Origin of the sequence: Paenibacillus sp. 7516, assembly GCF_002272715.1 — a bacterium.
Lineage (GTDB): Bacteria > Bacillota > Bacilli > Paenibacillales > Paenibacillaceae > Paenibacillus > Paenibacillus illinoisensis_A.
In genome coordinates this window covers 749,729-807,399 of sequence record NZ_NPBI01000006.1, presented here as the reverse complement: position 1 = coordinate 807,399, position 57,671 = coordinate 749,729, and the positions used below count along the sequence as shown (strand labels likewise).

Annotated in this window: 66 protein-coding genes; 60 read left to right on the top strand and 6 right to left on the bottom strand. The window is 45.7% G+C overall.

Going from position 1 to position 57,671, the window contains the following annotated elements; genetic code table 11:
- The first annotated feature begins 54 nt into the window (after positions 1–54).
- Positions 55–657 (top strand): general stress protein, encoded by a 603-nt coding sequence (locus CHI14_RS06955; protein ID WP_095287654.1) that lies wholly within the window; start codon positions 55–57, stop codon positions 655–657.
- Positions 658–847: 190 nt separating this feature from the next.
- On the opposite strand, the gene CHI14_RS06950 is transcribed toward CHI14_RS06955, so the two are convergent.
- On the bottom strand, positions 848–1,252 hold the full coding sequence (locus CHI14_RS06950; RefSeq protein WP_095287653.1) for a YidH family protein: 405 nt from the start codon (positions 1,250–1,252) through the stop codon (positions 848–850).
- 63 nt (positions 1,253–1,315) lie between these two features.
- On the opposite strand from CHI14_RS06950, the gene CHI14_RS06945 reads away from it, so the two are divergent.
- From CHI14_RS06945 to CHI14_RS06925, 5 genes are all read left to right on the top strand, one after another.
- Positions 1,316–2,464, top strand: a complete 1,149-nt coding sequence (locus CHI14_RS06945; protein WP_095287652.1) for an acyltransferase — start codon at positions 1,316–1,318, stop codon at positions 2,462–2,464.
- A 306-nt stretch (positions 2,465–2,770) separates the two neighbouring features.
- A complete protein-coding gene (locus tag CHI14_RS06940; protein ID WP_095287651.1) occupies positions 2,771–3,145 on the top strand; it encodes a replication termination protein in 375 nt (124 codons plus the stop codon).
- A gap of 2 nt (positions 3,146–3,147) precedes the next feature.
- Positions 3,148–4,152, top strand: a complete 1,005-nt coding sequence (locus CHI14_RS06935) for a Gfo/Idh/MocA family protein (RefSeq protein WP_095287650.1) — start codon at positions 3,148–3,150, stop codon at positions 4,150–4,152.
- 173 nt (positions 4,153–4,325) lie between these two features.
- Complete coding sequence (locus tag CHI14_RS06930; RefSeq protein WP_095287649.1) at positions 4,326–5,603, top strand: MFS transporter; 1,278 nt, start codon at positions 4,326–4,328, stop codon at positions 5,601–5,603.
- A 108-nt stretch (positions 5,604–5,711) separates the two neighbouring features.
- Entirely contained in the window at positions 5,712–6,347 is a 636-nt protein-coding gene (locus CHI14_RS06925) for a winged helix-turn-helix domain-containing protein (RefSeq protein ID WP_095287648.1), read from the top strand.
- A 146-nt stretch (positions 6,348–6,493) separates the two neighbouring features.
- On the opposite strand, the gene CHI14_RS06920 is transcribed toward CHI14_RS06925, so the two are convergent.
- On the bottom strand, positions 6,494–7,060 hold the full coding sequence (locus tag CHI14_RS06920) for a TraR/DksA C4-type zinc finger protein (RefSeq protein WP_095287647.1): 567 nt from the start codon (positions 7,058–7,060) through the stop codon (positions 6,494–6,496).
- 254 nt (positions 7,061–7,314) lie between these two features.
- On the opposite strand from CHI14_RS06920, the gene CHI14_RS06915 reads away from it, so the two are divergent.
- From CHI14_RS06915 to CHI14_RS06760, 32 genes are all read left to right on the top strand, one after another.
- A complete protein-coding gene (locus tag CHI14_RS06915; protein WP_095287646.1) occupies positions 7,315–7,692 on the top strand; it encodes a DivIVA domain-containing protein in 378 nt (125 codons plus the stop codon).
- Positions 7,693–7,733: 41 nt separating this feature from the next.
- Positions 7,734–8,168, top strand: a complete 435-nt coding sequence (locus CHI14_RS06910; RefSeq protein WP_095287645.1) for an Rrf2 family transcriptional regulator — start codon at positions 7,734–7,736, stop codon at positions 8,166–8,168.
- 33 nt (positions 8,169–8,201) lie between these two features.
- Complete coding sequence (locus tag CHI14_RS06905; RefSeq protein ID WP_095287644.1) at positions 8,202–8,699, top strand: metallophosphoesterase family protein; 498 nt, start codon at positions 8,202–8,204, stop codon at positions 8,697–8,699.
- Positions 8,700–8,966: 267 nt separating this feature from the next.
- Positions 8,967–9,857: a sugar phosphate isomerase/epimerase family protein gene (locus tag CHI14_RS06900; protein ID WP_095287643.1), complete on the top strand. Its 891-nt coding sequence runs from the start codon at positions 8,967–8,969 to the stop codon at positions 9,855–9,857.
- Positions 9,854–11,026 (top strand): Gfo/Idh/MocA family protein, encoded by a 1,173-nt coding sequence (locus CHI14_RS06895; protein WP_095287642.1) that lies wholly within the window; start codon positions 9,854–9,856, stop codon positions 11,024–11,026. The genes CHI14_RS06900 and CHI14_RS06895 overlap by 4 nt, the downstream gene beginning before the upstream one ends.
- 66 nt (positions 11,027–11,092) lie before the next feature.
- Positions 11,093–12,175, top strand: coding sequence for a Gfo/Idh/MocA family protein (locus tag CHI14_RS06890; protein WP_095287789.1), 1,083 nt, complete (start codon positions 11,093–11,095; stop codon positions 12,173–12,175).
- Between the two features lie 226 nt (positions 12,176–12,401).
- Complete coding sequence (locus CHI14_RS06885; RefSeq protein WP_095287641.1) at positions 12,402–12,803, top strand: NUDIX hydrolase; 402 nt, start codon at positions 12,402–12,404, stop codon at positions 12,801–12,803.
- A 12-nt stretch (positions 12,804–12,815) separates the two neighbouring features.
- The gene (locus tag CHI14_RS06880; protein WP_095287640.1) at positions 12,816–13,067 is read left to right on the top strand and encodes a hypothetical protein; all 252 of its coding nucleotides are present in this window, start codon (positions 12,816–12,818) and stop codon (positions 13,065–13,067) included.
- Positions 13,068–13,102: 35 nt separating this feature from the next.
- Positions 13,103–13,600, top strand: coding sequence for a GNAT family N-acetyltransferase (locus CHI14_RS06875; protein ID WP_095287639.1), 498 nt, complete (start codon positions 13,103–13,105; stop codon positions 13,598–13,600).
- Between the two features lie 130 nt (positions 13,601–13,730).
- Positions 13,731–14,069 carry a hypothetical protein gene (locus CHI14_RS06870; RefSeq protein WP_212676982.1) on the top strand — a complete coding sequence of 113 codons (339 nt, stop codon included), beginning with the start codon at positions 13,731–13,733 and terminating at the stop codon, positions 14,067–14,069.
- A gap of 132 nt (positions 14,070–14,201) precedes the next feature.
- Complete coding sequence (locus CHI14_RS06865) at positions 14,202–14,597, top strand: VOC family protein (RefSeq protein ID WP_095287637.1); 396 nt, start codon at positions 14,202–14,204, stop codon at positions 14,595–14,597.
- A gap of 50 nt (positions 14,598–14,647) precedes the next feature.
- Positions 14,648–15,208, top strand: a complete 561-nt coding sequence (locus tag CHI14_RS06860) for a GNAT family N-acetyltransferase (RefSeq protein WP_481856393.1) — start codon at positions 14,648–14,650, stop codon at positions 15,206–15,208.
- A gap of 69 nt (positions 15,209–15,277) precedes the next feature.
- The gene (locus tag CHI14_RS06855) at positions 15,278–15,589 is read left to right on the top strand and encodes an rRNA adenine N-6-methyltransferase family protein (RefSeq protein WP_095287636.1); all 312 of its coding nucleotides are present in this window, start codon (positions 15,278–15,280) and stop codon (positions 15,587–15,589) included.
- Positions 15,555–16,055, top strand: a complete 501-nt coding sequence (locus tag CHI14_RS06850) for a hypothetical protein (RefSeq protein WP_170948035.1) — start codon at positions 15,555–15,557, stop codon at positions 16,053–16,055. Before CHI14_RS06855 ends, CHI14_RS06850 begins: the two co-directional genes overlap by 35 nt.
- A gap of 32 nt (positions 16,056–16,087) precedes the next feature.
- Positions 16,088–16,513, top strand: coding sequence for a GNAT family N-acetyltransferase (locus CHI14_RS06845; protein WP_095287634.1), 426 nt, complete (start codon positions 16,088–16,090; stop codon positions 16,511–16,513).
- 56 nt (positions 16,514–16,569) lie between these two features.
- Positions 16,570–17,451: a methyltransferase domain-containing protein gene (locus CHI14_RS06840; protein ID WP_095287633.1), complete on the top strand. Its 882-nt coding sequence runs from the start codon at positions 16,570–16,572 to the stop codon at positions 17,449–17,451.
- An 18-nt stretch (positions 17,452–17,469) separates the two neighbouring features.
- Positions 17,470–17,964, top strand: coding sequence for a P-loop NTPase family protein (locus tag CHI14_RS06835; RefSeq protein ID WP_095287632.1), 495 nt, complete (start codon positions 17,470–17,472; stop codon positions 17,962–17,964).
- Positions 17,965–18,015: 51 nt separating this feature from the next.
- Entirely contained in the window at positions 18,016–18,561 is a 546-nt protein-coding gene (locus CHI14_RS06830; protein ID WP_095287631.1) for a GNAT family N-acetyltransferase, read from the top strand.
- Positions 18,562–18,963: 402 nt separating this feature from the next.
- Positions 18,964–19,884: a phosphate/phosphite/phosphonate ABC transporter substrate-binding protein gene (locus CHI14_RS06825; RefSeq protein WP_249281028.1), complete on the top strand. Its 921-nt coding sequence runs from the start codon at positions 18,964–18,966 to the stop codon at positions 19,882–19,884.
- Positions 19,885–19,916: 32 nt separating this feature from the next.
- Positions 19,917–20,684, top strand: coding sequence for a phosphonate ABC transporter ATP-binding protein (gene phnC, locus CHI14_RS06820; protein WP_095287630.1), 768 nt, complete (start codon positions 19,917–19,919; stop codon positions 20,682–20,684).
- 1 nt (position 20,685) lies between these two features.
- Positions 20,686–21,477: a phosphonate ABC transporter, permease protein PhnE gene (gene phnE / locus CHI14_RS06815; protein WP_095287629.1), complete on the top strand. Its 792-nt coding sequence runs from the start codon at positions 20,686–20,688 to the stop codon at positions 21,475–21,477.
- On the top strand, positions 21,474–22,313 hold the full coding sequence (gene phnE / locus CHI14_RS06810; RefSeq protein ID WP_095287628.1) for a phosphonate ABC transporter, permease protein PhnE: 840 nt from the start codon (positions 21,474–21,476) through the stop codon (positions 22,311–22,313). Before phnE (CHI14_RS06815) ends, phnE (CHI14_RS06810) begins: the two co-directional genes overlap by 4 nt.
- A gap of 47 nt (positions 22,314–22,360) precedes the next feature.
- Positions 22,361–23,365 (top strand): tyrosine-protein phosphatase, encoded by a 1,005-nt coding sequence (locus CHI14_RS06805; RefSeq protein ID WP_095287627.1) that lies wholly within the window; start codon positions 22,361–22,363, stop codon positions 23,363–23,365.
- A gap of 157 nt (positions 23,366–23,522) precedes the next feature.
- The gene (locus CHI14_RS06800) at positions 23,523–24,176 is read left to right on the top strand and encodes a GntR family transcriptional regulator (protein ID WP_170948034.1); all 654 of its coding nucleotides are present in this window, start codon (positions 23,523–23,525) and stop codon (positions 24,174–24,176) included.
- A 108-nt stretch (positions 24,177–24,284) separates the two neighbouring features.
- Positions 24,285–24,920: a hypothetical protein gene (locus CHI14_RS06795; RefSeq protein ID WP_095287625.1), complete on the top strand. Its 636-nt coding sequence runs from the start codon at positions 24,285–24,287 to the stop codon at positions 24,918–24,920.
- Positions 24,921–25,039: 119 nt separating this feature from the next.
- Complete coding sequence (locus CHI14_RS06790; RefSeq protein WP_095287624.1) at positions 25,040–25,588, top strand: glutathione peroxidase; 549 nt, start codon at positions 25,040–25,042, stop codon at positions 25,586–25,588.
- Positions 25,589–25,688: 100 nt separating this feature from the next.
- Complete coding sequence (locus CHI14_RS06785) at positions 25,689–26,546, top strand: AraC family transcriptional regulator (RefSeq protein WP_095287623.1); 858 nt, start codon at positions 25,689–25,691, stop codon at positions 26,544–26,546.
- Between the two features lie 67 nt (positions 26,547–26,613).
- On the top strand, positions 26,614–27,369 hold the full coding sequence (locus CHI14_RS06780) for an acyl-[acyl-carrier-protein] thioesterase (RefSeq protein ID WP_095287622.1): 756 nt from the start codon (positions 26,614–26,616) through the stop codon (positions 27,367–27,369).
- 110 nt (positions 27,370–27,479) lie between these two features.
- Complete coding sequence (locus CHI14_RS06775; protein WP_095287621.1) at positions 27,480–27,728, top strand: hypothetical protein; 249 nt, start codon at positions 27,480–27,482, stop codon at positions 27,726–27,728.
- Between the two features lie 115 nt (positions 27,729–27,843).
- Positions 27,844–28,446, top strand: a complete 603-nt coding sequence (locus tag CHI14_RS06770; protein WP_095287620.1) for a nitroreductase family protein — start codon at positions 27,844–27,846, stop codon at positions 28,444–28,446.
- A 105-nt stretch (positions 28,447–28,551) separates the two neighbouring features.
- Positions 28,552–30,183, top strand: a complete 1,632-nt coding sequence (locus CHI14_RS06765) for an S-layer homology domain-containing protein (RefSeq protein ID WP_249281027.1) — start codon at positions 28,552–28,554, stop codon at positions 30,181–30,183.
- Between the two features lie 187 nt (positions 30,184–30,370).
- Positions 30,371–31,300: an NAD(P)/FAD-dependent oxidoreductase gene (locus tag CHI14_RS06760; protein WP_095287619.1), complete on the top strand. Its 930-nt coding sequence runs from the start codon at positions 30,371–30,373 to the stop codon at positions 31,298–31,300.
- A gap of 108 nt (positions 31,301–31,408) precedes the next feature.
- Here CHI14_RS06760 and CHI14_RS06755 read toward each other — a convergent pair whose 3' ends face one another.
- Complete coding sequence (locus tag CHI14_RS06755; protein ID WP_095287618.1) at positions 31,409–31,597, bottom strand: hypothetical protein; 189 nt, start codon at positions 31,595–31,597, stop codon at positions 31,409–31,411.
- Positions 31,598–31,722: 125 nt separating this feature from the next.
- On the opposite strand from CHI14_RS06755, the gene CHI14_RS06750 reads away from it, so the two are divergent.
- From CHI14_RS06750 to CHI14_RS06720, 7 genes are all read left to right on the top strand, one after another.
- Positions 31,723–33,168: an FAD-binding oxidoreductase gene (locus CHI14_RS06750; RefSeq protein ID WP_249281026.1), complete on the top strand. Its 1,446-nt coding sequence runs from the start codon at positions 31,723–31,725 to the stop codon at positions 33,166–33,168.
- Positions 33,165–33,707 carry an MFS transporter gene (locus CHI14_RS06745; RefSeq protein ID WP_095287617.1) on the top strand — a complete coding sequence of 181 codons (543 nt, stop codon included), beginning with the start codon at positions 33,165–33,167 and terminating at the stop codon, positions 33,705–33,707. The genes CHI14_RS06750 and CHI14_RS06745 overlap by 4 nt, the downstream gene beginning before the upstream one ends.
- A gap of 94 nt (positions 33,708–33,801) precedes the next feature.
- A complete protein-coding gene (locus tag CHI14_RS06740; protein WP_095287616.1) occupies positions 33,802–34,146 on the top strand; it encodes a DUF3243 domain-containing protein in 345 nt (114 codons plus the stop codon).
- Between the two features lie 198 nt (positions 34,147–34,344).
- The gene (locus CHI14_RS06735; RefSeq protein WP_095287615.1) at positions 34,345–34,911 is read left to right on the top strand and encodes a hypothetical protein; all 567 of its coding nucleotides are present in this window, start codon (positions 34,345–34,347) and stop codon (positions 34,909–34,911) included.
- 151 nt (positions 34,912–35,062) lie between these two features.
- Positions 35,063–35,920 (top strand): heme o synthase, encoded by an 858-nt coding sequence (gene cyoE, locus CHI14_RS06730; RefSeq protein WP_095287614.1) that lies wholly within the window; start codon positions 35,063–35,065, stop codon positions 35,918–35,920.
- Between the two features lie 139 nt (positions 35,921–36,059).
- Entirely contained in the window at positions 36,060–36,542 is a 483-nt protein-coding gene (locus tag CHI14_RS06725; protein ID WP_095287613.1) for a tetratricopeptide repeat protein, read from the top strand.
- Positions 36,543–36,592: 50 nt separating this feature from the next.
- Positions 36,593–36,796: a hypothetical protein gene (locus CHI14_RS06720; protein WP_095287612.1), complete on the top strand. Its 204-nt coding sequence runs from the start codon at positions 36,593–36,595 to the stop codon at positions 36,794–36,796.
- A gap of 104 nt (positions 36,797–36,900) precedes the next feature.
- On the opposite strand, the gene CHI14_RS06715 is transcribed toward CHI14_RS06720, so the two are convergent.
- On the bottom strand, positions 36,901–37,776 hold the full coding sequence (locus CHI14_RS06715; protein ID WP_095287611.1) for a LysR family transcriptional regulator: 876 nt from the start codon (positions 37,774–37,776) through the stop codon (positions 36,901–36,903).
- A 162-nt stretch (positions 37,777–37,938) separates the two neighbouring features.
- On the opposite strand from CHI14_RS06715, the gene CHI14_RS06710 reads away from it, so the two are divergent.
- The 6 genes from CHI14_RS06710 (at position 37,939) to CHI14_RS06685 (ending at position 46,019) form a co-directional block, all read left to right on the top strand.
- Entirely contained in the window at positions 37,939–38,886 is a 948-nt protein-coding gene (locus CHI14_RS06710; RefSeq protein ID WP_249281025.1) for a DMT family transporter, read from the top strand.
- Between the two features lie 180 nt (positions 38,887–39,066).
- Entirely contained in the window at positions 39,067–40,107 is a 1,041-nt protein-coding gene (locus CHI14_RS06705) for a LacI family DNA-binding transcriptional regulator (protein WP_095287784.1), read from the top strand.
- Between the two features lie 201 nt (positions 40,108–40,308).
- Positions 40,309–42,855 (top strand): beta-mannosidase, encoded by a 2,547-nt coding sequence (locus tag CHI14_RS06700; RefSeq protein WP_095287609.1) that lies wholly within the window; start codon positions 40,309–40,311, stop codon positions 42,853–42,855.
- Between the two features lie 691 nt (positions 42,856–43,546).
- Positions 43,547–44,095, top strand: a complete 549-nt coding sequence (locus CHI14_RS06695) for a hypothetical protein (protein ID WP_095287608.1) — start codon at positions 43,547–43,549, stop codon at positions 44,093–44,095.
- Between the two features lie 377 nt (positions 44,096–44,472).
- Positions 44,473–45,555 carry a colicin E5-related ribonuclease gene (locus CHI14_RS06690; protein ID WP_170948033.1) on the top strand — a complete coding sequence of 361 codons (1,083 nt, stop codon included), beginning with the start codon at positions 44,473–44,475 and terminating at the stop codon, positions 45,553–45,555.
- A 38-nt stretch (positions 45,556–45,593) separates the two neighbouring features.
- Positions 45,594–46,019, top strand: coding sequence for an SMI1/KNR4 family protein (locus tag CHI14_RS06685; protein WP_095287606.1), 426 nt, complete (start codon positions 45,594–45,596; stop codon positions 46,017–46,019).
- A gap of 666 nt (positions 46,020–46,685) precedes the next feature.
- On the opposite strand, the gene CHI14_RS06680 is transcribed toward CHI14_RS06685, so the two are convergent.
- The gene (locus tag CHI14_RS06680; protein ID WP_095287605.1) at positions 46,686–48,683 is read right to left on the bottom strand and encodes a beta-galactosidase; all 1,998 of its coding nucleotides are present in this window, start codon (positions 48,681–48,683) and stop codon (positions 46,686–46,688) included.
- Between the two features lie 306 nt (positions 48,684–48,989).
- On the opposite strand from CHI14_RS06680, the gene CHI14_RS06675 reads away from it, so the two are divergent.
- The 5 genes from CHI14_RS06675 (at position 48,990) to CHI14_RS06655 (ending at position 53,259) form a co-directional block, all read left to right on the top strand.
- Complete coding sequence (locus tag CHI14_RS06675; RefSeq protein ID WP_095287604.1) at positions 48,990–49,667, top strand: SOS response-associated peptidase; 678 nt, start codon at positions 48,990–48,992, stop codon at positions 49,665–49,667.
- A gap of 238 nt (positions 49,668–49,905) precedes the next feature.
- Positions 49,906–51,036 carry an NADH-dependent flavin oxidoreductase gene (locus tag CHI14_RS06670; RefSeq protein WP_095287603.1) on the top strand — a complete coding sequence of 377 codons (1,131 nt, stop codon included), beginning with the start codon at positions 49,906–49,908 and terminating at the stop codon, positions 51,034–51,036.
- Positions 51,037–51,182: 146 nt separating this feature from the next.
- Positions 51,183–51,950 carry a DeoR/GlpR family DNA-binding transcription regulator gene (locus CHI14_RS06665; protein ID WP_095287602.1) on the top strand — a complete coding sequence of 256 codons (768 nt, stop codon included), beginning with the start codon at positions 51,183–51,185 and terminating at the stop codon, positions 51,948–51,950.
- Positions 51,951–52,153: 203 nt separating this feature from the next.
- Positions 52,154–52,612, top strand: a complete 459-nt coding sequence (locus tag CHI14_RS06660) for an OsmC family protein (protein WP_095287601.1) — start codon at positions 52,154–52,156, stop codon at positions 52,610–52,612.
- A gap of 56 nt (positions 52,613–52,668) precedes the next feature.
- Positions 52,669–53,259, top strand: coding sequence for a DUF2062 domain-containing protein (locus CHI14_RS06655; protein ID WP_095287600.1), 591 nt, complete (start codon positions 52,669–52,671; stop codon positions 53,257–53,259).
- Here the strand turns inward: CHI14_RS06655 and CHI14_RS06650 are convergent.
- On the bottom strand, positions 53,234–54,166 hold the full coding sequence (locus tag CHI14_RS06650; RefSeq protein WP_095287599.1) for an AEC family transporter: 933 nt from the start codon (positions 54,164–54,166) through the stop codon (positions 53,234–53,236). The genes CHI14_RS06655 and CHI14_RS06650 overlap by 26 nt on opposite strands.
- 215 nt (positions 54,167–54,381) lie before the next feature.
- Between CHI14_RS06650 and CHI14_RS06645 the strand changes: the two genes are divergently transcribed.
- From CHI14_RS06645 to CHI14_RS06630, 4 genes are all read left to right on the top strand, one after another.
- Positions 54,382–55,464: a lactonase family protein gene (locus CHI14_RS06645; protein WP_095287598.1), complete on the top strand. Its 1,083-nt coding sequence runs from the start codon at positions 54,382–54,384 to the stop codon at positions 55,462–55,464.
- Between the two features lie 356 nt (positions 55,465–55,820).
- Positions 55,821–56,453 (top strand): 3-hexulose-6-phosphate synthase, encoded by a 633-nt coding sequence (hxlA, locus tag CHI14_RS06640; protein ID WP_090993813.1) that lies wholly within the window; start codon positions 55,821–55,823, stop codon positions 56,451–56,453.
- A gap of 4 nt (positions 56,454–56,457) precedes the next feature.
- Positions 56,458–57,021: a 6-phospho-3-hexuloisomerase gene (gene hxlB / locus CHI14_RS06635; RefSeq protein WP_095287597.1), complete on the top strand. Its 564-nt coding sequence runs from the start codon at positions 56,458–56,460 to the stop codon at positions 57,019–57,021.
- 205 nt (positions 57,022–57,226) lie between these two features.
- Positions 57,227–57,586: a winged helix-turn-helix transcriptional regulator gene (locus tag CHI14_RS06630; RefSeq protein ID WP_095287596.1), complete on the top strand. Its 360-nt coding sequence runs from the start codon at positions 57,227–57,229 to the stop codon at positions 57,584–57,586.
- Positions 57,587–57,671: the final 85 nt, after the last annotated feature.

Genomic DNA, 57,671 nt, shown 5'->3' with positions numbered 1-57,671 from the left:
GTACGGGTAATAACATAGCGAAGCGAACTCTTAAATGATTAGGAGGAATTCACTATGCAGAAGAAAATTGTAGGTGTTTTTGATACAGAGCGTGAGGCATCTCAAGCCATAGAGGGCTTGAAAGCGCAAGGATTCAGTTCAGACGAAATTTCGGTAGTGACGCAGGATCGGGACGAGTTGAAGGCCATCCGGGAAGAGACGGGAACCAAGGCGCCGGAAGGTGTGGCAGCAGGTGCAGCCACAGGTGGCGTATTAGGTGGCGTAGCCGGGCTGTTGGCTGGTATCGGGGCTCTGGCCATTCCAGGTATAGGTCCGATCTTGGCAGCGGGTCCGATTGCAGCAGCGTTTACGGGAGCGGCAGTAGGTGCTGGTGCCGGCGGTTTGGTCGGTGGACTTGTGGGATTGGGTATTCCCGAAGAGGATGCCAGACAGTATGAGGAATATGTACAAAACGGAAAAATCCTCCTTCTGGTTGACTCCACTGATCGCGATTCGGATGTCTATGATGTATTCAGCAATACCAGCTATCTGAATCGTGACCGATACGCAGCTCGTGGTACGGATGTGCCAGCAGAGCAAACCGATCTCGACATGGAAGAGCGGAGACTGGAAGCTCAGGATAAAGCCGCACGATTTGGAAACAACACGTTCCTGTAAGCTTGGATTATTCAGGCTAGAACACTGAATTTGTATCCAAGGCTAAACAGGAGTAACACATATAAATCATCATTTGGTCCAAATGAGCCGTCAGGCGCTCAAAAGCCGGTTTCCTTCGGGGAAGCCGGCTTTTGTCCCTGTAATTACATCCTGGAATGATGATGAGTGTTGATGGTGTGTAGAGGCAAGTCTAAGAAGCAGGGAATAACAATACATAGAGCAGAACAGCAAGTGCCAGGCCAATGACCAACAGTGTAAGCGTCAGGAAGCGAATCAATCGGGTCGAGGCTTGAAATGTTTGCTGGTTAATTTGCCTGCGTTTGCGGTGATACGAAGCAGCAGAACACAGAATGATGGCAATGCCGCTGACGAGGGAGATCACTCCGGTTATGATGGCGGCAATGTGTGCAATCTGGTCATAAGAGGAAGAATTGAACCCCAATCCTGCAGCCAGGAATCCGATCCCGGCCATGGCTATTCCCGTACGAACCCAGGCCAGAAACGTTCGTTCATTGGCCATATGCTGCTGTACATATTTGGAGTCAATTGTGGGGGTATCTAGTTCGGAATCAGCGATAGGAATCCCTCCGTTCATCTTCTATACGAATATCATTGTACTTATTTTTCACTGTAAAACCAAGAAAGGCGGCTGAACGCTATGCCACAAAAAGAAAGAATTGCTGAAATTGAAAGTTTAAGGGGGATTGCCTTTGCAGCCGTTGTACTCCAGCATTCCATTGCCCATTTCTCTCTGGTCCCGGAAGCTGGCCTGGAAGATGGGGTTCTGCTTGCAATCCTTCTGATGGCTTCCAAATTCGCCGTCCCTTTATTTATTTTCATCACGGGCATGGTTTTGTTTTATAACACAGGAGAGCAGCTGAAATACGGCCGTTTCATGCAGAAACGAATAACGGATGTCATCGCACCATATGTCGTGTGGTCTCTCGTGTATTTCACCTTAACACCACAGGGGTGGGCCGGCATTGGTCGGCAGGATCTCCCTGAACTTGGATTGAAGTTGCTCACTGGCAAGACGACATCTCATTTTTGGTACATTATCATGCTAATTCAATTTTATTTGCTTTTCCCCTTGTTTCTAAAGGCCGTACGATATGTATATAACCGCTACGATTCACGGGGACGCCTGATTGCTGTCCTGGTTACGGGAGCCTTATACCTTGTGTTAGCCGATCAATTGGGGAATATTGCACGAGTCATGGAGCGACTTAATATTCCTGTACTGACCGATGTATTCACAACCTATGCCGACCGCAATTTCCTGTATTTCTTTTTTTATTTTGTGCTCGGTGCGTCTGCCGGATTATCTGTTCAAAGCTGGAATATGTGGATTCATCGGCTGCGCTGGGTATATTGGATCGTGTTTATAATCATGGGTCTTCGGTTTACATATCTATTAATGCTGGAATTTCAAAAGCCGGAAGGCATTCAGATCACATTTTACACCGTTAGCTTGATCAGGCCGGATATGGCTCTCTATCTAATCGCGTCGATCATGGTCATGTATCAGCTCGCAGGCAAACTTCATAATCACCTGGCCGTGGGCTGGCTTGGATGGATCGGCAGCGTTTCTTATGGGGGTTATCTCATGCATATGCTCATGCTGCGGTACAGTTACATTCCGGACGAATACTTTTACGTTGCATGGGGCCTAAATCCGACTGTACGAATGATTCTGACGTGGGTACTTGCTTTAGCTCTATCCTGTGTGATCACTTGGTGCATTTCGCGTGTAGGCTGGGGAAAATGGATCGTAGGTACTGTGCCGAAGGCCAATTTCAGAAAGTGAAAGAGGCAACAGATGAAAAATTCACAATAGAAGTGAATCATTCATGATGGTAGCGATCACGGTTGTGGATGGAAGTCAGCGTTCGCTTTTGTCGAACTGAAGCTTTTTTTGGTTCTTGTATCAAAAACTCATTATATGAAAAATTCACAATAAAAAACCCTAACTCCGTTTTGCCACACTATTCTGCGTATCCCTCCTGCTTTGTTCTCACCTGCTGCTTAACCGGGAAAAACGGAGAATGATGGCAGAAACCGAACACAAGTTTTATAATATGAAGTAGAGCGGTAGAGGATAGGGGGAACAAGCATGGCTTTTATGATCGCCCAGCGGGCATTTATCAAGCTGTATCTCATTACCATGGTTGAACAGCACAGAGGATATGGTTACGAAATGCTGGAGGCCATGAAGCAGGAATTTAAAGATTACGGCTATGTACCGCCTCAGAGTGAGGTATATCGGGCATTGCATGAACTGGTACAGCAGGGTGTATTTTATCGGACGAAGAAGTTGAAGGGCAGTGATCCCAAAGTGGATTTTCAGGAAATCGTTTTATATCACTTTACGGATGATGGAGCGGAAAAAGCCGAATTGTACAAAAAGCAGGTCAAGGCTGACCTAGACCGTTGTCTAGGCATGCTGCACAAGGCAGAAGAGGACAATTACGGGACGAAAGGAAGATGAGCATGAATAAGCAGCTACAGTGGGGAGTACTCGGTACTTCCACCATTGCCAAGAATGCGGTAATTCCGGCAATCCAGCAATCCGAACGGGGAGAAGTGCTTGCTATCGCGAGTCGAAGCAAGGAGAAGGCTGAAGCGCTCGCCGAAGAATTGGACATTGCTAGATGCTATGGAAGTTACGAAGAGCTCATTGCAGATCCTGATATTGAAGCCGTATATATTCCGTTGCCTAACCATATGCACAAGGAATGGACGATAAAAGCCGCTCAGGCGGGAAAGCATGTATTATGCGAGAAGCCAGCTGCACTGAATGCGGACGAGTCTGCCGAAATGATTCAGGTATGCAAGGAGCACGGCGTTCTCTTCGCAGAGGCAATCATGTATCGTTATCATCCCAAGCATCGGCGTGTCCAGGAGATTATCGCGAGTGGAGAGATTGGTGCCGTTCGTGCCATCCATGGCAACTTCACCTGTAATACGGCGGATGATAAGGATAATGTAAGGTTCAAACGGGAAATGGGCGGAGGCTCGCTCTTTGACCTTGGTGTATATCCCATTTCGGCAGCACGGATGTACCTGGGCCAGGAACCCGAAGCGGTTACGGTACATGCTTTATTCTCCGATGAACATGATGGAGTGGATATGATGGCTTCGGGGCTTGTAGAATTTCCGGGATCCGTTGCGTTAACGTTTGATTGCGGCATGTGGGCTTCCGGGAGGGCCGAGATGGAAATCCTTGGGACAGACGGACGAATTGAATTGCCAAAAGTCTTCGGCTGGGAGAATAGTGATATCCCACCGCAAATTATCGTTCACACGGATTCGGTCAGTCGGGAAGAACGGGTATCCGTATCCAATTCTTATGTTCTGCAGGCGGAAACCTTTGCTGCCGCTGTGCTGGATGGAACACCACTGCCGTTTACTCCGGATAATACGATAGCGAATATGAGGGTGATTGATGCCTGTTTGCAATCGGCAAGAACACGGCAGCGCGTTTCATTGATTTAAAAAAATAATAAAATGAGCAAACCAGACTCCATCCTTCAGGATGGAGTTTTTTAGTGTAAACTCAATCGACGAAACGTTAAAAAAATTTTCACGAAGGGGTTGATTTCCAGAAATTCTCCGTTAAAATAATATTAACATTAAAATTATTTTAACGTTGAAGGGCGGAATGGATAATGAGCGAAGGCACAGCGGTAAATAAGCAAGGGATTGGTGAGCTAATACAAGTCAAACCTTATATGCAGTTTATGCTGGGGAAGATGGTAGCGAGGTTTGGTGATTCCATTGACTCCATTGCATATAGCTGGATGGTGTACATGTTGACAGGTTCCAAACTATTGATGGGTACGCTGCTCGCAGTCAACTTTCTGCCGAATATTCTGCTCGGCCTTTTTGCAGGAGCGGTCGTGGATCGCATGTCTCCCAAGAAGGTCATCGTTCTGACGAATTCGGGCCGGGGACTGCTTGTTGGTATAACTGCTCTGTTATTTGGTTTGGGAGAACTCCAAGTATGGCATTTGTTCGTCGTAACGATTCTGAATTCGTTGCTTGAATGCTTCTCATCACCTGCCGAAATGTCCAGTGTACCGCGATTGCTGCCGCAATCGATGCTGCTTTCCGGCAATGCTATGTCGTCGTCGGCTACTCGACTGGCTGAACTTGGCGGGCTTGCCCTAGCAGGTGCGCTTATTGCAACTGTCGGAATAACGTGGACGATTTTGATGGACGCTGGCCTATTTGCATTAAGTGCTGTGCTAATGAGCCGGGTTGTCTATCCATCCGATCCAAGCACGGAAGAAGTATCCGCGGAGAAGTTATCTTCCACAGATACTCCCAGAAGTTTGCTTTCGGAAATGGTCGAAGCCTTTCATTTCATGCGCAAACACGCCCTGCTGCTGATTACCTCCATTTTATTTGCCTTCGTTAACTTCTGCCTGATGCCCTTCAATGTTCTCCGAACTCCATATGTTATCGATATTCTGCATGCTGGAGCAGGGGGGTTAAGTTTGCTTAGCGGGTTAATGGTGGGAGGAATGGTACTGAGTGGATTGTGGATGACTCACAGAGGCAGCAGCTATCGGAAGAGTGTATTGATTATTAGTGGAATCATCATGCTGGGTCTTAGTTATGCCATGACCGCGCTTCCTGCGTATATGTCAACTTATCAACTACCGCTTGCAGCTATGTTTTGCCTGATGATGGGGCTCGGCATACCATTAGCTACAACACCTCTTGCCTCATATCTATTGGAGGTGACGCCAGCCGGTATGCTCGGCAGGGTGTCTGCACTACAAAGTATGCTCTGTGTAAGTGCTGTACCGCTTGGAAGTCTGGTTGCGGGTGCTGCAGCAGAAGTGCTGTCCACGCCTGTGTTATTTATTGCTTTTGGCATTTTGCTTGCCATGTCAGCGATATCGCTCCTGCTCAGCAAAACATTCCGGCGTAGTTTATAGCCTAATTCCTGTATCTTTCTGTAAGACCTGTTTTGACCGGGGACAGGACTGAACGGTATAATATGCATATATAAGGACAACAGGTACCCCGGAAATGAGGATACAGGTATGCAGCAGAAAGTACTGTCAACGATCGAGGAGATCAAGATCTACTCCGACCCGTATCGGATCCAGATCCTGAATATGTTTAATAAACAGGGAAGACCCTCTACCGTAAAAGAAATAGCCGATAAGCTGGGAGAAGTGCCCGCGAAAGTACATTATCACGTGAAAAAGCTGGAGAAGATCGGTTTGCTCACCATCGTATCCACACGAGAGATTAATGGAATCATTGCCAAATACTACGAACCCTTTCAGGGAGAAATTCATCTTCGTCATGAAGATGAGGACCACTCGCCGCTGAAGCAGGTTTTTCGTTCAGAGACGCTTAAACTGTTAAATGAAATGTATGAACAGAGCCGCCAGATGTTTATGAAACAGGCGGAGCATGGTGAGAACATGTTTGGACAAATCTCGGACATGACGTTATATGCGAGCCGTGAGGAAGTAGAGAAGCTGTACAGGGATATCACGAAAATGTGTGAGCCTTATACGAAGCGGAATGAACAGAAGGAAGATCAGGAGGTTTTTCAGCTGTTTACCACGTTGTCCCAACATGTGGATGAACCGACTGAATCTCAGAAACGTAAAGTCCCACCGCATCAGCCGGGAGATCAGGGTTCTGATCCGAATGACGATGCATAGGAAATATAATCTAGGGAGACCGATGCGACAACAAAGAAAAGGCCGCCTGAAGGCGGCTTTTTGATGTGTGATGAGGACCAAGGGTGACTGCTCAACCATACCTTGTATACATGTAGAGAGGTCGGCAATCATTATCATTGTCAGAACTACATGTTCTCATCGTAATCCCGAACTTCTCGTTTGGCTGCGGTAGCTGGCGAATTGGATGTACCGTAATCCTCAACAGCTTCCCAGGCTTCGGCATGATCGAACTTGCCAGCATTCCGCTGTCTGACCTCTCCGGCACCGCTTGGGGGCATGGTCATCACCTGCTCTTCCACAGGGCGGTCATTGCTGAGCTCCCGGTTCGGTGTATCGTCAATACAGTAGGCCGTGTATGGAATGGCCTGAAGCCTCTCAAACGGAATATCCTGTCCACATGTGACACATGTTCCGTAGGTTCCTTTTTCCATACGCTCCAGGGCATCGATCACCTGGTTAAATTCATCCGTTAATGTATCGTCTACGGCCAGATCACGGCTGCGTTCAAACGTCTCCGTCCCCGCATCAGCCGGGTGATTATCGTATGATGACAGCTCGCCTGTAGAATCTTTAAGCGACGCGGCCGGAGCTCCATCTTCCATGTTGGATTCAAAATGACGCTGCAGATTGTCACGCTGCTCCAGAAGGGCACTCTTAAGTTCCTGAAGTTGATCATTGGCTAATGTACTCATAACGACATGCTCCTTTCCCGCTTTAGGGGTGTGTAGTCTGTCCTTACCCGATTTTGGCGGTTTACAATCATTTTTGCATCCTTGAAGAGGCGTTTGATTTTATATCTGGCCGATAATGTGTTATAAAAAATAGAGAGAGAAACTGCCGCGATTTCCCCGCGAAGTCGTAACGCACCGTGCTCCTTAAAGAGACGGTCCCGGCTACTTTTGAACATACGTCGATAGACGTTTTTCTTATAATGGAGGTTGTCAAGATGGATGAACATATGAAACGAAGATTGGATAAACAGAGACAATTGTTTAAACAACTGGGCGTACAGCTCGATGCCTTATCAATTCATGAAAAACAATTCAATTATAAGCTCCGTGGCTATGATCCGGATGAAGTCGATGCATATCTTGACCTGGTCATCAAGGATTACGAACGCTTTTATGCCAATATTGCCGATCTGATGGATAAATGGCAGGAGCAGCAGCTCACCATTCGGGATCTTAAGTCGACGGCCAGACCCGTAGATGATCCGACAAAAATTGATCGCAAACAGCTCGATGATATTGTGAAGCAGCTGGAATACAGCGTGCGGCAGTTGAAAATCAAGGCACGTCCGGAACAGAGTCTGTTCCCTGAATAGATTGAAGCACCAGGATTATATTACGTTAAAGGTGGTTAATCATGAGTACACATTTTTCGGTCAGTGTGCATTGTTTGTTGTTGTTGTCCTTCAGCGCGCCTGAACGAATCACTTCCGCAATGATTGCAGGAAGCGTCAACACCAATCCTGTTGTCGTAAGGCGTATTTTGGGCGGGCTGAAAAAGGCAGGTCTGGTCGATTCCTCTCCCGGAACGAGAGGGTTTTATCTCGCCAAACCGGCTAGTGAAATTACCTTGGCCATGATCTATCATGCTGCCAAGGACGAAGGTCCGCTATTTCCGATTCATGGCAATTGCAACCCTAATTGTGATGTTGGTCTTCGCATAGACAGTCTGCTGACGAATCTGTATCAGGTGGCAGAGGCAAAAGTCGAACAGTTCTTCGCATCCATTACGCTTGAAGATATGGAACGTTCCTGCTCCCAGATGGAGACTGTGCCTCCGTCTGCAGAGTAGGGTATTGTCTGAACCAGGGAGGTGTGCTTGAATATGAAAATAATCGTGATCTCGGATACGCATTTGCCCAAAAGAGCTAAGCAGCTGCCAGAACCACTGCTTCAAGTGCTGCCGGAGGCTGACCTCATATTGCATGCAGGCGACTGGTCGGATTGGAGTGTATACAAGCTGCTAAGCGAGTATGCTCCCGTTGCAGGCGTAGCCGGCAATACGGATCCGCCGGAAATTGGCAAGAAGCTGGGCTTTTCCCGCATTGTGGAGGCGGACGGTTTGCGTCTAGGTCTGGTGCATGGGCACCAGGGATCGAAAACGACCGAGCAGAATGCCATTCATACATTTGCCGGTCAGCAGGTGGATGCCATCATATTTGGCCACTCGCACATTCCCTTGATGCATACCGTCAACGATGTGCTGATATTCAATCCGGGTTCTCCAACGGATCGGCGCCGCCAGCCGAAGTATTCGTTTGGAATCCTGACGACTCGTCTTGGAAAATTGCATGCTGAGCATGTGTTTTTTGATCGAAAATAAGTAACGACTAAATGAATGAAATAACCATGACATCCCCATTCAGAATGAACATCTGAACAGGGATGTTTTTTTGCGTAGGAATATACTCTGGAAAAGTATGGTGACATTCACCACAGCCAAGTTGCAGTTATCCCTGAATGGGGAATGTTGCCTCACGTTTATCTCTTATTCATGTGTTGGAGCAGAACACTATTTGTACATATGCAGGAATGATACAATTCGTTTATCCAATAAATTTGAATACGTTTACATAAGGGGATGACAAAGATGAAACTGTCTGTATTTACTGTAGCGACGCCTGACCTGAACGCAGAAGAACTGGCTGCAGCGGCAGCATCAGCAGGTATCGACGGAATCGAGTGGAGATTCCGCGGAATACCGGAAGACGCATGTACTGAGGAACCATCTTTTTGGAGGCATAATCGGAGTTCAATTGATCCGGCCAAGTGGGAGGAACAGGTCCCTGATTTTCGTGAAGCGACTGCAAAACATGGTCGACGTTCCATTGCACTAGTACCGTATCTGAGCTGTGGGGATCTTCAAGCGACAGAGCAGGCGTTTCAGGCAGCAGCTGATCTGGGTGCGTCCATGATGCGTGTAGGTGTGCCGGGATATGATCGTAAAACCAGTTATCCCGAGCTGTACAGCCAAGCCATTAGGTATTTATCCGAAGTGCAGGAGATGGCTCAGCAGTATCACGTCAAAGCCGTGGTAGAGACGCATCACCAGACGATCGCTCCAACCGCTTCACTGGCCTACCGACTGGTGCAGTCGCTGGATGCTCAGCATGTTGGCGTGTTGTATGATCCAGGCAACATGGTACACGAAGGATATGAAAATTATCGAATGGGACTGGAACTGCTGGGTCCTTACCTTGCACACGTTCATGTGAAGAATGCAGCGTGGTACAAGGAGGAACAAAACGGAGAGAGTGCGGAGAGTTCTGTATCCGCGAAATGGAGATGTCATTGGTCACCGCTGACTGAAGGTATCGTGGATTGGATGCAAGTGTTCCGTGATCTGAAATCAGTGGGATATGACGGATATTACGGTATTGAAGATTTCAGTGGAGAATTTAAATCCCAAGCGATGTTGCAGCATTTTGCTGAGGTATTCGGCGAAATCGAGCGTCGTCTGGAAGAGGAGGTACAGGTATGAGTTTGATTCGAGTAGCCGTAATTGGCATTGGAAACATGGGTGCCGCACATGCCAGAACCCTTATTGCCGGAGATGTGCCTGGTGCAGAGTTGGTAGCCGTATGTGATGTCCGAAAGGAAATGGAGAGCTGGGTAGCCAGTAATTTTCCGGCTTCGGTCAGTTACTGGCAGGATGCCGAGCAGATGATGGCATCCGGCACCATTGATGCGGTCATTATTGCAACACCTCATTATGACCACCCGGAACAGGCAATCCAGGCTTTTCAGCACGGTCTGCATGTCATGATCGAGAAACCGGCCGGTGTTTACACCAAAAAGGTGCGCAAGATGAACGAAGCTGCTGCAGCCAGCGGCAAAGTGTTTTCCATGATGTACAATCAGCGGACGAATCCTCTGTATATCAAACTGAGAGATCTTATTGCTTCAGGAGAACTCGGGGAAGTAAGACGCACGAACTGGATCATCACGAATTGGTACCGATCCCAGAGTTACTATGACTCCGGCGGTTGGCGGGCAACCTGGGCAGGTGAAGGAGGTGGCGTGCTGATCAATCAGGATCCTCATCAGCTCGACTTGTGGCAGTGGACCATCGGCATGATGCCTGTACGAATGCGTGCATTCTGTTCGTTCGGCAAGTATCGGAATATTGAAGTGGAAGACGATGTGACAGCTTATGTGGAGTACGCAAACGGAGCAACAGGCGTATTTGTAACAACTACGGGTGAAGCTCCAGGTACCAACCGATTCGAGGTCAACGGCGACCGCGGTAAAATCGTGATTGAAGATGGCCAGCTTACATTCTGGCGCCTTCGGGAGTCCGAGCCTGAATTCAATAAACGGTTTACCGGAGGTTTCGGCCAGCCCGAATGCTGGAAGTGTGAAGTTCCGATTACGGGTACCGAATCTGGCCACCCAGGACTCATTCGTAACTGGATTGATGCCATCCGAACAGGTGCCACGCTCATTGCTCCAGGAGAAGAAGGCATACACGGATTAACCTTGTCCAATGCGATGCTTCTCTCGACCTGGACGGACAATTGGGTTGAGCTGCCCATTGATGAAGAGTTATTTTATGAACATTTGCAGGAGCGTATTGCCAGTTCGAACACCAAGAAAGACAAAAGTTACAGCAGCAGCCAGCCTGCGGACCTGACGCAAACATTTAAGTAGGCCTGTTATAACAATCGTTGTACTTGAATCTATTGAAAAGGTGGAGATGACGTGGCTAAAGATGGAATGTTTTATGCACCCAAAAGTGTGAAAAAAGAGGTTGTATGCGGTCCAGGTGAGTTTACCATTGCTGCTGTAGCACTCGATCATGGGCACATCTATGGCATGGTTGGAGGTTTGGTTGAGGCAGGGGCAACGCTCAAATGGGTATATGATCCTGATCCAGCCAAAGTGGAGGCATTTCGCAAACACTTCCCACAAGCACAGGCCGCAGCTTCGGAAGAACAAGTGCTGGCAGATGATCAGGTGCAGTTAGTGGCCGGAGCAGCCATCACTTCAGAACGCGCATCCCTGGGCATGAGGGTTTTGGCTTCAGGCAAGGATTATTTTACGGACAAAGCTCCATTCACCACATTGGATCAATTATCAAGGGCTAGGGAAGAAGTGAAACGGACCGGGAAGAAATACATGGTTTATTATAGTGAGCGCCTGCACGTGGAAAGTGCGATCTATGCCGGGCAGCTGATTGAGCAAGGAGCCATCGGTAAGGTTGTGCAGGTGATGGGCACAGGGCCGCATCGATTGAATGCTCCAGGCCGGCCAGATTGGTTTTTCCAGCACGATAAATATGGCGGTATCCTCTGCGACATTGGAAGTCATCAGATTGAACAGTTTCTTACGTTCGCTTCATGCACGGATGCGGAAGTCGCGTTCAGCCGGGTGCATAATTTCCACCATCCACAATTCCCTGAACTGGAGGACTTCGGCGAGGCATCTCTTATTGGCAACAATGGGGCATCTGGTTACTTCCGGGTAGACTGGTTCACACCGGACGGTCTCGGAACATGGGGTGATGGGCGCACTGTAATCTTGGGAACTGACGGGTATATTGAATTGCGGAAATATATCGATGTCGCGAGAGAGCGGGTGGGAGATCAGGTCTATCTGGTTAACCATGAAGGTGAATACCGTTACAGTGTCAAAGGACAGGTGGGCTATCCGTTCTTCGGAGATCTCATTCGTGATTGTCTGGAGCGGACGGAGACAGCCATGACACAGGAACATGCATTCAAGGCGGCAGAGCTCTGCTTAATTGCACAGCATAAAGCTATGAGCGAAAGAGTTGTCTGGAGCAGCGGCGCGAAGTAAACGTTATTCAAGTGAATTAATAGTTCATGAGTCATCTTCAATGTTAAGAGGGCAGCCTGTAGCCAGGTTGCCTTTTTTCATTAGACGACTTCGCAAATGGGATTATATGGGTTATCATGGATGGAGTTGGTGAGTTGCCTAAAATAATAGTAAATATGACTACATAGATTTGAAGGGTGCTTTTTAGTATTGAGAGTCAATAGTAAATCAAACTGGGAGGATTGTTATGAAATTTATCGTTTCTGCAAGTGTAATCGTCCTTAATGAAGATAACGAGATTTTGCTTATGAAAGGGAGAAGGGGATGGGAAATGCCGCAAGGATGTGTGGAACAAGGAGAAACGATAAGGCAAGCCGCAGTTCGGGAAGTGAAAGAGGAGACAGGGATGGATATCGAACTGATCCAATTTTGTGGTGTGTACCAAAATATCACTCGCGGAGTATGTAACCATATTTTCACCGGTAAGCCTGTAGGTGGCACGCTCACGACCAGTCATGAGAGTGAGGCGGTTGGTTTCTTCACATTGGAACAGGCAGATGAAATGATAACTTGGGGGAATTTCCGGGAACGAATCCATTACGCATTGGATGCCAAGATGCATCCCTTCTTAGTCGAATTTGCTGAATAGGAGAGCTAACTTATGAATAATACGAATAAGATACTAGGTGCGGCGCTGATGCTGGGAAGTGTAGGCTTGGCAACCATAGAGCGAATCTCCGTACGGCTATCTGCAGCGATTGTGGAAGCAGGTTATGCGTCCGGTGGCAATCCAAGAGAGATTGTATCACTGAATGACAATGGATCAGGCTGGCTTGTCTACTTCCTGTTTTTTATCGGATTTGTGCTGCTCGTTTCCGGCTTTCCGGGAAGTTATCGGAGGAGAGAAAAATAGGCGTCAAAATGTGAATTGGAAGAAGGGTGACCACCATGATTACATATCGATTTGTTACGAATGGGGATATCCATCATATCCAAACCATTGCTCATGATACGTGGATGTTCACTTACGGAGACATTTACTCCAAAGATTACATTCATAACTTTCTAAGTGTTGCTTATTCGACGGAGAACTTAAATCGTTCTGTAGAGAGAGACCTGCAAAGTTCCAAACGAAAGTTTTTAATAGCGGAATATAATAACGTCATCGTTGGGTTTGCCCAAACAACTCAAGTTCATGAAGAAGAGTATGAATTAACCCGAATCTATATACGGCCAGAATATCACAAGCTGGGAATTGGAACAGGCTTCATTCAGAGATATATTCAAGTGTTAGCACCGATAAAGCATCTATCTGCCTGGGTAGCGAAAGAAAATGATATTGGAAGAGGGTTCTATGAGAAGTGTGGATTTAAAGAAACAGAAGAGAAGGTTGAACTAATCGGAGGAAATACCAAAAAACAGCTTAAATATGAAATGGAATTATAGATGTTAAAACTGGATTCTCAATGAAGTAATGAAATGGATTAAAAAGAAGGGTGATTAATATTGTTAGATTATACGAACACTACTGCACAATTAACTGAACATAACCTGGATACCGTCGTTATACCCGTTGGTGCAACAGAGCAGTTCGGCCCTTATTTACCAGATAGATGAATTACATGGCGGCTTTATGTCCGTGTGTACCGCTTTATGGTTGTGCCCGGAAAAAGTGGTTTTACAACCAATGGGGTCTGAAATAACAGATAGGAATAGAACATTTGCTGATTTCATGGGCTGGGACAAGTTAACTAAAGACGGGTGTTGGGGAAACTATGTGCCGGGTGAATTAACCAAGGAAGAGATGGCCGAGAAGGGAAGAGTATTTTGGGAAACGTTTATATCAAGAAAATGTGAAGGGCTGAAAGAAGTATTGGAAGAAGCGTACCAACGAAAAACGGATCGGAAAAGCTAGGAATCTTAGAGCAAACCACATATGTGTAGGAAACACGTATGGGGGCATAAGGACAGACACTTCAGGAGGTTCAGATGAGAGAGATATCAACGGGAAATATGCAGACATTCAAAAACGAAACGGGAGGTATGTATGGAAGTTGGGAAAATAATAGGGATTGCCTACAACGTGATTCCGGTTAACGACGTGGAACAATCGGCAGCCTGGTTTGTTAAACATTTTGGGTTCAATATCAGAAATCGAAGAGAAGGCTATCTGAGTCTGTTTAGGGAGAATAGACCGATCTTGGATTTGATTCAAAGTGATAATGATACTAGAGCTGTATTTGAAGTAAACAATCAAAAAAGATGGGTAATTACATTCTTCACTAATGATATCTTGACTTTACATAACGTTCTGAAAACAGCTGGTGTTAACGTCAGAAACATAAGTGATGAAGGCAAGTATGGTAAGTTCTTTGTGTTTGAAGATCTGGATGGGAATTTGTTTGACGTTTGGGAACATCATGATTGTGAACTGATTTACTGATAGGCATAGCGCTAACATATAAAAGAATAGGAGTTAAACCCTCTATGATCATTAGTGAAACAATGGTATTCAATCATAAAGTTCTAATCAGGGAGATAGAGCACGAAGATATCCCTGAGCTCTACGAGCTGATATATGAAGATGAACAACCCGAGTGGAAAAAGTGGGACGCACCTTATTTTCCGTTGGAGCATGTCAGTTATACTGTATTTCAAGAATATACGAGTAAGGAAATGCTAGAAGACGGTGAGCCCGCTCATAGAATGATCATTCAAATTAATGATGAGATCGTAGGTGCAGTGAATTATTATTGGGAGCACAAACCGTCCAACTGGATGGAAGTGGGGATCGTCATATATAAACCTAAGTATTGGAATGGTGGATATGGAACGGCTGTTTTGAAGATGTGGATCGACTATTTGTTCAATAAGCTACCTATAGTCCGGGTAGGGTTAACAACCTGGTCAGGAAATGAAAGGATGATGAAGGTCGCAGAGAAACTGGGCATGCAGCTGGAAGGAAGACTTCGGAAGTGCCGCTTCTACAATAATACATACTATGATTCGATCCGTATGGGATTATTAAGAGAGGAATGGATGAGCCAATTTTGATCTTATACTTGCCATTCACTTCAGTTCATTTAGATGAATATTAAATTAGAACACTAGGAGGATATTGAATTGGAGAATAAAGAGACGTTTAATTCAATTGCAAATGAATATGAAAAATATAGACCTACCTACCCAAATGAAATGTATAACGATATATTTGATTATTCAAATCCGGATAGAGAAGATAAAATTCTGGAGATTGGTTGCGGGACAGGACAAGCCACGAGAGGGATGATCGAAAGAGGTTACAAACAAATTACCTGTATTGAATATGGTGACAGATTGGCCCAGTTCACTGCAGAGAAATTTAATTCCTATGAAACGATCAAGGTGATTAATAGCTCGTTTGAAGAATGGAACGGTGAAGTGGGGTCCTTTTAAGTTAGCCATTTCAGGCACAGCATTTCATTTTATCGAACCCAAGTTTGGTTATCGTAAAGTATGGGAACTTCTTGAGAGTTCGGGTTCCATTGCCTTTTTTTGGACCATACATGTGCCCATGTTTGATCAGCTCCATAACGAAATACGATCTCACTATAAAGAACTTGCACCACATTTGGACGATTCAACGTTCCAACCCCCCGAAGAAACCATCGAAGAAAGAAGAGCAATCACGGAGGAGACAGGAATCTTTATGAATGTAATGGTGGAAGAATATAGTGAAATTCTTACATATTCAAGCGGCGACTACGTTGCATTACTTGATACGAATTCGAAACATAGACAGCTCCCTGATAAACAAAAAGATATCTTATTAAATAAGATTAAAAATTCAATTGATAGATCAGGCGGAACAATTTATAAAGAACACAGAGTGGCATTATTTTTAGGGAGAAAATTTTCGTAGAAGAACGAAACATATCCGAAGGAGATGGGTCTATGAATTTCGTATATGGAGAATATCTTATTAGTGATCACAAAGAGAAGATCGATCTTCCTGCGGTAAAAGGCTTTCTTGCAAGAAGCTACTGGGCGAACAAGCGCTCAGAAGAAATCATTGAGCAATCCATCCATTCTTCCATATGTTATGGAATCTACAAAGCGGAGATCCAAGTGGGATTTGCGAGGGTGGTCACCGATGAGGCTACCATGTTTTGGCTTTGTGATGTTTTTATCCATGAGGATCATCGGGGACAGGGCCTAGGGAAGAAACTCATTGAAGTAATCACACAGTCGGACCGCTTCAAAAATGTAATGGGACTACTCGGAACATTAGATGCACATGAACTATACGAACAGTATCAATTCCATAGAAACCAGGATCGATTCATGGTAAGACTTCCAGATGATTTGAGGGAACGGTAAATAACGATGTACCAATAGTTCTATAAATAACGTACCAAATGAGGGAGCATGGAATTATGTCTGAATACTATTGGGACAACAAAATTGAATATCTGAGGAAGACGCGGGGGCTGTATTATAATGACGATTACCTGCAATTTCTTGTACAGAGTGTGTGGAAAATTACCAATCCTGTAAGCATTATTGATTATGGTTGCGGGTTCGGTTACCTAGGTCTTAAACTACTTCCTTTATTGCCTGAAGGCTCAAGCTATACGGGAGTGGACAAGGGGGAGGAATTGATAAAAGAAGCAAGGGAGACGTTCTCAAAAGTTTCGTTTCAGACTGAGTTTATAGCATGTGACATTGAACAGTTAGACGTAGAAGAGAAGTATGACATTGCCGTGAGTCATGCTTTTTTATTACATATGAATAACTCAGAAGTGATCCTACAGAAGATGATTGAAAGTGTGAAGGATCAAGGAAAAGTCATTGGTTTCGAACCTCATTGGATTGGTAATATGGCGAACTGTCATCTGGATGGTGTTGAACAAAGCCATGTAGTTAAGCTAGGTGTCCTGCAAAAGCTATTTGAGAACGACTACAAACGTACAGGTAAGGATGGGAATATTGGAATAAGGCTGCCTATACGAATGAGTCAATTGGGATTACAGAACGTGGAATGCAGGATGAGTGATAAGGTTAATTTTTTGGATCAGAACATGGATATGGAGAGCAAAAGCGCTTTATTTGGTTCATTGAGAGAAGAAGGATTTGGCGAGGAACCTGGTGATTCCGATGAGAGCATAGACAACTTAGTGAATAGAGAATTACAGCCAGAGGAAGCACGCGAGCAGTATGAAGCTGAATTAACGTTTTCCAAGAGATTCAATCAGGAGTCCTGGCTAACGTTTGCACCCAGTATGAAAATTTCGTTCGGCACGGTCCAAAGAGCGTAATTCGTAGGAGAGATTTCAATGAAAAAGATTCTAATCCTGGGTATTGTGGCAAGTGGCAAAACGACATTGGCTAAGGAACTCTCTCAAAAACTAAATATACCTTGGTATGAGCTGGATACGATCGTGCATCATGAGACACCTCATGGAAGAAATAAACGCACTCCGGATGAGCAGATTGCGGTGATTCAGGACATTGACCGTTACGGAGCATGGATATTCGAAGGGACGGATCGGGAATCTTACCGGTGCTTATGGGACATGGCAGATACCATTATCTTTTTGGATACACCCTTGTGGAAAAGAAAAACGAGAATCTTTTTGCGATTTATCAAACAAAATCTAGGAATTGAAAAAAGTCATTACACAGCTGATGTACAGATGTTAAAAATGATGTACAAATGGACAAGGGATTTTGAGCGAAATCGAGTGGAGTTTGAAAAAAGATTGCAACCATACCATCATAAACTGATCATCTTAACGGATAACAAAAAACTGGAGTTAATCCATTCATAATTGTTGTGAAGAGAATCAAAAGGTAAGCATCAATGGAGAGGAGGGGCCCTCATGCAGTATGATGACATTGAGCAAACGTTGACTACGGAGCGGCTGTGCCTGAGATTGTTCGAGGAATCCGATGCTGCCGCCGTTACTGAGCTGTGTAACAACTACAATATTTATAAAAGCACGCTAACGTTACCTTACCCTTACACGTTGGATTGTGCGTTATCCTGGATTCAGCATCACCGACAGAATTTCGAGAAAGAGAAACACTATGAATTTGCGATTTGCGATAGGGCAACAGGAACACTATATGGCGCGATAGCCTTATCTTGTGATCATCGGTATGATCATGGCGAAATTGCTTATTGGATCGCTGAGGCGTATTGGGGAAAGGGTTATGCGACAGAAGCTTCGCAAGCGATGTTGTACTTTGCCTTTCATGTGAAGAGGTTTCATAAAGTATATGGACGACACTTTGCTTCTAATCCGGCATCTGGAATAGTTCTTCAAAAGATAGGTATGACCCAGGAAGGTGTCCTCATGGATCATGTGAAGAAAGAGGGTCAATACGAAAGTCTGATCTATTATGGAATTGTAAAAAGAGAATAGGAATAAACGGAGCTTTTGATCCTCAGGGTTGTAAACAGAATATAGAACCTTCACAGCTTTATTTCCACATCATTAAAATGAACGAGCAGACAATGACGGTACATGGTGCATCCGTTCATTTTCTGCTTCTTTTTTTGGTTTTTGAAAAGCGTAAATCTATCCCCCTATATGAGTAAATCAACACTTCTCCTTCCATTCAGAAACTTACAAATATCCTCCCTGAAGATAGTGGTTTATCCCATAATTTAGCATTTTTTATGCATTTTTATGACTACTAATACCCTTGAATGTTTTACAAATTCGGTGATTTACCAAATCATTCTTCTTACATTCAACTTGTATCCTACTTGTGTACCAGAGAATTCGGTATGGAATCAACCACATTTCAGGAGGGTATACATTGTGAAAAATAGTAAACGCAAAAGTTATCAAAGCCTGATCCTCTCGCTTGTATTTATGCTTGTCATCCTGTCGGGATGCGGGGCTTCAGCCAGCTCAAGCTCCAGTGAAGGTGGAATGCCCGAAGTCATCCGAATCGGTATTATGCCAAGCGAAGAGGGCGAGATGAACCGTTCCCAGGAACAGCTAGCAACAGATATTACGGAAGCAACCGGTATCCCTGCAGAAATTTTTGTAGCTGAAGATTATAACATGGTTATCGAAGCCCTGCGTGCAGGCAAAATTGAAATTGGACTGATTGGGCCGTTTGGTTACATCATCGCTACGGAACGAGCCAATGCCAAACTGCTTGTTCGCTCCGAAAGTGATCAACAATCGAATACGGTCATCCTCGTTCGGAATGACTCTCCATATCAAAGTGTACAAGACCTTAAAGGAAAAGATTTTTTGTTTGCTGATCCGGCATCAACCTCCGGCAATTTGTATCCACGTGCCACATTGATGAAAGAGCTTGGTCTTTCTAACAAGGAACTGGATTCCTTTTTCGGCAGTGTAGCGTTCTCCGGTGGACATGACAAATCACTGCTTGCACTGGCAAACGGCAATGCGGATGCAATTGGTACATCAAGTCTCATGGTGCCGATGATGGCAGAATCAGGACTTATTAAAGAGGAAGATTTCCGCGTGATTGCCGAATCGGATCCGATCGTCGGCGGTGCTCCACTGCTATATCGTCAAGACTTGCCAGAAGAATTGGTTACGCAGCTGCGTGAGCTTATGGTGGAGTATGATACGAAAAACCCTAAATTCCTCGAAAGTGTAGGCGCAGCCCGTTTTGTAGAAGGCAGTGACAGTGATTTTGATCCAATCCGGGAAGTCGCCAAAGCACTGGATATGTCCCCAGAGGAACTGTTGAAGAAATAGAATCCAAACTTGAAAGATAAGGAGGAAATAATATGACACTTTTACAGGTGGAAGGGTTGTCCAAGGTATATTCGGACGGAACCAAAGCGCTTGATAACTTGAACCTGACGATTAATGCCGGAGAGTTCGTTGTCGTCATTGGACCAAGTGGCGCCGGGAAGAGCACCTTGCTGCGAAGCCTGAACCGAATGATCGAGCCGACAAACGGAAAGATTCAGTTTAAAGGCAGTGAAACCATGGGCATCAAGGGGAAAAAGCTCCGTGAACTCCGCCGTCATATGGGCATGATCTTTCAGGGATATAATCTGGTCACTCGCGTATCCGTTCTTAATAACGTGCTGCATGGACGATTAGGCTACATGAATCCGTTCAAAGGGGCACTGGGTCTCTACTCCAAAGCAGATACAGAGGCAGCCAAGGTTATGCTCCACCGTGTTGGTTTACATGAACAGATGTACAAGAGGGCAGATGAACTCAGTGGTGGTCAGCAGCAGAGAGTCGGCATTGCACGTGCGCTTTCGCAGAAGCCGGATTTGATACTGGCAGATGAACCGATAGCGAGTCTTGACCCTGCTTCCTCGGAGACGATCATGCATTACTTGTATACGATCTGCAAAGAGGAAGGCATTGCCTGTTTGTGCAATCTGCATCAGGTAGATATTGCGAAGAAATATGCAACCCGTATCATCGGCATTCATAAAGGGTCCAAGGTCTTTGACGGAACACCTGAAGAACTGACGGAAGATATGATCCGGCTCATTTACAACCAGACCAATCCCAAAGTGAAGGAGACAGCCTGACATGAATGCGGCACAGTTGCAATCTGCCCGAAAAATGAAACGCACACAGACGATATTGTTTGTTATTGTGCTGTTGGCTCTCATCATCTGGTCTTCCATCGGCGCAGAGTTTTCATTAGGTGCTTTATTTGCCGGGATAGGAGAGAGCTTCCGATTTATCTTTTTCGATTTTCTTCCACCTGATCTTTCTTCACTTTCCCAGCTCATTGAACCTGCTCTGCAGACTCTGTATATGAGCGTGGTAGCGATGGTCATCGGGTCGGTTGTAGCAGGAATGTTATCCTTTTTAGCCGCAGCCACAACAAGCCCGCACCCTTACCTTCAGGTATTTGTTCGTGCAGCTACATCGCTGTTTCGTAACATTCCCGTCATTATCTGGACGATACTGCTTGTTGCAGCGTTTGGACTTGGTGCTGTAGTTGGTACGATGTCGCTGATCCTGATCTCGATCGGTATGCTGACGCGTTCCTTTGCCGAGGTGCTTGAAGAGATTGATATGGGGCAGGTAGAAGCGGTTCGTGCTGCTGGTGGAAGTTATTTCCAAGTGTTATCCCAAGCCGTATTTCCACAATTCCTTCCCGGGTTTATCGGCTGGAGCTTGTACAACTTCGAAATCAATGTACGCGCATCCACGATTGTAGGCATGGTTGGAGGCGGTGGCCTCGGCTTTATCCTGCAATCCAAACTGAAGTTGTTTCAGTATCAGGAAGCCAGCATGGCCGTGCTGCTTGTGCTCGTTATCGTTCTTGTTGTGGAAACGATCACCAATCGTGTAAGGGAGCGAATCATATGAGTATGCAAATGAACGAAGCGAAGCCATCTTTTACACTGTATACTTCCATGCCAGAGCCACCCAAGCCGAAAAGGAACAAGCTGTTAGTGATCGGTCTGCCGCTTATTGCTGTGCTTTTTGTGTTCAGTCTCCTTCAGCTGCAGTTCGACTATTCCAAGATTGTCCAAGGCTTTACGAAACTCGGCGGTTACATGGGAACCATGTTTCCACCTGATTTCTCGGCCTGGCGCCACGTCCTGCTCGCGGCTGTGGAGTCATTGCAAGTGGCCATTCTTGGATCGGTGCTGGGGATTGTCGTAGCGTTCTTTCTTTCCTTTTTGGCTGCAAGCAATTTGACGCCTCATCCGTTCGTTGCTTGGATCATTCGAAGTGCTGCTTCCTTGCTTCGTGCGATTCCTACCATCGTGTGGGCTCTCATCTTTATCGTGTCTGTTGGTCTCGGACCACTCCCCGGAGTGCTTGCGATTGCTGTGTCTGCGGCAGGTATGCTTGTCAAAGTATTTGCCCAGTCACTGGAGGAAATCGACAAGGGCGTACTCGAAGCGATGCAGTCTACGGGTGCCAGCTGGCTGCAAATTGTCATGCAGGGTATTTTGCCTACGGTGAAGACAGCCTTTATTGCCTGGTGCGTGCTGCAGCTGGAAGGCGGTATTGCCGAATCTACGATTCTTGGTGCGGTTGGCGCAGGAGGCATTGGATATGAGATGACTCATGCCATGAAATCCTATAACTTTGCGGCGGCTTTGTTTGTCGGACTGGTTGTTTTCGCCATGGTATTCAGCGTGGAGTTTGTGGCAAACCGATACAAAATGAAGCTAAAAACACGTCAGAACTAATTCATTTACATTCATAATAATGAGTATCATTTTGAGGAGGAAGCACAATGTCAACATCTAATTCACTTTTAAAACAAGGCCCTCAGGTTCAGGCTAAGTATAGCGAGAATAACGGAATTGCATTAGCCTGGAATATGGCAGAGACCATGGAGGCGGAGGCTGTTTACCATTCGGTTCTACCGGAATTTATTGAATCCAGCAGCACGCTGCTTGATATAAAGATTGACCCGTCAGGAGCAGTATTCACGAGAACGGTTTCTCCTGGCCGCAACTATTATCATGTGAAGTTCACGAATGGGTCGGTGTCAACCATTAACGATCGCATGATCCACACGGATGGCGTAATTAATTTCCGGGATATGGGCGGCTACCTTACAGAAGATGGTCGTACCACCCGTTGGGGGATGCTGCTGCGATCTGCTGATCTGCATGAGCTTAGTGAGCAGGACCTGCAAACGGCAGCCGCGCTCGGTATTGACTGGATTTGTGATCTGCGCAGCGATTTTGAAGTAGCCAGCCGTCCAAGCCCAGCCATTGGTCATGCGATCAACACGAATATTCCCTTTATGGCGGAAGCAAGTCCTGAGGAAATGCAGAAGATCGGACATGATCTTCATGCAGGTTATAAAGCCATGATTTTAAATACGGAGAAATGTGCACTTATCCTCAATGAACTATTAAAAGAAGAGCGGGATACTTCCTTATTCCACTGTGCCGCGGGTAAAGACCGGACCGGAGTTGTATGCGCCTTGATTCTTCTCACCTTGGGTGTGCCGCGAGAAGTAATTATTGAAGACTACGAGCTGACGAATCTCGCGGTGGACGGACTCATGCAGCGCTTCTTATCCGGAAACAACAAGGACTATCAGAAATATATGGATCAAATGCCTGAACTACAGGGAGCGATTCCGGAGATGATGAAAGCGGCCTTCATACAAGCTGCACTCGAAGCAATCGACGAGAACTACGGGACTTTCGAGCATTATCTTACAGATGGACTAGGCATTTCTGCAGAGCAGAGGACAGCTCTTCAAAACAAATACCTGGTTTAGTAAAAATGGAGTCCAGACACTGGAATACAGTGCTGGACTCCTTCTTGCCTACGTCTGGTTGCGCAACTTCTTCTAAGACTGGTAATATAGGGTGAAATGTGTAGATCACGCTAAAATTCAAATGAAGTCCTCATCAATGGGAGAAAGGGATTATGATATGAACAAAATATCGCTTGTCGATACAGCATACATGATGCTGCGTGAGCGAATGGTCTGCGGAGAATTAATGCCCGAAACCCTGCTATCCGAGAACGAATTGGCTGAGGAGTACCAGATGAGCCGTACACCGATTCGTCATGCCATTGCTCGTCTTGAATCAGAAGGTTATGTAACTGCTCTCAAAAATCGCGGTGTCTTGGTTAAGGATGTAGGAGGAAAGGAATTTCTTGATCTCATCGAACAGATTCAGTCCATGCTTTTTTACAGTTTCGAAATGATGAAGAACCCGAACCGAGAGATCTATTTAAATCTGGAGTCGCTTGCAGCTCATGTGGAGGTACAGCGAACCGCAGAGAAAAAGAATGATTATCCTTTATACACCGAACATCATTTTCTTTTCATGCGGGAGATCGTTGAATCCTTGAACAATGGCGTCATGCTGAACACATTTGATTCCTTTCGGGATAAACTTTACATGTATTCCATCGTCCGCTTCAAGCGAACACCACATATCAAACATTACAGTGCGATCGGGATTAATCGAGACACGCTGCACGCCTTATCCAACAATGATTATAACGCAGCTCAAGAGGTTGTGTTATCTCTCATTCCTATCACCAGAGAGCGTATGCTTGCTACAGGTCAGTTTTAACTTTTTTTCTATGAAAAAGGTATGGGCTATTTTGATATGTCAAATGTTTCAAAACGATATAACGCTGCCTCAACGGGCAGCTTATTTTGATAGAGGAAGGTGAGGAAAATGACTGTTGTAGGTATACTCGGAACCATTCATAATCCGGAATTGAGAGAAAAATATAATTGTTCACTCGCCCTATACGAATCTCTTATAACTGAATTTGAGCCGGATATCATATGCGGAGAAGTACACCTGTTAAGCTGGCAGAAATACATCAAGGACCGCAATAATAAGGGATATTGGGGAGAGCCGGCAACCGAATATTGGGAACTCATATTTCCACTATGTGAGGAAAATCAGATTGAATTTGTACCCATTGACTGGTTTGAATTAGATGTGTGGAATAATTTCGATCCATTTGGCGGTTACTCTGAAGTGGAACGTAAAGAGCTGGAGAAAAAAGACGATGAATGGTTTCTCAAACAAATGAGTACACATGCTGCTGGAAACATACCCTTCAATTCGGTGGATTTTGATGAGATGACCCGCCTGAAATATGAATGGTTAAATCAGACTAATCCGACGGCAAACAACATTCGCTGGGTCGTGCGTAATCAAATCATGATTCAGCGGGTGAAAAATACATGTGATTCGAATCCCGATAAGCGCATTCTGTGTATTGTAGGAGCGGATCATAATTACCTGTTCCAAGAGGCACTACTCAAAGAACCGATTCAACTGATCTATCCATTGAGGTAGTCTGCCCCGATTTGCTGCACTGTAATGATGATGTCCATACATTTTTAATACATCAGAGACCATTTCGTATATAATAGAGGACACGTATCATTCTACATAATAACGAGGTGCACCAAGCTATGGCAACAATTTACGATTTTACAGTTACCAAAACTAGCGGAGAACGATTCCCGCTCTATCAATATGAAGGAAAGCCCGTGCTGATTGTGAATACGGCAAGCAAATGCAAATATATGCATCAGTTTGATGATATCCAGAAGCTGTACGATAAGTATAAGGATCAAGGGCTTCAGGTTATCGGTTTTCCATGCAATCAATTTGCTGAACAGGAGCCCGGAAGCAGTGAAGAAGCGGCTTCGTTCTGCCAGATTAATTATGGTGTGAAATTCCCCATGTTCTCCAAAATGGACGTGAATGGCGATACGGCACATCCCCTGTATGACTTCCTGAAAAAATCGGGACCTTTCGCCGGGTTTGATGAGTCCGATGTGCAAGCCAAACTGCTGAAGTTAATGGTCGCGGATAAGGCACCTGAATGGCTGCACGGAGATGCAATCAAGTGGAACTTCACGAAGTTTCTGATCAATGCCGAAGGGCAAGTAGTCAAACGCTTCGAGCCTGTGGATTCCATGGATGCAGTTCAGGCTAGTATTGAGCAGCTGTTGTAATTATAGAGATTTGAAGAGGCCATGAGTTGAACCGTGAACAGCGGTACGTTCATGGCTTCTATGCTAGATAAGAAAACCTCTCCTATAGGGGGCACTCAAAATGACACGTATGCATCAGTTTAATGCACCGCTGGAATACAGTTATCGTTCAACGCGCACTTTTTACAGCGGAGCGTCAGACGGATTTCATTCTCATCCGCACTATGAGGTCTATTATTTTCATGCCGGAGAGTGCACCTATATTATAGGCGACCGTGTGTACAGCCTGGAACCAGGAGATCTGATTCTAATGCATGGAATGACGCTTCATCGGGCACATCCGGTACCTGGCGGTTTATATGAACGCACTACATTGCACTTTGATCCATCACTAATTCGCAGCAGCCTGCATCCAGATCGAATCAGCGAGGTACTTATGCCTTTTGATGAGCTGCGAAACTGCCGAATTAATCTGACGGGTGACATCCGTGCGGAATTTGAATCCCTGCTGCTGAATCTGGATCAGCTATCGAACAATTCAGGCGAGTTCAGACAGGAACGAATGACAGTACGTTTGTGCGATCTGTTATATTTTGTGGCTGGCATTTGCCATGGCATCGTGGTGGATCATCGTCCTTCATCCGATAAGGAGCGCCATGTCCAGCACATCATGGGTTATGTCGATACGCATTATATGCAGGATATCGGTCTGGATGATCTGGCGAGCGAGCTTCATTTATCCAAGCCTTACCTGGCGGGGTTGTTCAAGGAAATGACAGGCAGCACCATATTTAAATATTTGTATGACCGCCGTATCAATCAAGCCAAACTATTATTTCAGTTTCAACCTGATATTTCGGTTACTGAGGCAAGTAGGTTGTCAGGGTTTAAGCGTTTGTCACATTTCAGCCGCATATTCAAACAAAACGTGGGCTGTGCACCTGACCTATATCGTACTCGCTTACACAAGACCCAGTGATGGATACGGCAAGATATTACTCTTATCAACAGGAACAATTGGCGCGAACCGAAGGAGGTTTTAACGAATGACAACGGAATTACCTTATGCATTTCAGTACCGAATTGGGTCATCCGAATCAGACTATAAGTCATTATATCGGCCTTCCGCATTGCTGGAACATATGCAGCTTGCAGCAGACCGCGATCTGGCACGGATGGGTATTACCGTATCGGAAATGCTGGATCAGGGGCTGGGCTGGATGTTAATCACGACGGATTTGACCATATTCCGCCAAGCTCGATTGGAGGAAGAAGTCAGTCTCCAGACCTGGCATAAAGGCAACAAAGGAGTCATGTGGCTGAGGGATTATGTTCTTACCGATACAGAGGGGAATCACATCGCGGAGGCACGGACTTCCTGGGCGCTTGTCGATCTGGAGAAGCGAAAGCTCCTCAGACCAGCAGCACTGCCTTTTGAAGTGAAGTCACATCCCGAATTATCGCTGGGTGAACCCCCGGAGAAAGTGGTGCTTCCTTCAGGACTGGAGCCACAGGAAGACTATCGCCTGATTGTTCGATACAGCAGCACGGACAGCAACGGTCATATGAATAATGCCAGATATGCCGATGTGTGCTGTGACGCACTTACTGCTGAAGAACTTGCGGCTCGTCTGACACACATGCAGATATCATATCACCGGGAAATTCGAATGCAGGAAGAACTGGTCGTGGAACGGACGGAAGCGATAGATGGCGTTATATGGATTCGCGGACGATCAGGAGCCAATGCGCAGAATATTATTTTTGAAGCAAAGTTAAGTTTTGAAGAGGTTGTTGCTTAAATATTGAGATTAAAGGCTGCCCAAATCCTCGGGGTGGTCTTTTTGCTGTGTTTAGAAGACAGGCAGAAAAGGTAAAGAAAGGGTAATGAAACCAGAGGAGGCGTTTAAGAATGAATAATCAGATTCCGGGTCAGAATAAAGAACCGAATAAGGCACATGCGCACGATAATCCCGAACAATACCCGACGGAGAAGGAAAGTTTGCTTGACCAGTATGAAGAAGAGCAGACAGTGGACCCTATTCCCTTGGAGGATCTGAATATGGAACAGCAAGAAGAGAAAAATAAGGATCAGACCAAGAGCAATTCGTCGACTGAAGAGAAGTACCGTGCGGATTATCGGGAGACCGATAAAGACTAATTTGCATATTTAGTGAAAATAAAATAGTTTGTTGACTAATGTATGTTACTATATTATAGTTACTAATGTTAGTTTAAAAATCTTGATATTAAACCAATTGTGGAGGCGAATCGTTATGTCTAAATCTTTCTTTGACGCGTTGAAAAACAGAAGATCCTATTACGGAATCAGCAAGGAATCCACGATCTCGGATGCCAAAATTCAAGAAATCGTTGAGGAAGCGGTAAAGTATACGCCAACTTCTTTTAACTCACAAACTTCCCGTGCAGTGGTTTTGCTCGGTGAACAACATGATAAACTGTGGAACCACACTGAAGAAATCTTGCGTGAAGTGGTTGGGGATGCAGAAGCCTTCAAATCCACAGCTGAGAAAATGGCCGGATTCCGCAGCGGATACGGTACCGTATTGTTCTTCGAAGACAACAATGTGATTGCACAACTTCAACAGAACTTTGCAGCCTATGCGGATAATTTCCCGATCTGGGCGAATCAATCCAACGGCATGCTGCAGCTTGTGATCTGGACTGCACTGGAGCAGGAAGGTCTTGGGGCTTCCCTGCAGCACTACAACCCACTGATTGATGAGAAAGTGAAACAAGAATGGAATATTCCAGAACACTGGAGACTGATCGCTCAGATGCCATTTGGTAAACCAACAGCTACACCAGGCGAGAAAGAATTCCAACCGATTGAAGAACGTGTAAAAGTACACAAATAAGTATTAAGCTTTAGGCAGATTTCCAACATTTAAACACATACGGCCTCGCTTCAATTTGATACGATGATGTAAGAATCGTACTCCAATGAAGCGAGGCTTTTTGATGTGAACAATAGAATAAAGAAACATGCGGGTCGACAAGTGGTAACAGTCTTGTTGGTTGCTCTATTGATACTTGGACTGGTACCGGGCTTTCCCATTTCTGCGGAAGCAGCAGCGGCAAAACAGCAATTCCAGGATATCAGCACCAGTTATGCGAAAGATGCGATAACTCATTTGGTGAACGAGGGTATTGCTGCCGGAACGTCAGAAACCAGGTTCGAACCCAAGAAGGCCGTGACACGAGCTGAATTTGCGACGTTTGCTGTTCGATTACTCGGCTTGAAACCTGTTAAAAATAATATTAGTCCATACAATGATACTAGTACTACGGCATGGTATTATGGCAATGTTTCTGCAATGACCAATCTTTCCATTCTGGAAGGGAAAGGGCAGGGAAACTTTCAACCAAACGCATCCATAACGAGAGAAGAGGCGGCTGCCCTGCTCGTGAGAATGCTGAAGCAGACGTCCAGTTCTACAGGACTTTTGCCTACAACTTACGTTGATGCATCTAATATTTCGGTATGGGCGAAGCCTTATGTACAGAAGGTATATCAGCTCGGACTGATGCGTGGTAGTGATGGTTTATTCCGACCGCAGGATCAGGTGACTCGCGAGGAAGCTGCCGTGATGCTGGATGCCATTTTACAAAAGAAAGAATGGTCGCAGCAGCTTGGGAATGCTGATTCCTTGGGAATACAGCTGGGATGGCAGTATAACTCCACTACAGCGGAATTCAAGAAACAGGTTGAACAATCCAAGGTGAATACACTGGTTCCCCGGTGGTTCTTTTTGAACAGCAGCATGCAGATTACAGACCATACAGACTCTGCGCTGCTCACATGGGCATCGTCAACCAATCGGGAAGTTTGGCCTCTGCTTGGCAACCGTTCCGATGCTTCGATGACCCACCAGATGTTATCCAGTTCAGCCAACAGGACGTCAGTCATCACTCAGGTTACTGCTTATGTGAAGAAATACCAATTAGATGGTATTAATGTGGATTTTGAGAACGTATTGCCAGCGGATCGGGCAGGCATGACTGCTTTTGTGACGTCGCTTGCTGCTTCGCTGCATACGATTGGTGCTGTCGTTTCAGTGGATGTGTCTCCTGATCTGGGTACGGACTGGACCGACGCATTCGATTATGCCAAGCTTGGTGCCGTGTCCGATTACATGGTTCTTATGGGATATGAGGAACATTGGAATGGAGATCCTATAGCCGGGTCGGTTGCCTCACTTCCTTGGGTAGAAAGAGCCCTGGATACCATGCTTACGGACGTTGTGCGTGCTAAAGTTATTTTGGCCCTTCCACTCTACACCAGAGACTGGTCATCGGCTAGCCCGGCAACAGGTTCATGGGATATAACCCTTGCGGAGCAGGGAACACGGGCACGTGCTGTGGGCTCTGTGAGACAGTGGAATTCAAGTCTGGAGCAATATGTTATTGGTTATTCGAGTAACGGCTTGGCAAGATACATCTGGGCAGAGGAGAGCCGCTCCTTAACTGCCAAAGTTAGAATGAGTACAGCCCGGAAGATAGCGGGGCTGGCGTATTGGTATATGGGCGGGGAAACAGCAGATGTCTGGGATGCCATCTCCAACGCTTCCCGTTTTGAATCATATCTATTCTAATGTTAATCTAATGTAAGGAATAAGAAACCCGAATCGGACCGTAAATCATGCGGACGGTTTGGGTTATTTATTTTTTGTACAAGCTAGAGCTAGGACGTTTGAGTCTGATTGAACGGTTTAATGTATAGAAGGATCGGAAGCGATCTACAGAGACCAAGACAAAAGGATAGACTGGAGGAGATGAAGGTTGCGAGAGTATGATTGCATCATTGTAGGTGGCGGGCTCGCAGGACTTCAGGCTGCCATTCAGCTGGGACGTTACAGTTCGCATCAGCTGCTGGTGGTAGATGCTGGAGAAGGCAGGTCAACCCTGTGCCGAACCTATCATAATATTTTGGGATTTCCAGAGGGTGTATCAGGCGAAGAATTAAGATCCAAAGGCAGAATGCAAGCCGAGAAGACTGGAGTTGCATTTGAAAAGGATCGTATTGTTAAAGCAGAACGGGTTGGAGAACAAATTCAATTAACGGGTTCCTCCGGCACCTTATATTCAGCAAGGACTGTGCTGCTGGCAACCGGGCTTAGTGACCGTTTTCCCGCGATTCCGGGACTCAGGCCAACACTGGGCAGATCAGTCTACGTGTGCCCGGACTGTGATGGTTATGAAATTCAGGATCGTCGCACCATATTGCTGGGATCAGGAGAAGCTGGTGCCAATATGGCCATGATTCTGATCGAGCGTACCAATGATCTTCTGTATATCAACCATGAACAGAAACCAATCTCTGCCGAGCTTCACCGAAGCATGAAGGAGGCAGGCGTACGTTATCTTGAAGCGGCGGTCCAGGAAGTACAACAAACAGAGGACGGATATATTACAGGGGTACTGACCGAAGATGGGCAGATCTATGAATCAGAACGCGGATTTATTGCTTTTGGTGGCAACCGGGTGCATTTCGAGCTTGCAGAGCAGCTTGGAGCGGTTATCTCAGACAATAAGCATGTTGAAGCGGATCATCGCAGTTTGCAGGCTGCTCCGAATGTTTGGATTGCAGGGGATTTGGGACTTCATGCGGAGCAAGCTACGGTAGCGATGGGTGAAGGCTCTATAGCGGCTATCTGGATTCACAAAGAGTTACAGAAGATCAAAAAGGAAAATAAAGTGAAACAGTTGTAGACAAAAGCACGGTGCGACCAGGTTTTCCTTTCATAGATATACGAAAAGTCCTCCAGCCTGTTAGGTTGAAGGACTTTTTGATTGAGCTGCAAATAGGTTGAGACTCTATTATTTTGATTTGTCTTGGTGGGTTGCTGCCGATTTGTCTTTGGGATGTCCAGAAATATTGTCCACGATATCTCCAATCGCATCCTCAATCATGTCTGTCGGGCCAGGATTGTTGGGATCAGGATGAAGGACAGTATTCACACCTGGCTCAAGATCTTTGTTTTTCTTTTCTTTTTTAGGTTCACTCATACGTATATCCTCCTTATCAATCAGGTCTAGGGTGTTCCTTAACATCTCCAAACGTTGTAATGTATATGTAAACGATTAACCGCTGGAATGGGTTTGAAACGTTTTGAGTTGAAGGAGGTAGCTATGTGTTCAAAAAGATGAGTGTACTCCTGCTGCTCCTTGTTTTATGCATTTGGACGTATTGGAGAACGGGTGGAGAAGATCAGAATCCATATCTCATTACAGACTACAGTCGCCTACATCCGGTAAAAGTGGAACGAGTCGTGCAGGGTCATCAGGAACAGCAGCTTGTAGAGCTGCTAAAGGATGCAAGGGAGAATCATCTGACGGTGTCCATAGCAGGACAACGTCATAGTCAGGGCGGACATACCTATTACCGAGACGGCATCATAATTGATATGACTTCTTATAACCGTATACTGGACATTCAACCGGAAGCCAAAATGATTACTGTTCAGGCCGGTGCAACATGGGCGGATGTGCAACGAGCAATCAATCCTTATGGCCTTTCGCTCAAAAATATGCAGTCTCAAAATATCTTTACGGTCGGAGGTTCGATTAGTGTGAATGCCCACGGGAGGGAGCTTCGCAACGGATCTCTGATTCAGAGTGTCGAGTCCTTTCGTCTCCTGACTGCTGATGGGCAGATCCAGGAAGTGAGCCGTTCATCCAATTCGGAATTATTTCCGTTGGTTCTAGGCGGATATGGACTCTTTGGCCTGATTTTGGATGTGACACTGACGTTGACGGACGATGAATTATATCAACTTAACGTAGAACGAATTCAGGCCGCAGCGTACCCAACGTATTTCCGTAACAATGTACTTGGCGATCCGGACATGCGGATGCATCTGGCGCGCATCTCACTTCAGCCGGGTGAAGGGTATTTTAGCGATATGTATGCTCTTAATTATGCCATCGATACGGGGGCCTCGCTTCAGGATTATAATAAAATGTCTTTCCGTGAACCTGGCGTGCTGCCTGCCAAGATTCTATTCAACCTTAATCGCGGAACGGTTTGGGGCAGAGAGTGGTTTTGGGAACTGCAGCAGCGATATTTCGATTCACAGGACGGAACGAGGATCAGCCGGAATAATGCGATGGCCTCTCCATCTGCGTTTATGGAATATCATCAGCCCGGCACTAACGACTTGCTGCAGGAGTATTTTATCCCTATGGATGCTTTTCCTGCTTTCGTTAAGGAGATGGGGGAGATCGTTTCCCAAGAGAAACTCGATCTGCTGAACATAACCGTTCGTTATGTGCCGCAAGACGATGAAGCCGTTCTATCCTATGCGACACAGGACATGTTTGGTCTGGTATGCCTGTTCCATGCCTCGCTGTCAGAAGAAGAACAGAGTAAGTTCAAGGCTAGTTTGCAGAAGATCTTAGATGCAGTGATCCGCTTCAAAGGGACCTATTATTTGCCCTATGAGGCGTATGCTACAGCAGATCAATTCGATCAAGCCTACGCTCACAAGGATGATTTCTTTAAAGCGAAGGAACAGTACGATCCAGAGCATGTATTTATGAACTATTTTATGGAGCAATACGGAGGGAACGGTAAATGAATATGAAGTGGTTGGTCCGTTCACAGAGTGTGGTTACCCTTGCTTCGGGTATGATTTATCCTTATTATTTGTTGTTTCTTAAAAATCTCGGGAACAGCTTCTCCAAATATGGACTTGCCTTTGCTGTTTTTACAATCAGTTCAGCGGCTGCATCACAGTGGCTGGCCCCTCGGCTGGACGTGTATGCCAAGCGATGGCTCATGATGAGTTCGCTGGGCATGGCTGGAGCAATGATTGCTTTTCCGTGGATTACAAGCTACATATGGGTATTGCTGCTGCAGATAATCATGGGGCTCTGCAATGCCATGCAGCGAATGAGTGAACGGGTGCTGCTTGCAAACTATACGGAGCCAGGTAAAAGGGGCAAGCCGGTTGGCAATTATCATTTCTGGACGTCGGCAGCATCAGGATTTGCCGTAATTATCGGTGGACTGCTGATTGATTGGCTTACGATTGATGTTTTGTTTTATCTAAGTGCCCTGTTGTATGTTTGGGGAAGTATATCCATATGGCGCTCAATTGATGCAACAACCCATTAATAGATGAAGTGTTGAAATAGCCTGATTAAACTCCAGCGAGACGTTTATATTATAGATGACAAGCCAAATCATTACGCTCAAGGAGGAATTTAAAATGAATGAGAGTAATCATGTAATTCATAAAGATGGTCAAGTGGCAACGGAGAAGGTTGAGAATGCAATCGACAAAATTGCACCAGAGGAAAGAGAGCAGATTCTGCAAAACTTCGATGCATTCAAAGAGTATTTGGGTAAACGGATTGCTATGGGAGAATCCATTGGCCTAGGTGAAGAGCAGATGGCGAAAATTGCCGAGAAGGTAGCCGATTATCTGGCAGCTAAAGAAGAGCCGCGTAACCGTGAAGAGAAGTTGCTGCAGGAGCTATGGAATGTAGGTAAGGAAGAGGAGCGACATATGCTGGCTCATATGCTGGTCCGCCTTGCACAGCACACTCATTAAAAGCAAGAGAACCTTGGATGCGAGGCATTCAAGGTTCTTTTTATTGTAACTATTTTTCATCTCGCTGATACTTTTAAATGATTGTAAACAAGTATGATGATTTTAGTAAAAGTTTAAACGAATTTTCACATGACCGTTTGAAGGCAAACCCTTCCGGTTAAGGAATGAATAACGTTCATATAAGGAGAGATGCTGCCTATGAAGAACGCGGCGAAACAATGGAAATTAAAAATACTTGGTACTGCTGCACTGTTGCTTGGTATCATTGTGCTTACTACATATTTGCTTACACCGGCAAATGCCGAGGAAAGTGCTGGTTCCTCACAGGCTTCCGCAAAAGAAGCTCAGGCAGCCAATTCCGAGATGTATACAGCCTATGTGGATGAGCTGCAGCAGGAGAATGGCAAACTCTATTTGATCGTGGATAGAATCGGATGGTATCAGGGAGAAGAAGCGGATAAAGTGTTCCAGCAGCGCAACCCTGATTCAGGTATAGATGGTGCACCGGATGGATACTATATTATCAACGACAGCAAGGAGCAGGACAAGATTGAAGTTAGCGGCAATGCCGAAGTGCTGATGCAGCTGTATGATCGCGACGGAACGGTAAAAGGAACAGACATTCAGTGGAATGAACCGATTCCTCTCAGCAAATTTGAATCCTTGTACGACAACAAAAACATTGTGGATCTGTCCGTATTCCCATATCACCTTACAGTGCAGGATGGTAAGGTTACAAAAATCGTTCAGCAATATATCCCATAACATGTTGAGCTTAGTTAGCATTCCTCCTGTTCGTCAGAACGGTGAGGGATGCTTTTTTGATTATGACAAAATGTTAAAGAAGATTGTAATTCATTGTAGGTACATGTATCATTATTGGAATGGTGTTTTTACATAGTTCAGGAGGCTTCTCATGCTTAAAGACATGATTGCATTAACGAAGCCCAGACTTCTACGGCTTAATGTATTTGCGGTTGCTGTAGGATTCTGGGTCGCTTCAAAATGGGATATCTCTTGGTTATCCCTGCTGCTTGTCATTATTGGATCTACTCTGGTTATCGCATCAGCATGTGTCATCAACAATTACTGGGATCGAGAACTTGATCAGAAGATGGAGCGGACCAAAAAACGCATCGAGTATATCAACCATCTTCGTCCGGCCTTTGTGCTATGGTACGGTATTATTCTTGGAGTTGCTGGTTTTGCCGTGTTATACGTTTGGGTGAATCCGCTGTCAGGCTGGCTTTCGCTTCTTGGGTGGTTTGCTTATATTGTGATCTATACGATGTGGCTGAAGCGCAGTTCTACCTGGAGCACTTCTCTAGGCGGCATAGCCGGGGCGATGCCGCCGGTAATTGGTTATTGTGCGGTGACCAATCAGATTGATATGGGAGCATGGTTGCTGTTTGCACTGTTATTTCTATGGCAGCCGCCACACTTCTGGTCGCTCGGGATCCGGCGGGTTGAGGAATATCGTGCAGCGGGGTTTCCGCTTTTGCCTGTTGTGAAAGGGATTAAACGGACCAAGTTTCAAATGGTGCCTTATGTGTTCCTGCTGCTCCCTGCTGTATTTTTGTTGTACTACTACGATTACGTTGGACTTGTTTTTCTGATCGTGTCGCTGCTAAGCAGTGTGGTCTGGTTCATCCATACTCTTAGCGGGTTGAAGACGCAGGATGACGAGAAATGGGCCAAAATCAACTTTTTGATTTCGGTTAACTATTTAATGCTTATTTTTATCTTGATGGTTGTGAATACGACCTGGAGGTAACCATCAAAACGAACGCCTTATGGAACAGCGTGTGGACAAGCTAATTTGTCTTCATTAAGGGCCTGAGGTGTTTTTTTGATATAATGAACAGATGTTGTATGTATGTAAGTGGGTAAGTTTGGGAGAGGGATGTATAGATATGAGTCAACTAGAACAAGCAATTCGGTTAAGACAGGAAGGCAAGACACAGGAAGCAATCGAGTTATTACATACCATGGCGGAGAAGGAACCGGGCAATGCGGACGTATGGTATCAATTGGCCTGGGCACATGATTCACTTGGATTGGAACGTCAAGCCGTTTCATATTATGAAACAGCGCTAAGCCAGGGATTAAAGGGGGAAGACAGAGCAGGAGCCATTCTGGGTCTCGGCAGTACATATCGGACTCTGGGTCAGTATGAGCAGGCTAAGAAGTGGTTGGAAACGGGAATGGAAGAATTTCCGGAACAGCGGGAATTTGAAGTCTTCTATGCCATGGTGCTCTACAATACCGGGGAACATGCGGAAGCCATGAAACGGCTTCTGGTTCAGCTGGCAGATACATCTTCGGATCGAGGCATACATGATTATCGTAAGGCAATCCGCTTTTATTCGGGTCAACTGGATCGCATCTGGGAGTAAAACTATTCCTTTGTTTTTCAAATCAGCATTAATAAAGAGGAGATGATATCATGAGCTCCAATGAAGAACTGGAACAGTTGAACGAAAGAATGGATCGGCTTGAGCAGAAGCTGGATCATTTGGCAGTTCATCTTCAGGGAAACCAGCGTTCACCCGCTACGCGATTTCTGATTGGCTTTGCTGTTGTGTTGGCTATCCTCTTTATACTCATGATATGCATCGGTGTTATACAATTTGTAAGTAACGTGAACTAAGATAACGGGGGAGGCTCACTCCCCAGTAAAGAAGAAACGTGGCTTGTACATACACTCGAAAAATTAATTGAATCCTATAGGTTATCTTGAATCCTCCTTTCAGACTAAGGGGTATGCGCCAGCCATTCTTGTACTGCTTCAATAAAACGGCGGGTGGCTGGAGACAGATTGGCAAGAGATGGGCAGGCCAGCCCAATAGTACGATAAGGGTCGCCGCTGAGTGGTACAAGTGCCAGTTCATTCGTATGACCTTGTAATACCATCTCAGGCAGGAGACTGATCCCGAGTCCGTTTCGAACCATAGCCATGATGGCCTGATCTTCAGCAACTTCATAGACTACATTCAGCTTGGCGGCGTGCTGCCGAATCAAACGTTCGATCTCATTGTCACCACCCCAGCGGGGGAGGATAAAAGGCTGTTCCAGGAGCAATTCAAAAGATACAGAAGTCTCATCTGCAAGTGGATGACCTAGAGGCAGGATGCACATCATCCTGTCTTTTTGCAATGGGATGGTCTCATAAGACATTGATTCGCCAAGGGATAAAAAGCCGAGATCGATAGCCCCGCCCGCCAACCAGGCTTCGATTTCAGCATAGTCACCCTCCCACAGTTTGATCTCTATACCCGGATGCCGTAAGCGGAACTGCTTCAGTATTCCAGGCAGCCACTGTGTCGAGACGCTGGCAAATGTACCAATGCGCACTGTGCCGACCTCAGCTCCGCGAATGAGGGAAATCTCCTGATTCATGAGCTCGTTCCAACGCAAAATTTCACGAGTGTAACCAAGAATCCGTTCCCCTTCAGCGGTAACCTTTACACCTGTTCGGCCTCGGTTCAACAATGTAAATCCGCAATCCGACTCCAGACTGGCAATGGCATGACTGATAGCAGACTGAGTTATATTCAGAGCATCCGCAGCCTTGGTAAGACTTCCGTATTCTACAACGGCATTCAGAATTTCATACTTGACCAATGACATAATTCAATCCGTTCCTTCCGGTGAGTAATACATGAATTTATTTCATAAATACTATTATAAATATTCATTTTTATAATGGAAAGAGATCGTTTATACTTGCCAAGGCGAGTTATTTGTACGGACTCAGCATAGAACAATACATAGAATGAAGGTTGAAGCAGAGTGGGTAGAGTCATTGGAAAACAAGTTAATGTTTCAAGAAGAGCAGATCTGCAGATGCTGCTCGCAACCGTTATTTGGGGTTCCTCCTATTTATTCATGAAGTCAGGTCTGGAGTCCATGCAAGAACTCAATTTGGTTGCTTTTCGCTTCAGTATCGCTTTTATTGCCGCAGCGGTTATTTTCCACCGGCGACTGTTCCGAATGGATCTGAAAACACTTGGGGCAGGTACCATCATGGGTACTGCATTATTTGCAGCTTTTGTGCTGATTACTTATGGGGTACAGCGGACAACGACTTCGCAGGCAGGGTTTCTGATTAGTTTGGCCGTAATCTTTGTACCGATCCTAAGCACCATCTTACATAGACGCATGCCAGATACAAGGCTGATGATTAGCATTATTGTGGCTGTTGCCGGGCTTGGTCTGCTCACACTCCAGCATGAGCTTAGCCTGCATACTGGTGATATCCTATGTATTTTGGCTGCTCTAACGTATGCTATTTATATCATGATTGCTGGAAGGTATATTCCGAAACATGATCCCTTAACGCTTGGCACCATTCAGCTGGGGGTTGCAGCACTCTGGGGAATCGGGGCCACGTTTCTGTTCGAGAGTCCGCGGTTGCCAGATAGCCCGGAATCGTGGGTAGCTATTCTCGGACTTGGGGTACTGTGCAGTGGTATTGGATATATCCTCCAAACACTGGCTCAGCGTCATGCATCGCCTACCCGGACCAGTCTCATTTTCTCTCTTGAACCGCTGTTTGCTGCAGCCTTTGCTTTTAGCTTCCAGGGAGAGACATTAACGCTGCAAGGATATACGGGAGCCGCATTGATGCTGCTGGGTGTATTAATAACAGAAATTAAAACATTGGACGTCAGGTTTTGGCGCAGGAAGCGGGGCACAATACCTGCAGACCTAGGGGAGCAGGGAGCTTCCGGAATATAAAATCGGCTTAAGACAAAAGAGTTCGAACATCTCTTTCTAGAAGAGTGGACGAACTCTTTTTGTTATGAATTGCAATCCATCTTGACTAACAAAACAAACAAAATTATAACTTGTTTTGTTGGATTATGTTTTTTATGCTACACTAAATGTAAATTAAGGGAGAACGGGTGAGTGAGTCATATGGGCAAAAAAGTGACCATGCAGCAAATCGCCGATGCTGCGGGGGTGTCAAAATTCGCAGTCTCGCGTGCTTTGACGGGAAAACCAGGGGTGAGTGAACAAACCAGGGAAATGATTGTGAGAACGGCAGGTCAACTGGGGTATTTCAAAACAGAAACCAAGCGATATCCTGTTGAGCCACAGCCTGTACGCAGCAACAAGCCAGTGCAGTCAGGCACGATTCTCATCTTGTTTCCCAATATTCGTTCCCAAAATCGCTCCTCACTGTACTGGGGGCCTGTATTTGACGGTATTTCTGCCCGCCTTAACGAACAGGGGATGGATATATTAACATTAACCGAACCATCTTCGGACCGGATGTTCTCGGTACTTAATCCTGAAGCAATTAGTGGCATTATAACCGTGGGGTCCATCTCCACCCCTATACTGCTTGAAATTTATAGACTTCAAATCCCACTCGTGATGGTGGATCATGAAGACCCGGCCATTCACGGGGATACCGTATTTACGGATAATATCAAATGTATGAAAGAACTGGTGCTGATGCTCGTAAGCAAGGGGTACAGACGATTCCAATTTGCCGGCCAGCTTCCTGATGCACCAAGCTTCAGAGAGCGATGGTTGGGATACCGAACGGTGCTTGAAGAAATGCAGCTACCAACAATGCAGCATGCTGACTTGCTGGGACCGGATCTCAAGCTCATTCAGAAGGCAATAACCGAAATGCCGTTAGAAGATATTCCAGAAGTCATCGTCTGTACCAATGATCATACGGCAGTAATTGTACTGCGTGCCTTACAGAGTCGAGGCATTGCAGTGCCTGAGCGCTGTGCGGTAACGGGGTTTGATAATACGAGTGTAGATGAGCCTATTCTGGCCACGGTTCATATCAACAAGGAAAACCTCGGCATCAGGGCAGTGGATCAATTATTATGGCGTATGGATCACCCCCATGAGCCGTATGAGCGCAAGTTGATCTATTCCGATTTGGTTGTCCGGGATGAGTACAACGCCATTCGTGAGCAAGATCAAAGTGAATAAATGATTATCGGATAGAGAAGAAGACATGAGCAATGAACGGCTCATGTCTTCTTTGTTTTCCTATTTTGTTATTTAAGAAAAACGGATTGACGTTAAGTGGGTTATCATGTTAATTTTGTTTTGTAAGTTATTCGATAATTTAATAACAAAACCTAACAAATTGTTTCGCTTAAGACACTTCATCAATAAACGGAGGCTGTTATGAGTAAAATACAATCACAGATTTTTCAAAATTGGACGTTCAAGGCTTGTGAGGATCAAGAATGGTTGCCGGCTCAGGTGCCAGGCTGTGTGCATACGGATTTGCTGAAACTGGATAAGATTCCGGACCCGTTTTATGGAACGAACGAGAAAGAAATTCAGTGGATTGACAAGAAGGATTGGGAATACCGGACAGAGTTTGATATTAACAAGGATTTGTTGTCTCAGGAACATCTGGAGATTGTATTTGACGGTCTAGATACATATGCGGATGTATATGTGAATGACCAGCACGTATTGTCCGCTGACAACATGTTCCGGGTGTGGAATGTGGATGTGAAGTCCATTGTGAAGGCCAGTGGTAACGTACTCCGAATTCGTTTTCGGTCACCGATCCAAGAAGATCTGCCCAAGCTTGAGAAGCTGGGTTATGCATTGCCCGCATCCAATGATCAGTCCGATGTCGGTGGACTTGGTGATAAACGAGTGAGTATTTTTGCCCGGAAAGCACCGTATCACTACGGTTGGGATTGGGGTCCCCGCTTCGTAACCAGTGGCATCTGGCGTGAAGCGCGTCTGGAAGGCTGGTCCGAAGTGAAAATCAATGATGTATTCATCCGGCAAAATGAAGTAACCGCTTCCGCAGCCTCGCTGACGGCTATCGTGGAGGTTGAAACCTTCAACCCGATTGAAACGATTATCCGTATTGGTACGGATGGTCAGACATGGGAACAGGCTGCTTCGCTGCAGGCAGGCGTGCAAACGATCGAAATTCCAGTTTCGATTAACGAACCGAAGCTGTGGTGGAGCCGGGGATTGGGTGATCCACATATGTACTCCTTTGTTACAGAAGTGCTCAAGGGAGAACAGGTTTTGGCCGATTCGACGGTTAAGACAGGACTTCGATCGATTCGCCTGGTGCGGGACAAGGATGAAGCCGGAGCTTCTTTCTACTTTGAATTGAACGGTGTTGCCGTCTTTGCGAAAGGCGCCAATCATATTCCAAATGACAGCTTTATTACGGAGATTACGGCAGAGCGTTATCGGCATGAGATTGTCTCAGCAGCCGAGTCCAACATGAACATGCTGCGGGTATGGGGCGGCGGTATTTATGAAGAAGATGTCTTCTATGAATTATGCGATGAGTACGGCTTGCTGGTTTGGCAGGACTTTATGTTTGCATGCAGCATGTATCCGGGTGACGAAGCGTTCCTGAACAGCGTGAGACACGAGGCCATCGATAATGTGAAACGTTTGCGCAATCATCCAAGCATCGTACTGTGGTGCGGAAATAACGAAATCGACTCGGCTTGGGCTCATTACATTGAAGACGGTGGCTGGGGCTGGAAAAAGGATTATAATGCCGAACAGCGCGAGAAGATCTGGGCAGATTATGAAGCCATTTTCCATGAGCTACTTCCGGAAGTGGTTGAAGCCTATGCGCCAGGTGTGGACTATTGGCCTTCTTCGCCACTCGTATCATTGACGAATGATGAGAAGCAGCATGCTAATCCATCGACGTCGGAAGGGGATATTCACTACTGGGGCGTGTGGCACAGCGTTGAACCATTTGAAAACTACAACGTTTACGTTGGCCGTTTTATGAGCGAATACGGATTCCAGTCGTTCCCGGAATACAAATCCGTTCGCAAATATGCGGAGGAAGAAGATCTGGCACTGGAATCCGAAGTGATGCTGGCACACCAGAAGAACGGTGCAGGTAACCGTCTGATCAAGCAGTATATGGACATGTACATGCATGAACCGAAGGACTTCCCATCCTTCCTGTACATGAGTCAGGTACTTCAGGCTGAAGCAATGAAAACAGCCATTGAAGCACATCGCCGCCGTAAACCCTACTGTATGGGAACACTCTACTGGCAGATGAATGATTGCTGGCCGGTCGCTTCCTGGGCAGGCATGGACTACTTCGGTAACTGGAAGGCCTTGCAGTATTATGCCAAACGCAGCTTTAGTGATGTACTGGTCTCGGTGGATGGTACGAAGGAAGATAGAACGGATGTTTACCTGATTTCAGATCAGCTGCAGCCGGTTGAGGGTCAATTGCAAGTGCGACTCATAGGGTTCGATGGTACGGTATACCGGGAGGAAGAGCACGCAGTGAGTCTGGAATCGAATTCCGGTAAACAGGTCCTGACCCTGAACAACGCTGACTGGCTCCAAGGCCACGATCCGGCAGCAACCCTGTTGCGATTGGAACTGAAGCAGAAGGGTCACGCTGATATTGTGCAGGAACACTATTTTGCACCGTCGAAGGATCTTGGCTTGAAGCAAGCTGCGATCCAGGTGACTGAAGTGCAGGAGTCCGATGGTTCATATCTGGTTCTGGAAAGTGACACACTGGCTAAACAGGTATGGATCTCTACAGAAGCTGAAGGCGTGTTCTCCGATAACTTCTTCGATCTCATTCCTGGCATTCCGGCGAAGGTCAAATTCACGTCCAGAGAAGGATTACAGAATGCTGGTGCTGCCTCGGAAACTGGTGCGATTGAAGTTCGTTCGATGGCTGATTTTATTAAGCTGTAATCTTCCGATTCTGGTTAACTAAAAAGCTCTTTAATTCAAAACCGTTGATTCTCCTTCTTACTAGGGAGACAACGGTTTTTTGTTTATTAGGCTTAAAAGACTTTAGCTTCAAAGAATTATACAGATTCGTTTTAAATGATAATTCTGTAGAGTAATACATAAGGTAGGTTGTGTATGATCATATCAATGGGGAGAGAAATCCACATTGAATAGTGTTTTATACAAATACTAAATTTACTGAAGTGACATAAAACCAAAGGAATGCGACCCTACTAGGTCTTCTCTTGGGTTGAATGCAATATTAACTAATTCTAGGCTCAGAATTAAAATGTGATAGCGTATTTACTTGTTTGGGACTAATACTTTGGTAACTGTAATCTTTTTAAGTCGTATGAAAAGACAGGATAGACTGTATATGAATCGCCATCATTGTGCTAAATGTCTTACCCACTTCCGAAATTCTTATCATTTTCTATGTATTCTACTTCATCAAACGAATGTTCCCTTGTTAAGCGGAAAACCAACTATTATTGTACTTTTATTGGTAAAAAGAGGAGTTGTTTTTAGCAAAGAGTCCTATCAAAGCAAAGTGTATTTTGTTAAATCTTCGACCGTACAGCTTATATGGCGATGCGACCAGTTAAATACGGAAATACAGGAGAAATCATTACTTCATAAGGGGGGAGAAGGAATGGATAAAAAATGGATTGTTGTTATCGTTATAGTTTTGATTGTTGGAGCGGGTACTATTGGATATATGACAACATCAAAAAATAGCTCCATGGTCGAAACAGAGGGGCCTCAATCTTCTTCTGAAGAAACAAATAATACTATCGACAATAAATCAATAGGAGATCTTCCCGAGACTCTTTCTTATCAACGTCTGTTAGCAGCTGCAGATGAATGGTATGTTGCTCCACATGGTCCAATTAAACCAGATGATGCTGGTAAGGTTGCAGAAATTGAATTCCCTGAAACCCAGCCACAATCCTTAACCGAGTTATTGGCTGAAATGGCAGCAATGTATCGAGGGGAGACACCGTTTACTCAGGCTCGCATCGTTTCATTTGAATATTTTTCGAGTATTGACCCGATTTCGACAGAGATTAAAGACTATGGACCACTGCCAATTCCAGATATAAGCGACGCAGATAACCAGGATATTCGTGTAGTCGATATTGAAAATGCATATAAAAACTTCAAAGCATATGTTGATAATGTTAAGGTTAACACACCATGAAAACTAAAGCGGAGAAGCATCTTATTCTCAAAAAAGCGTGTGCACCACGCTAAAACCTAACGACTTCATTAGTAACAAAAAAAGTTTAACCTTTCTCCAGTTAAAGTTTAATCCTAGGAAAGCCGATTGGTCTAGACGAAGTAAAACGTATCGGACACGAGGAAGGTTATAATACAGAATTTGATGCAGGAAAGCCTTGTCTTCATTTAGGTCAACGGAGTTAATTACAGTTCAATATAATCTCCGTCTGGAAATTCTAGTAAAATGGTTACACATAAATAGAACTATCGCTCCTTAAAAACAGCGTCTAACATCGATTAAACTGTAGGATAGATGTAGAACTGAGGGTTGAGACAATGACAAAGATACAGATTCCTGTGGATCAAATGACACATACGATTGGACTGTTTAAGTTAGGACACGGGCACTTGCAGCAAATTCTGGATAAAGTAAACAGCCATCTTACTCCGTTGATTGGTGGATTTGAAGGAGAGACAGCTGAGCGTTTTGCCCATCTATACCGCTATGCGGAGAAAAACTTGAATAACACTCTGGAGCTGCTCCACATGGTATCCCTACGGTTGGAACAAATACGTGATCGCTTTGTGGATACCGATTCAACTATGGTTAATATATCCTCGTTACTAGAGTATCAGGCTAACCCAGGTACACCCCGTACCAACAATCTCGTATGTGGCCCCAATGATCCACCTCCTAAACGAAGTGTCGAGGAACATGTGAATGCTTTCTTCAATCAGGCTGGGGAGAATGTAGCTGCAATTGGGGATTCTATCCTCCAACTAGGCAAAGATTTCATTGAACATCCTCTGGATACAACGGGGGAGCTTTTGTATGATAATACCATTGGTACGATCACTGACATAGGGAACGGAATTGCCTTCACTTGGAACTATGGTTGGGACAATGGAGATACCCGCGAACAGGCAGAGAAGAAAATAGCAGCTGAATTCGATAAAATGAAGCAAGAGGGCGGGGCAGAGTATGCTGCAAATATTACAACTTCCATGCTACTTGGTGTCTTTGGAAGAAGGGTTGGATTAAAGTCCATCGATGGTAAGCAGCATCATTCACCTCATACCGATTCGGGTGGAAGTAATGGACATGGGATGAATTCTCAAATGGAAAGTTATTCTGGAGAGCCCTTTCACTATAGCCAAGAACCTACAAAAAGAGGTGGCAAAAGTATTGCAGATCAAATTACTGAACGTGGTTGGAATGATCAACGACTGAGTGAAGCTATAAATGAACCAGCAGGGACTGTAGACTGGGTTGATCAAAGAAAAGGACAGAATAATGCACCGGTTACAGTATATTATCACAAAGATAGTGGTTATGTTGTTAGAAGAAATGATACGGGAGAAATTATCCAAGTTAGTCAAGTGGATGACCCCGATTGGAGCACATACTGGTCAGATGATGATATCAAATGGGTTAAATAGATACAATTCATTTAAATCATAAATAGGGAGTAGAGCATATGGTCGATAATAATACATGGAGCACGGAGTATTCTTCTGTTGATATGCGTGCAGTAAGGTTAGTAGAAAAAAAATGGGGTATACAGTTTCCTTCAGAGTACATTAACTTTATTCAAAAATATCACGGTGCAGAGCCTTTACAACGGACGTTGAATATCAATGGAAAGAAAGTTATGTTTTCTTCCTTCCTAACATTCATTGCATTTGATGATCTTGATATATTAGATGTATACAATGAGCAAAAGAACAGTCTTCCTCTTAATCATTTTCCTTTTGCTATAGATGAGGAGGGTAACCTGTTTTGCTTTAATTTCAGCAACTTGCCTCATCCTAGCATTATTTATGTAGAAACGATACGTTCTGACAACCCTCTGCATACTTATATTGCAGCAGACTTTACGGAGTTTGTCCAACAATTTAATTAGCTGATCTGACCTCAGCATGGCTAGAATCTATACTTGATTCCTATGCTCAATGAACACAGAAACGATTATAAATGAAGTAGGTCAGCTAAACGCTACCTTCACATTGAATAGTTATGTGATTTTCCTGGACTCTAAAAATAGTGAGATACGAGAGACCAAAAGATCAAATTTGCTATATTATGAAACTAGAGAACTCTCCATGGCCAAAATGATTTGTATTTAGGGAAAGCTAAACTGCTGTCTTACCTGCAGATGAAAAAATCATTATCAAAACGGAAAAGATTAATAGAGTAGCAAGCAGGCCTTAACTCCACGATCGTACTTTACTACCAGGGGCCAACTTGCTGTTTGGTGTCCACATTTGTAGTTACGATTCAGCTTCCGGAGAGTGAACGTTAGAGTTAATGAACTCGCCAGAGAATTGCGCAGAGCCATTTTTATTTTTTTTGAGTATTGTCTTCTCATTATTCTAAATTCCTCTAAGAAAAAGATTAGATAAATAAAGACGGGAAGCCCTGAAACTGCAGTAGACTTTACTTGATGAGTGGGCACTTGATTTCTACAAGTATACTGGTGGTTTCCATTTAAATGTTAAGGCCCGGTTGCATTGTACTTGCACACCGGGCCTTTTCTTATAAACACATTATTCGAGGGACGGGATGCTGCTTACTCAGTAATCTGTATAATTTCAATATCGTAAGCACCGAGTTCCAGATGAGGGCCTTTGACTGTGCCGTCCAGAGCACTCGTATAGGTATCATTCAACTGTATGGAGACAGGTTCGGGGCTTAAGTTCAGAATAAAACGAAATGATCCATTCGGACCCGTCCGGGTGGTGATCTGGACCCCGTCAGGTAGAGCTTCAATCCCCACAAGTTGGCGTTTGTCGCCAATCGTTCGCAGTAACTTGCGCAAATAGGCCTCTTCTGGCTGGGTGGCTATGTAATAGACCTCACCCTCACCCCACGGGTTTCGCGTAACGGCTGCACTTTCGGCATAGAATTGATCCGCATATACAGCAACTGGTTGTGCCGTATCAAGTTCAAGTACATCTGCCCACTGAGATGCGGCATATTCATTGCCCTGATCATCCCGAATCGTAAGGGTGTCGCCGCCTACTGGGTCATATTCAGTCACTCTCACGCCCGAACAAGCGGACAACAAGCCCGGCAGCGGGGCCATCACACATACATTATGGTCATCCTTAACGCCGGAACGATGTGTAAGGATCAGGGTTCCTCCTGCAGCTGCAAATGCCTGGAGTCGCTCTGCGGTTGCCTCGTCCAGGAGATACAGATGAGGAGCAATAATGATTTTGTATCCGTCCAGTGATGCGGAAGCGTGGATGACATCTGTACTGATTCCCATTTTGGTCAAGGCACGATGCCATACTTTTATGTTTTCATAGTAGTTCAATCCTTCAGCCTGAGGTTGAATATGCAGGGCGTATGTTTGCTCATGCGAATGCAGGATGGCAACTTCATTGTCCAGAGTTGAACCTTGCAGTCGCTCGCCGAGTCTGTTCACCTCCGTGCACAGCTGCTGGAATTCTTTAAACCGCCGGCCGGGCACATTACTGTGGTCGATCAGGCCATGCCAGAACTGTTCTGCTCCTACCGTAGCACTCCGCCAGCGGAAATGCACAACCGTATCGGCTCCGCGGGCTATGGTCTGCCACGAGTAAGCACGCAGAAAACCCGGACGCGGTGCGCGCCACATCGGAAACCAGCACCCTGGCGGTCCGCTTAGCTGTTCCATAATCCAGAAATTTCGGCGTTTGATGCCACGTGTCAGATCCAGAGACAGTGCCCCACTGTATGGTGCCGTTTCGATTTTGTTTGGTGATGGATTCGGATAATAATCAAAAGAAGCGAAATCGAGCTCTGCTGCAATCTTATATTGATCCGCCTTCTGCGGATAACTATGGAAATTATGCGTAATCGCATGGTCAGAACAATTGCGGCGAATGATGTCTACCTGAATCTGCTGAAAGGCGACGATGGAATCCGACTGAAAACGGGAATAGTCCAGCAAGAAAGAAGGGTTCTGAAACGTGGAACCCCCGTAAGGCGGCGTGATCTGTTCCCAATCACTGTATTCACCGCTCCACACCACCGTACCCCAGCGTTGATTGACTTGTTCCAGCGTCGAATAACGCGCTTGAACCCATTCGCGAAACGCGTCCGCACAGGCGGAACACTGGCAATCCGTGAAGCTGAATTCATTGTCTGTTTGCCAGCCCACTACTCCCGGGTGCTCTGCATAACGTTCAGACAGTTTCTGCACGATGCGTGCACTGTAAGTTCTCATGCTCGGACTGTTATAGCAGCGGTGGCCACGAACCCCTTCGTGGTATCGTTGACCATTTGGAAGTATAGGCAGAATATCCGGACATTTCTCAGTGAGCCAGCGTGGTGGTGTCATGGTGGGGGTTCCAATGATGATCTCTAATCCATGACTGTGCAGGATATCCAGGGCCTGATCAAGCCATTTCCAATCGAACTGCCCATCCGCAGGTTCCATGCGACTCCACGCAAATTCACCCACACGCACAAGGTGTACACCGCTATCGGCCATCAAACGTGCATCCTGTTCCCATAACGCAGAGTCCCAATGCTCTGGATAATAATCGACGCCCATTCGAACGGGACGGTTGAATTCCATATGAATTAGCTCCTTTGTTGTCGAAATAGTAAACGGCATATGAAGTTCATATGCTTGAAACGGTCATAGCAGCAACGCCATCCTATGAACATTAAGGTGTTCTAACTCATTGTATAATGGATATTTTCAGCGGAGTATAACATCATGTTGCGATGATTAGCATGATCTTGTCATTTTTATAATTGTCTTGAATGTAACGTCTTGTACGCAATGGTTGCGCATCAATTCTTTGAATATGGCCATGCATAATTTCCCTTTAATTACAAACAATACATTCAAATTCACACAGGGAAGGAAGCGTTAGGCATGTGCAATCGTTTTTCATTGGCAGCTGATCTGGATGAAGTGAGGGACCATTTCAAGATTGAACGCGTGATGTACTATTACAAGAACCGCTATAACATTAGTCCGACGCAGCATACGCCGATCATTTTGCATCAGGACGGTGAACGGGTATTGGATGAGTTTCGCTGGGGATTTATTCCGTTCTGGGGGCGTGATGCCGTCAATGCCAACCTGATGACTGTACATGAGAACCCATCCTACTACAAACTGGTGGAAACGAAACGGTGTGTTATCCCATGTAATGGACTGTATTACTGGCGCAAGGAAGGCAAAAAAAGCTATGCAGTACGAGTGGTAATGCCGGACCGGGGGTTGTTTGGTATCGCAGGATTATATGAAATTTGGAGAGACACCCGCAAGGAGCCGCTTCGCACCTGTACGATGCTAATGACTGGTGCCAACATGGTGACCCGGGAGTTCGGGAACAAAATGCCGGCGATTCTCTCGGAAGATGAAATCAACACATGGCTTGACCCTGCTAATACACGGGTGACACAGCTGCTGCCACTTCTGAAATCGTACAATACGACAGATATGAACCTGTACCCGGTGACACCTATGGTAGCTAATGATGAACATGATTGTTATGAATGTGTGGAAGAGATGGATCTGAAACTCGCATATGTACGCAATTTCTAAACGCATATGGTGGATGGCGATCCATGGGGCGGAGTGTAGGATGTCACTTCGCCCTTTTTGCTGTGAGCTTGAAACGGCGTGATTGTGATTAATAAATGAAGGAATTGAATCGTCCAAAAAAAATTTTGGGAATGAAAAGTTGAAATATGAAGTAATAGTAACTATAATGGTTACAGTAATCGAAATACGTATTCATATATCTATTTAAAGAGATATTATAATCAGGAGGGAACCACGAATGAATCCAAAGTATAGCCAAATTTTTGAACAAGTTTCACTACCAAATGGCATTAGACTCAAAAACCGGATCGTACTCGCTCCTATGACTCATATGTCCTCGAATCCCGACGGTACCGTCTCGGATGCTGAACTGGCTTATTATGCTCGTCGTACTGGCGGTGCAGGCATGTCCGTGACTGCCGTAACGTATGTTACACCGAACGGTATCGGATTTCCGGCGCAATTTGCAGCCTATGACGATAGCTTCGTTCCGGGCCTGAAACGCCTCGCCGACACGATCAAGCAGCAAGGTTCCAAAGCAGTACTTCAGATCTTCCATGCCGGACGTCTCACTCCGGAACAAGCTGTACCCGCTGGTCAAGTGGTAGCACCAAGCGCAGTTGCCAGTGAACGTCCAGGATCTCCTCTACCAAGAGAACTGTCTGACGAAGAAATTACGTCCATCATCAACGATTTCGGTGAAGCGACACGTCGTGCCATTGAAGCAGGATTTGACGGTGTAGAGATCCACGGTGCGAACGGTTACTTGATCCAGCAGTTCGTCTCTCCGCATTCCAATCGCCGGGAAGACCGCTGGGGTGGCAGCATTGAGAAACGCCTGACATTCCCGCTGGCCGTTGTTGATGAAGTGAATAAGGTTGTAGCGAAACATACCAAGCTGCCGTTTATTGTCGGATACCGTTTCTCTCCTGAAGAACCGGAAACACCGGGTTTGACTATGGAAGAGACTTACGCACTCATTGACGCACTGAAAGAAAAAAATCTGGATTACTTGCATGTATCCCTGAACGAGTTCTGGTCCAAACCACGACGCGGCGAAGCAGATACCCGTTCCAGAATGGAATTTATCCTGGACCGTGTAGGCGGAAAATTGCCGGTTATTGGTGTAGGTGCAATCCATACGGCAGACGAGGCAGCGGAAGCTCTTCAGACTGGCGTGCCACTGCTTGCCATCGGACGTGAGTTGATTATTGAACCGGACTGGGTAGAAAAAATCGAGAGCGGACGAGAAGAGGATATCGAGACCGTTTTGACAAAAGCGGATCAGGAGCGTCTGGTTATCCCTGACGGATTGTGGAATGCCATCATTAACACGCCGGGCTGGTTCCCTTTGGCAGACGATAAATAATACATCTCAGCATGTTATGGAGGGAGCCTATGCTCCCTCTTTTTGCACGTTCTTCATCCCGATAAAATTCTCCTTCAGGTAGCACTGTGGTATGATGGGATGTACAGGATTCATTTTGGATATCAACGGTTTGGAGTGAAGAAATAATGCTCGTGGCTGAACGTTATGAGAAAATTGTGGAATGGGTGGATGCGCAGGGAAGCATGCGTGTAACCGAGCTTAGTGAGCGCTGCGGGGTGACGGAGGAGACGATTCGCCGCGATCTGGACAAGCTGGAGCAGGCTGGCAGGTTAAGGAGATCCCACGGCGGTGCGGTAAGTGTAAAATACAAAGAAGAAGGACAAGCGGAGATCCCTTATCCTGAACGGGCGATTACACATGCTGAAGAAAAGCGAAGAATAGCCGAAGAAGCCATCAAAATGGTACAGCCAGGCGACCGGATTGCACTGGATGCCAGCACAACGGCATGGTATATGGCTGCAGGGCTGCCGAATATTCAGCTGACTGTATTGACCAACTCCATCAAGGTGGCCGCTGAACTGAGCGGCAAGGAACAGATCAGGGTTATTGCCACGGGAGGGCAGCTTGCTTCCAAGTCATTGTCTTTTGTAGGCCCGCTCGCTGAACGTTCACTGGATGCCTACCATGTGGACAAGGTATTTCTGTCCTGCAAAGGAGTGCATTTGACCAAAGGCATCAGCGAATCGAACGAATTGCAGGCTTTGGTGAAACAGAAGATGATCAGTATTGCGGATGAAGTTATTTTGCTCGCAGATTCGAGCAAGTTCGATATACGGGCTTTTACGAGAGTTGCAGTACTCAGCAGTGTGACACAGGTCATTACCGATGTGGGGTTGAACGAAGAGCTTGTTAGCGCACTGAACGAACAATCTATACCTTGTAAACGAGTGTAGTTATAGAAAAGTATAAGTTAATATCTACACTTGAACGGAGAGGGCAGAAGAACTGGAAAAGCGGAGTGGTCGCATTTATCACCGGATTTCCCCTATAACAAGGGATTAAAAAAATCTGGGGATAACAGCGATTGAAAGATTTCTGACTTCGGAGTTCTCTTGTGTAGATTCATTTTTTATTTTTCAAGAAAGGAATGAGTGAAATGAAACATCCTTTTCATCTGAAAGCCGTATGGAACGGCGGACGCAACAGTGAGGGCACAATTGATGCGGGAGGATTAAAATCGGTCATATCCATCCCTCAGGAGATGGGGGGGCCAGGTACAGGAACCAATCCGGATGAAATGCTGCTGGGTGCAGCCTCCACCTGTTATTTGATCACGCTGGCGGCCATGCTGGAACGGTCGGATATTACACCGCATGAGCTGACACTGGAATCGGAAGCAACAGTGGATGTCACCAATAACATATTTACCTATGAACGAATTGTGCATCGACCACGCATTGTGCTCCAGTCTAATGCAACAGAGGCTGAGCTGACCAAAGCGGATCGACTTGCACATAAGGCCGAAGAGTCTTGTATGATATCAAGAGCGGTCGCAGGGAATGTAACCATCGAAACGCAGCCTGTCATTGTCATAGCCGATGTTAGAACAGTCTAATAGATATGAAGAGACGGCGCGAGCCGTCATTTGTGTAAAATAAGGGGAAGTTCGGTATGAATTCACAGAAAAGCAAAGCGAACCGATTCGCACGTTTAACGCGTGCGTTGAAGCTGAATTTTCTTAAATTGTTACGTGCTCCCGGAGGAGCACATAAGGTTTCCACCGGATTTGCGATCGGTTTTGGTCTCGAATTGATCGTTATCTCCACGGCATCACTGATCTATCTCGTGTTTTACCCCATTGTGCGATTGTCTGGCGGTTCACTTCCGGCTGCCATCGTGGGTAATGTGATCGGAAAACTGACGTTTCTGCCGATTTTGCTCATGCCGCTTGCCAAGCAGATCGGGTCATGGATATTGCCAGCACACAGCATGGGACAGGGCCCTGTGCACGAGAGTGCCTTCATGGAGCTATTTCGCGGCAATTGGTCTGCGCTGAGCGAACTATTGCTGGGTGGGCTCGATATCCTCGCAGGCATGTCTGTCTTTGGCATGATCCTGGGGTTCATTTCGTATTTTGTGGTCAAATTCTTCTATATCAGAGCTCTACGGCGTCGCCATGAACGGAGATTGGAGAAGCGCCGCCTAGCGACGATGTCTCCTGGACCAGCACCCGTGCTTATCCGGAAGACATCACAATCATAACCGGCAGAATGACCATGGATGCGGCAGTTGTCCATAGAATGCAGCGGGATACAAATTGCGGAGAGGCATTGAATTGTTCAGCCAAAATCACTGCGTTCACTGCCGTCGGCATGGATGCCAGAATCAGCAGTACACTAAATAAGGTGCCTTCGACCTGGAGTGCGGTCAGAATCAGGTAAGATAGTACCGGCGCAGCAGCGAGACGCACGACAAGTCCAGTCCAGAAAGCACGCCGTACATTAGGCTGCCATGGCTCAGCGGAACCGCGTGGTCGTAACATCTGTGCACCCAATATGGCAAGCACAACCGGGGAATACCCCGCTGCAAGCATCGCGATGCCACTATCCAGAGCTTCAGGAAGACTGATGCTGGTGGACCGCAGAACGATTGCAATGACTGCGGCATAAATGGACGGCATACGGAACACGGACAAAATGGCATGTTTGACCGTGAATTCCGACCTGGCTGCAAAGAAGATCCCGACCGTATTCACAATAATCATCTGTCCGATCACATAGACCGAGGCCTTGTCCAATCCCAGTTGTCCAAAGGCAAGCAAAACGAGCGGGAGCCCGTAATTCACACAGTTTGTAAACGTGGAGACAAGGGTGAGTCCTGCTTTTTCGCTTGCACCCAGGTGGAAGATCCGGCTTAATAGTTCGGCCAGCGCCCACAACGCGATCAGATTAATAATGGAAAACCAGAACGTGCCTGTGACGTCCGTCCAGGTAATTTCGGCATGCAGCAGCGTATCAAAGATAAGCGCAGGGCTCAGAATATAGAGGGAGAAGGTTGATAGTGACCGGGTATCCCAATTTTTGAACCGCTTTAACAGAATGCCTCCGATGACTGGCAGGGATATGGGCAAAAAAACATGATACAACGTAAGCAGAAATGATTGCAGCAACCCGAATTCAGTCCTTTCATGATGAAAAACCTATCTAATCATAGCAGAAGTTGTCCTGGATCGTGAATGGATAGCCGCATGATATTTTTCCAATAACGTACATGAGCCCCTGCATGTTGAGCGTGGAGAGGGCTGACGGATTGCTATTTTGATATGGCAGATTTATTATAGAAGAGGTGCAGCTAGACTACATACACATAGAGGAGGAAACTGTAATGAGTGAATCAAAACGCTTGCTCGTATTGGTCGGCTCTTATGCCGAAGCGGAAAATGAGGGCATTTACGCATATGAATTGAATGAGGATACAGGCAGCTTAAGCAAGCTGGACGGCATCTCGGGTGTGAAAAACCCAACGTTTGTAAACGTTAATGCCGAAAACAACAATGTATATGCGATTGGAGAAGCTGTATCTCCAGAGGGAAACAAAATGTCCGAAGCGGTTGCTCTGAACATTGATCCTTCCACAGGGAAATTATCCTTGCTTAATCGTAATGATTCCATCTCGGCTCCACCATGTCATATCCAGCGCGATCCTTCGGGACGTTACCTGATCCTCTCCAGCTATCACGGTGGACTGGTAGGTCTGCAATCGTTGACGGATAACGGTGAAGTTGGAGCGCTTTTGGACGAGAAAAAACATGAGGGTAAAGGCGCACATCCAGAGCGTCAGGACAAGCCTCATGTTCACTCTGCTTTCTTCAGCCCGGATGGCAAATACATGATGGTTCAGGATTTGGGTGCTGACAAGATTGCCATCTACACGATCGATGCTGACAACAATGAGCTTGTGCTGCATAGCGAAACAAAAACTCATGCAGGAGCAGGTCCACGTCACTTGGCGTTCCATCCGAATGGCCAGTTCGCTTATGTGATTAACGAAGTGGATTCTTCCATTACGTCTTACCGTTATGATGCAGCAGCAGGTAAGTTGACTGAAGTATCCACTGTGTCGACCCTGCCGGATGGCTATGAGGGCGCTGAAAATACAACTGCTGAAATTACCGTATCGAATGATGGCCGTTTTGTATACGGATCGAACCGTGGACATGACAGCATCGTTGTATTTGCAGCAGACGCTGAAACAGGACATCTGAAACTGGTAGAACACGTTTCTGCAGAAGGTGAGCATCCACGTCACTTTGCATTGACGCCGAACGGTAAATTGCTCATTGCAGCCAACCGTGATACCAATAACATCGTTACGTTTACGGTCGATCAAGAAAGCGGACGTTTGAAATACACAGGACATAGTACAGGTGCATCCAAGCCGGTATGTGTAAAACCCGTTTATTTCTAAACCGTATTGATCCAGTTGTACATGCATAGATACATGGAAAAATACCCTGCCATAAAGCAGGGTATTTTTAATGATGTAAGAAAGGTTTTTTTGTTTTCGCTACTTCTCTATAAAGTGTTCCTTGATTGATTTTGATCATTACAATTCCTATAACAACATTATTTAGTCAATAGTATCGTGTAGGTAACTACCTGACTTCAAAGTGCGTACTTCCTGAATGGAAAGTCAGCCTCTACAATGAATGAGTAGCCAAGATAAACGTTGCATGCATCTGAAGAGGCTGATTGGTGCAGGCTAATTATTTAGAAATCCTATACAGCAATACTCATACTTGAACAACAAAGGAGAAATGAATCATGAAATTGCAACTCGCACTCGATCTGGTAAACATCCCTGAAGGTATCGCTCTCGTTAAAGAAGTGGAACAATATATCGATATCGTTGAGATTGGTACACCAATCGTTATTAATGAAGGACTTCACGCGGTAAAAGCGATGAAAGAAGCATTCCCTAATTTGCAAGTTCTTGCGGACCTCAAAATTATGGACGCTGGTGGTTATGAAATCATGAAAGCAGCTGAAGCTGGTGCGGATCTGATCACTGTGCTTGGGGCAACCAATGACAGTACGATCAAAGGTGCAGTAGCAGAAGCGAAGAAACAAAACAAACAAGTTCTTGTGGACATGATCAACGTGCCTAACCTTGAACAACGTGCTCGTGAAGTTGATTCGCTTGGCGTAGATTACATCTGTGTACACACAGGTTATGATCTGCAAGCTGAAGGACAAAGCCCGTTCGAAGATTTGCAAACGATCAAAGCTGCTGTGAAAAACGCAAAAACGGCTGTAGCTGGTGGCATCAAGCTGGAAACATTGCCTGAAGTAATCAAAGCACAACCGGATCTGGTCATTGTGGGCGGCGGAATCACTGGACAAGCAGACAAAGCCAAAGTTGCGGCTGAAATGCAACGTCTCGTTCAACAAGGGTAACGGAATGAGCAGCAGACAATACGCAGCTGACATTCTGAAGGAGCTGGAACGTACACTAAAACAGATCGACGATTCGGAAATGCAGGCGATGGCTGAGCATATTCTGGATGCAGAACAGATTTTTGTGGCAGGTGCCGGACGCTCCGGACTAATGGGAAAAGCTTTTGCCATGAGATTGATGCAGATGGGACTCCGGGTATTCGTCGTCGGGGAGACTGTCACACCAAGCATCAGTCCGAAGGATTTCCTTTTGTTATGCTCGGGTTCGGGAGAAACAGGCAGTCTGGCGGCGATGGCTCAAAAGGCCAGTAAAGCTGATGCTTCTGTCGGCCTGATCACGATCAAGCCGGAGTCCACCATTGGTCAATTGGCCAGCACTGTTGTTCGTCTACCTGCATCAGCGAAAGAGGACACGGCAACATCAGGTGCAGCAGTCACGATTCAGCCGATGGGTTCGCTTTTTGAACAAGGATTGCTGCTTGCTATGGATGCTCTGGTACTTACGTTGATGGAAAAGAAAGAGATGACCGGGGCGGACATGTTTGGCCGTCACGCGAATCTGGAATAGAAAATCGCTTATAGATCTTGAAGCAAAACATAGGCAGGACCGGTCCCTTATATATAAGAGGGAAGCCGGTCCTTTCTGTCATGCTTTAGATGGTGATAGGTCACGTCTCCTATGCATTCGGGCCATGCTGTAGTAGAATTGAGAGAAGCTATATCGAATAATGTACCTATTGATATAAGAATGTAAGCTAAGGGGGCTCGGAGCCATGGCAGCCGAAGTCAAGGAACGGATAAATCTGAAAGAAATCAACTGTGAGAAAGAGTTGACCCTTGCTGTTATTGGCGGCAAATGGAAACTTATTATATTGTGGCACTTGGGCCTGGAAGGAACCAAACGATTCAGTGAATTGAAGCGATTGATCCCTCATATCACCCAAAAGATGCTGACGAACCAGCTTCGGGAGCTGGAGGAAGATCGGCTGATTGAGCGCAAGGTTTATGCAGAAGTCCCTCCTCGGGTAGAATACAGCTTGACTGACCATGGACATAGTCTGATGCCAGTCCTGCGAGCCATGTACGATTGGGGCAAAAATTACGGGGAAAATGTAATCTGGAAATCAGAATAAGTCCAAGTCAAATTAACCTAAGTCAAATAAACCGCTGAGATATGGAATATTTCCACACCTTAGCGGTTTATTTTGATTCAGCTTG

Coding starts and splice junctions, on each gene's coding strand:
- CHI14_RS06785 (WP_095287623.1), top strand. CDS start 25,689: ATGACACGTATGCATCAGTTTAATGCACCGCTGGAATACAGTTATCGT.
- CHI14_RS06795 (WP_095287625.1), top strand. CDS start 24,285: ATGACTGTTGTAGGTATACTCGGAACCATTCATAATCCGGAATTGAGA.
- cyoE (WP_095287614.1), top strand. CDS start 35,063: ATGCTTAAAGACATGATTGCATTAACGAAGCCCAGACTTCTACGGCTT.
- CHI14_RS06725 (WP_095287613.1), top strand. CDS start 36,060: ATGAGTCAACTAGAACAAGCAATTCGGTTAAGACAGGAAGGCAAGACA.
- CHI14_RS06900 (WP_095287643.1), top strand. CDS start 8,967: ATGAAACTGTCTGTATTTACTGTAGCGACGCCTGACCTGAACGCAGAA.
- CHI14_RS06660 (WP_095287601.1), top strand. CDS start 52,154: ATGAAACATCCTTTTCATCTGAAAGCCGTATGGAACGGCGGACGCAAC.
- CHI14_RS06790 (WP_095287624.1), top strand. CDS start 25,040: ATGGCAACAATTTACGATTTTACAGTTACCAAAACTAGCGGAGAACGA.
- phnC (WP_095287630.1), top strand. CDS start 19,917: ATGACACTTTTACAGGTGGAAGGGTTGTCCAAGGTATATTCGGACGGA.
- CHI14_RS06700 (WP_095287609.1), top strand. CDS start 40,309: ATGAGTAAAATACAATCACAGATTTTTCAAAATTGGACGTTCAAGGCT.
- CHI14_RS06935 (WP_095287650.1), top strand. CDS start 3,148: ATGAATAAGCAGCTACAGTGGGGAGTACTCGGTACTTCCACCATTGCC.
- CHI14_RS06885 (WP_095287641.1), top strand. CDS start 12,402: ATGAAATTTATCGTTTCTGCAAGTGTAATCGTCCTTAATGAAGATAAC.
- CHI14_RS06805 (WP_095287627.1), top strand. CDS start 22,361: ATGTCAACATCTAATTCACTTTTAAAACAAGGCCCTCAGGTTCAGGCT.
- CHI14_RS06680 (WP_095287605.1), bottom strand. CDS start 48,683: ATGGAATTCAACCGTCCCGTTCGAATGGGCGTCGATTATTATCCAGAG.
- CHI14_RS06695 (WP_095287608.1), top strand. CDS start 43,547: ATGGATAAAAAATGGATTGTTGTTATCGTTATAGTTTTGATTGTTGGA.
- CHI14_RS06735 (WP_095287615.1), top strand. CDS start 34,345: ATGAAGAACGCGGCGAAACAATGGAAATTAAAAATACTTGGTACTGCT.
- CHI14_RS06675 (WP_095287604.1), top strand. CDS start 48,990: ATGTGCAATCGTTTTTCATTGGCAGCTGATCTGGATGAAGTGAGGGAC.
- CHI14_RS06830 (WP_095287631.1), top strand. CDS start 18,016: ATGCAGTATGATGACATTGAGCAAACGTTGACTACGGAGCGGCTGTGC.
- CHI14_RS06655 (WP_095287600.1), top strand. CDS start 52,669: ATGAATTCACAGAAAAGCAAAGCGAACCGATTCGCACGTTTAACGCGT.
- CHI14_RS06845 (WP_095287634.1), top strand. CDS start 16,088: ATGAATTTCGTATATGGAGAATATCTTATTAGTGATCACAAAGAGAAG.
- CHI14_RS06770 (WP_095287620.1), top strand. CDS start 27,844: ATGTCTAAATCTTTCTTTGACGCGTTGAAAAACAGAAGATCCTATTAC.
- CHI14_RS06880 (WP_095287640.1), top strand. CDS start 12,816: ATGAATAATACGAATAAGATACTAGGTGCGGCGCTGATGCTGGGAAGT.
- CHI14_RS06865 (WP_095287637.1), top strand. CDS start 14,202: ATGGAAGTTGGGAAAATAATAGGGATTGCCTACAACGTGATTCCGGTT.
- hxlA (WP_090993813.1), top strand. CDS start 55,821: ATGAAATTGCAACTCGCACTCGATCTGGTAAACATCCCTGAAGGTATC.
- CHI14_RS06720 (WP_095287612.1), top strand. CDS start 36,593: ATGAGCTCCAATGAAGAACTGGAACAGTTGAACGAAAGAATGGATCGG.
- CHI14_RS06745 (WP_095287617.1), top strand. CDS start 33,165: ATGAATATGAAGTGGTTGGTCCGTTCACAGAGTGTGGTTACCCTTGCT.
- CHI14_RS06780 (WP_095287622.1), top strand. CDS start 26,614: ATGACAACGGAATTACCTTATGCATTTCAGTACCGAATTGGGTCATCC.
- CHI14_RS06895 (WP_095287642.1), top strand. CDS start 9,854: ATGAGTTTGATTCGAGTAGCCGTAATTGGCATTGGAAACATGGGTGCC.
- CHI14_RS06670 (WP_095287603.1), top strand. CDS start 49,906: ATGAATCCAAAGTATAGCCAAATTTTTGAACAAGTTTCACTACCAAAT.
- phnE (WP_095287628.1), top strand. CDS start 21,474: ATGAGTATGCAAATGAACGAAGCGAAGCCATCTTTTACACTGTATACT.
- CHI14_RS06645 (WP_095287598.1), top strand. CDS start 54,382: ATGAGTGAATCAAAACGCTTGCTCGTATTGGTCGGCTCTTATGCCGAA.
- CHI14_RS06835 (WP_095287632.1), top strand. CDS start 17,470: ATGAAAAAGATTCTAATCCTGGGTATTGTGGCAAGTGGCAAAACGACA.
- CHI14_RS06940 (WP_095287651.1), top strand. CDS start 2,771: ATGGCTTTTATGATCGCCCAGCGGGCATTTATCAAGCTGTATCTCATT.
- CHI14_RS06950 (WP_095287653.1), bottom strand. CDS start 1,252: ATGAACGGAGGGATTCCTATCGCTGATTCCGAACTAGATACCCCCACA.
- CHI14_RS06890 (WP_095287789.1), top strand. CDS start 11,093: ATGTTTTATGCACCCAAAAGTGTGAAAAAAGAGGTTGTATGCGGTCCA.
- CHI14_RS06755 (WP_095287618.1), bottom strand. CDS start 31,597: ATGAGTGAACCTAAAAAAGAAAAGAAAAACAAAGATCTTGAGCCAGGT.
- CHI14_RS06955 (WP_095287654.1), top strand. CDS start 55: ATGCAGAAGAAAATTGTAGGTGTTTTTGATACAGAGCGTGAGGCATCT.
- CHI14_RS06685 (WP_095287606.1), top strand. CDS start 45,594: ATGGTCGATAATAATACATGGAGCACGGAGTATTCTTCTGTTGATATG.
- CHI14_RS06665 (WP_095287602.1), top strand. CDS start 51,183: ATGCTCGTGGCTGAACGTTATGAGAAAATTGTGGAATGGGTGGATGCG.
- CHI14_RS06715 (WP_095287611.1), bottom strand. CDS start 37,776: ATGTCATTGGTCAAGTATGAAATTCTGAATGCCGTTGTAGAATACGGA.
- CHI14_RS06930 (WP_095287649.1), top strand. CDS start 4,326: ATGAGCGAAGGCACAGCGGTAAATAAGCAAGGGATTGGTGAGCTAATA.
- CHI14_RS06800 (WP_170948034.1), top strand. CDS start 23,523: ATGAACAAAATATCGCTTGTCGATACAGCATACATGATGCTGCGTGAG.
- CHI14_RS06875 (WP_095287639.1), top strand. CDS start 13,103: ATGATTACATATCGATTTGTTACGAATGGGGATATCCATCATATCCAA.
- CHI14_RS06925 (WP_095287648.1), top strand. CDS start 5,712: ATGCAGCAGAAAGTACTGTCAACGATCGAGGAGATCAAGATCTACTCC.
- hxlB (WP_095287597.1), top strand. CDS start 56,458: ATGAGCAGCAGACAATACGCAGCTGACATTCTGAAGGAGCTGGAACGT.
- CHI14_RS06915 (WP_095287646.1), top strand. CDS start 7,315: ATGGATGAACATATGAAACGAAGATTGGATAAACAGAGACAATTGTTT.
- CHI14_RS06840 (WP_095287633.1), top strand. CDS start 16,570: ATGTCTGAATACTATTGGGACAACAAAATTGAATATCTGAGGAAGACG.
- CHI14_RS06775 (WP_095287621.1), top strand. CDS start 27,480: ATGAATAATCAGATTCCGGGTCAGAATAAAGAACCGAATAAGGCACAT.
- phnE (WP_095287629.1), top strand. CDS start 20,686: ATGAATGCGGCACAGTTGCAATCTGCCCGAAAAATGAAACGCACACAG.
- CHI14_RS06910 (WP_095287645.1), top strand. CDS start 7,734: ATGAGTACACATTTTTCGGTCAGTGTGCATTGTTTGTTGTTGTTGTCC.
- CHI14_RS06905 (WP_095287644.1), top strand. CDS start 8,202: ATGAAAATAATCGTGATCTCGGATACGCATTTGCCCAAAAGAGCTAAG.
- CHI14_RS06945 (WP_095287652.1), top strand. CDS start 1,316: ATGCCACAAAAAGAAAGAATTGCTGAAATTGAAAGTTTAAGGGGGATT.
- CHI14_RS06630 (WP_095287596.1), top strand. CDS start 57,227: ATGGCAGCCGAAGTCAAGGAACGGATAAATCTGAAAGAAATCAACTGT.
- CHI14_RS06740 (WP_095287616.1), top strand. CDS start 33,802: ATGAATGAGAGTAATCATGTAATTCATAAAGATGGTCAAGTGGCAACG.
- CHI14_RS06920 (WP_095287647.1), bottom strand. CDS start 7,060: ATGAGTACATTAGCCAATGATCAACTTCAGGAACTTAAGAGTGCCCTT.
- CHI14_RS06705 (WP_095287784.1), top strand. CDS start 39,067: ATGGGCAAAAAAGTGACCATGCAGCAAATCGCCGATGCTGCGGGGGTG.